This window comes from Paenibacillus sp. FSL K6-3182 (genome assembly GCF_037976325.1).
Lineage (GTDB): Bacteria > Bacillota > Bacilli > Paenibacillales > Paenibacillaceae > Pristimantibacillus.
Genome location: NZ_CP150265.1, coordinates 3394503 through 3452173 on the forward strand (window position 1 = coordinate 3394503; position 57671 = coordinate 3452173).

The following is a 57671-nucleotide window of genomic DNA, read 5'->3' on the forward strand; positions in this document are numbered from 1 at the left end:
TGAAGTGCTTGATAATGGACTTGAAGTTATCGTGCTTCCGAAGGAAGGCTTTCATAAAACGTACGCGACATTTTCTACAAAATACGGTTCTGTTGACAACCATTTTTCAGTTGGCAGCCAGCCGCCTGTAAAAGTGCCGGACGGTATTGCACATTTCTTGGAACATAAAATGTTTGAAGAGCCTACAGGCGATATTTTCGCAGTATTTGCCTCTCAAGGTGCATCGGCTAATGCCTTTACAAGCTTTGACCGAACCGTATACTTGTTTTCGGCTACGGAGCAAATTAACGCGAATTTAGAGACGCTTATCAATTTTGTTCAGAATCCTTATTTTACGGATACAAATGTGGAGAAGGAAAAAGGGATCATTGAGCAAGAAATCAATATGTACCGCGACAATCCGGATTGGAGAGTCTATTTTGGATTGATTGATGCGCTTTATCATGAGCATCCTGTTCATATTGATATCGCCGGCACTGTCGAGTCCATCAGGCAAATAGATAAGGAAACGCTATATCGCTGCTATGAAACGTTTTATCACCCATCAAATATGTTGTTGTTTGTTGTTGGCGGAGTGAAGGCGGAGGAAGTATTCCAGCTTGTCCGCGACAATCAAAATAGCAAGTCGTTTGAACCTCAAGGACCGATTGAACGTTATTTCGAGAAAGAGCCGGAAACAGTGAAAATTGCGCGTAAGGTAACGGAGCTTCCTGTATCATTGCCTAAATGCATGCTGGGCTTCAAAGAAAAGCAGACAGGTCTTGAAGGGGAAGCGCTTCTTCGTCAAGAAGTAACGACTAAGCTGATGTTGGATGCTTTAATTGGGCCTAGCTCTAAGCTTTATCAGCAGCTGTATGAAAATGATCTGATCTCTGATTCATTTGGAAGCGAGTATAATTCGAGTACGGGTTATGCTTTCTCCGTTATCGGCGGAGATACTCCAAATCCTGATGAGCTTATTAAGCAAATCCGAACGGCGGTTGAAGCCGTTTTGGTAAGCGGTATTGAGCCTACTGCGTTTGAAAGATCCAAACGTAAAAAAATCGGTGGATATTTGCGTATGCTTAACTCCCCAGAAGCAATTGCCGGTGAATTTACAAGATATCGATTCCGTGACAGCGACATGTTCGACGTCCTCGATTTCTATGAGAAATGTACACTTGAACAAGTGAATGAACGGCTCCGCGAGCATTTTGATTTCGATCAGCTTGCAGTATCCATTGTGGAACAGCCTTCAAAATGAAGACGCTCCAACAGATGACGGTTCTTATTACGGGGGGAAGCCGCGGCATCGGAGCAGCTATTGCTAAACGATTTGCAGCGGAAGGCGTAAATATCGTTATCCATTACTTGCAATCTCATGAAACAGCAAATGAAACGGCACGAATGTGTATGGCTCTTGGTGCGAATGTGTTAACCATTTCTGCTGATCTGCGCTCTAAGGAGCAGCTGGAGCGGATGCGGGAGAAGCTGGAGAGCCATAATATGCTTCCCGATATATTGGTTAATAATGGAGGAATTTCACATTATGGCATGTTAATGGATGTGACAGAGGAAGAATGGGATGATGTGATGGCGGTTAACCTAAAAGGAATGTTCCTTTGTTCGCAGCTATTTATGCCGAATATGATTGCACAGCGCTTTGGCCGCATCATAAATGTTTCTTCTATTTGGGGAATGTCAGGAGCTTCGTGTGAGGTTCTCTATTCCACGACGAAGGGTGGCATGAACGCCTTTACTAAGGCGCTGGCGAAAGAGCTGGCGCCGACAGGCGTTACTGTCAATGCGGTTGCTCCTGGTGCAGTTGAGACAGAAATGATGGATGGATTCAATGCAGAGGAAAAGGCAGCTATTCAGCAGGAAATTCCGGTTGGACGTTTTGGCTCAACAGATGAAATTGCCTCACTTGTATATTTTCTTGCACTGCCGGAATCTTCCTATATTACGGGCCAAGTCATTAGTCCGAATGGCGGATGGCATACGTAGTCGGTGGCTGCTACTTCTTGGGACAAGCTTGTTGCATAATTAGAACAGTGTTTACGCATCATATGACTGTTGATGATTTTTTTCTATACCCTTAGGAGGCGAAGAAACATGTCAACCGTACTTTCTAATTTTGCAACATGGAAGCAATTTTTGGCAGAGCGTGTATCGCAAGCCAAAAAAATCGGCATGACGGAAGAAACGATTTCAAGCTTAGCTTATGAAATCGGTACTTTTCTCGACGAGAAGGTCGATCCGAAAAATGAGGAAGAACGCGTATTGAAGCAGCTATGGGACGCTGGCGATGAAGCAGAACGCAAAACACTTGCATGCTTAATGGTCAAGCTCGTTCAGGAGTCTTAGCAGCAATCGTACGAAATCGTCATCTTCCTTAACAGAAGCAGAAGCAGAAGAGCCTCCTCTAGGAGGCTTTTCTGCAATGTTTCTTTTTGGGTTGCAGGATTGTGACGAAACTTGTAGAATTATGTTTCATGATGTATGTAATCTTCTTTTACATACTTCTACAAGAACAGGTTTAGGACGGTGACCGCATTGGAATCGAAACAATGGTACATGGAATACAAAATACATAAAAACCGCCCGGGATTACTTGGAGATATCGCCTCATTGCTCGGTATGCTTGAGGTTAATATTATGACAATTAACGGTGTGGAAGATAGAACAAGGGGCATGCTGCTTCAAACTGACGATGATGAGAAGATTGAGTTGCTTGGCAAAATGCTGCAAAAAGTAGATAATATTACTGTTAACAAACTGAGAACGCCTACAATTGTAGATATTTTGGCAGTGCGACATGGACGCTACATTGAGCGTGACTCTGATGATCGCAAGACGTTTCGTTTTACACGCGATGAGTTGGGCATTTTGGTCGATTTTTTGGGTGAAGTGTTTAAACGAGACGGCAATCAGGTTATAGGAGTAAGAGGGATGCCGCGAGTTGGGAAGACGGAATCCATTATTGCAGGAAGCGTATGCTCGAACAAACGATGGTCCTTTGTGTCCTCCACCTTATTGCGCCAGACGGTTAGAAGCCAGATGTCAGAGGACGAAATGCAGCCAAATACGATTTTTATCATTGATGGCATCGTCAGTACGATTCGTTCAAATGAAAAGCATTACAGCTTGCTTCAGGAAATTATGGCTATGCCATCAACTAAAGTAATTGAGCATCCGGACATATTTATTAAGGAATCCAATTACGATTACAGCCATTTTGATATTATTGTTGAATTACGGAACAACCCAGATGAAGAAATTTCTTATGAGTCCTTTACAACTAACTATACAGACGATTTCTAATCGGAAGGAGGCCGTCTCATGTCTGACTTAGGAGAATTGCTTCGCAAGGCGAGAGAGCAACGTGGATTAACGCTTGATGATATTCAAGAAACGACAAAAATTAGAAAACGGTATTTGGAAGCGATTGAAAGTGGAGACCACACGGTTTTGCCTGGTCCTTTTTATGTACGAGCATTTGTGAAAAATTACTCAGAAGCTGTTGGGCTTGATCCGGACGAAGTGCTTCGTTTGTATCAGCATGAGGTGCCTGCAGCGCCGGTAGAACAAATATCTGAGCCGATTGTATCAAGATCACCAAGACGTGTGCAGTCCCAGTCTTCAGAAAGACTAGGGAAAATCGGCTTCAATGTGATGATGTGGTCGTTTCTTATTTTAATTGTTGTCGTCATCTGGGTGTATGTTATTAATAATGACACAGGTGGTGCCAAACAAACCGACAACAATACCAATATCACGGAAGTTTCAAAACCTCCAGCTACGAACGAGGGAGGAACCGCGGGCGGAAACGAAAACACGCCAACCGACAATCCAACACCGCCAACACCAACACAAGCACCAACAACGGTTACTTTCGGAAGCAAAGTAGGCAAAGCGGATCAATATGATATCGGTCCTGTTGGCGTTGCCCATAAGGTTGAAGTTAAAGTGAGCGGCGGCAGAAGCTGGTTAGAGGTACGTTCAGACAGCAATCAAGGCGAGAAGCTTTATTCTGCGAATGCTGAGGACGGTAGTGTAGAATCATTTGAACTTACGGGTCCGCTTTATATCAATGTTGGTAGAGCAGATTTGACGGAAATTAAGGTTGATGGCGTTATTGTTCCTGACGGGGACAGAGCAGGCTCGAAGAAGCTGCTGCTTAAACCTCTAATTGACGAAAACGCTGCAACAGGTGGAAATACTGATACTGGAACTGAATCTGGCACTAACACAGGTACAGGTACGGAAACGAATCAAACGAAAACGGAATAATGATTACCGTAACAAAGGAGAGATTGAATTGGCATCAGAAAATGCATTTGATATTGTATCCAAGGTGGATATGCAAGAATTAGCCAATGCGATTAAGCAGGCGGAGCGGGAAATTGAAACACGCTTTGATTTCAAAGGCAGCAAGAGTTCCATTGCACTTGAGAAGGAAGATCTTGTTGTTGCTTCAGAGGATGAGTATAAGCTTAAGAGTGTGCTGGACATTTTATTATCCAAAATGGTAAAACGCGGAGTTCCAATTAAAAATATGGACTACGGAAAAATTGAAGGTGCTTCCGGCAATACGGTTCGTCAGCGCATTAAGCTAAGACAGGGTATTGAGCAGGATGTTTCAAAAAAAATTAATATACTTATCCGCGATTCAAAGCTGAAGGTAAAAAGCTTGATTCAAGGCGACCAACTGCGCGTTTCTGGAAAAAGCTTAGATGATTTGCAAGCTGTTATGAAGCTGCTTAGGGAAGCTGATTTGCCTGTAGAGCTTCAATTTACTAATTATCGTTCCTAACAAGCAAAAACACCTTCAGCGTCCTCTGGATGCCGAAGCAGCTTTGACGAAGAAATATAAGATGAGTAGGTGCAAAATATATACTTTCTTATATTTAAAAAGGCTTCGTTTCATCGGTTTCCGAGAAACGGGGCTTTTCGTTTTGGTAAAGCCATAGATGAAAAATGAGGCTTTAGCCGCTTTTGACACGTGTAATGGCATGTATTATACTTGTTTAGACAGCTTTACAGTTGGATCTGGGGGATACATAGATGAGAGAAAAAACACATGCGGTCACTCAAAGCTGCTTAACAAATGAATTGCAGCTGGGACAAAAATCTGATTTTTTTTACAAACAAAGGGTTCGCGTAACGCACACCTATGAGTTAGATCGATCTGAGGAGGGAATTGCGTGAATCTGGCGAACCGCATTACACTAGCCAGAATATTTTTGGTGCCGGTTATTATGTTTTTTCTGCTTATTAAAGTGGATTTGGGGTCGTTCACGATTTCTGACTTCTCCATTACATACAATCAAATTGCAGCGGCACTCATTTTTATTGTGGCAGCAAGTACAGACGGTCTAGATGGTTATATTGCAAGGAAAAACAAAATTGTAACTAACCTCGGCAAGCTGCTTGACCCTTTGGCGGATAAGCTTCTCGTGGCGGCAGTGCTCATTTCACTTGTTGAAATGGATAAACTTAATGCGCTGATTGCCATTGTTATTATCAGTAGAGAGTTTGCTGTTACAGGACTTCGTCAAATCGCACTTTTAGAGGGTTCTGTTATGGCTGCCAGCACTTGGGGGAAATGGAAGACGGCGATTCAAATTACGATGATTATCGCTCTCCTTATTAATAATTTCCCATTCAATTTTATTGATTTTCCATTCGATGTTATTGCAAGCTGGGTAGCAGCTGCTATTACGGTTTACTCAGGCATTGATTATTTCTTGAAAAACAAACATCTGATTCCGGTAGAATAATGGTAAAGCATCTTTCCGTCAAAAAGGGGAGATGCTTTTGCTTATATGGCTATAATTACTCATACATTTGAATATGAAGGAGAACTTGAATCATGAAAGCAGAAATTATTGCAGTCGGGACAGAGCTGCTGCTCGGGCAAATTGTTAACACGAATGCCCAATACTTATCGCAGAAGCTTGCAGAGTTGGGTGTAGACGTCTATTTTCAGACTGTAGTTGGGGATAATTCTGCTCGCCTGAGGCAAGCCATTGAGATCGGCAGAAGCCGAGCGGATTTGCTTGTTTTTACTGGCGGACTCGGACCAACACAAGATGATCTTACAAAAGATGTATTAGCTGATTATTTGAACCGTGAGCTGAGTATTCATGAGCCGTCTATGTCAGCAATTGAGCAGATGTTCAGCTCGCGCGGCATTCATATGGTGGAGAGCAATCGTCGTCAGGCTTTGATGATCGATGGCGGGGTTCCGTTGGAAAATACTACAGGCTTAGCTGTTGGCAACGGTTTGTCTGTTGATGGAACACTTTATTTGCTGCTGCCGGGACCGCCGCGTGAAATGAAGCCGATGATGGAAGATGCCGGTGAACGGTGGCTGCGTTCGATGATGGGAGAGGCCAATCCGCTTTATTCTCGCATTTTAAAGTTTGCGGGGATAGGTGAATCCAACCTCGAAGCTAAGCTTCTGGATCTGATTGATGGGCAGCTTGATCCTACGATCGCACCATATGCAAAGGAAGGCGAGGTTTCGATACGCGTATCGACCAAAGCGAGCTCTTCCATTGAGGCTGATCTGAAAATCGATAAAAGTGTGCAGCAGATTAAGGAGCGGGTAGGCGAATATTTGTATGCAGAGCAGGATATCCCTCTGGAGGAGGAGGTTATACACCTGCTGAGAGCCTCAAGACGCAAGCTGGCGAGCGCGGAAAGCATTAGTGGGGGTTTGCTTGCCGAGCTAATTACAAACGTTCCTGGAAGCAGTGGAGAGTACGTAGGAGGGGTTGTCACCTACACCAATATAATGAAGCATCATTTGCTCAGCATTCCGATGACTCAGCTTGAAGGCGAAGGGGCTCCTGGAGCGATTAGCGATTCGACTGCCGCTTTAATGGCAGAGCGGGTTCGAGAACTCTCCGATGCTGATTTTGGCGTTTCTTTGACAGGAGTTGCTGGTCCAGCACAATCAGAAGGCAAGCCAGTGGGGCTTGTCTATGTAGGAATTGCCGAGCGCGGCAAACCGACCGCTGTTCATACGCTGAATTTGAGTGGCGGCAGAGGCATGATCAGAATGAGAGCAGTAAAGTCTGCTTTGTATCGTTTGTGGCTTGCGCTGCAAGCACGGTAATTTTGCTGATTAGGAATGGCAGATGCATGTTTGGCAAATGGATGATTGCCATAAATAATGTTTGTCAATTGACGGTTTGACCGTTATAATAAAGCTTAGTTATCGGAAGAACCGTAGCGAAGATTACCTTTGCTGCGGTTTTTTTATGTCCATTTAAGGGGGCGAAGCGAAAAGGCGAATGTATGTTCGAAAAAATGCTTGTCAACCTGCCGGAAAAAAGGTATCATAAAATTATAAATAAAGAAGGATGTGAGTTTCTTGTCGGATCGTCGCGCTGCACTAGAAATGGCTTTGCGTCAAATTGAGAAACAATTTGGTAAAGGCTCCATCATGAAATTGGGAGAATCCACACACATGCAAGTTGAGACCGTGCCTAGCGGTTCGCTTGCTCTAGATATTGCTTTGGGAATAGGCGGATTACCGCGTGGACGGGTTATCGAAATATATGGACCAGAATCTTCTGGTAAAACGACAGTAGCTCTTCACGCGATTGCTGAGGTTCAAAAAATTGGCGGACAAGCTGCCTTTATCGATGCCGAGCATGCGCTTGACCCGCTTTATGCAAGCAAGCTTGGTGTAAATATTGATGAGCTATTGCTTTCGCAGCCTGATACAGGCGAACAAGCTTTGGAAATTGCCGAAGCTCTTGTAAGAAGCGGCGCGGTAGATATTATCGTTATTGACTCCGTTGCGGCACTCGTACCGAAAGCTGAAATCGAAGGCGATATGGGTGATTCTCACGTAGGTCTTCAAGCTCGTCTGATGTCTCAGGCTTTGAGAAAGCTATCGGGAGCAATTAGCAAATCGAAAACAATTGCGATCTTTATTAACCAATTGCGTGAGAAAGTCGGCGTTATGTTCGGTAACCCCGAGACAACACCAGGCGGACGCGCATTGAAATTCTACTCGAGCGTACGTCTTGACGTTCGTCGTATTGAGACGCTAAAGCAAGGCAATGACATGATAGGTAACCGTACTCGTATTAAGGTTGTTAAGAACAAGGTTGCTCCACCGTTTAAGCAAGCTGAGGTGGACATCATGTACGGCGAAGGTATTTCCAGAGAAGGTACGCTTGTTGATATCGGTGTTGAGATGGATATCGTTCAGAAGAGCGGAGCATGGTTCTCTTACAATGGCGAGCGTCTGGGCCAAGGTCGTGAGAATGCGAAGCAGTATTTGAAAGATCACAAGGATGTTGCCGAAGTTATTGAAAAGCAAATTCGCGATGCGAGCAACTTGTCTGCAGCAGCAACTCAGGCTAATTTCAAACCTGATGAAGACGATGAAGAGTTCGAAGATCTAGAATAAATTGTCCGGCAATTATACGTGTTGATGCTTCGCCGTCCTGTTAGGGACGGCGAAGCTGTGTTTAGAGAGGATGTACCGTATGACCCAAAGGCATTCAAGAACCGAAGAAGAATGGATGATATTATCCGTTAAGCAAGACAAAAAAGAACGGAAATTATACCATCTCTTTGCCGAGTCAGAGAAAGCTATACTGTCCGTGCATGAAGATATATTGATTCGTTATCGATTGACCAAGGGACAACTTGTAACCGAAGCTCAGGCCGATGAAATACGAATGGAAGATGAGCGCTATCGGGGATATATAATGGCTATCGCTTATTTGGGAGCTAGACCGCGAACGAGAAAGCAGATTGAGCAATATTTGAATCGCAAGTTTTTTGAAGCTGACAATATTCAGTATGCCCTTGACCGTTTAGAAAGAGAGCATATTGTGGATGATGAACAATATGCACGCCAATTTGCGACCAGCCGACTTAAGAATCGCTTAAAGGGTCGACGGTTCATTCAACAAGAGCTGCAACAGCGAGGCGTGTCGAAAGAAGCCGCAGCAGAAGCAATCGGTTCACTGGACCAGAAAGTGGAATTAGCATCTGCTAAGAAGGCTGCGGAGAAGAAATGGCGATCTTTAAAAGGCGAACCATTTGAGAAAAAACGTAAGCTTATGGGGTATTTAATGCGCAGCGGCTTTCCGGGAGATATCGTGAAAGACGTGATAAAGTCGATCGATCTGGATGGGGAAGAAGACTCATTCGAGGAAGATGATGGGCTTTTGCTTGACAATTGATTTTACGAAAAGATAAAATGAGGTTGTATTCCTTCATTATTGAATCAATTTTCCTTCCAAAAGTTGATTCAATACGATTATTTTCGTCAAATTAGTAAATGTTTAAACGGTTTGAAGCCGGTTGAAAACCTAATATCATCCCAAGCAGTGCCTTGGTGTATGCAACAAGGAGGTGAACAAGATGCCTAATGAGATCATTTGGATCTTGATCTGTCTCTTTGTTGGCGCAATATTCTTTGGGATTGGTTATTTTATTCGAAAGTCGATTGCCGAGGCCAAAATTTCAAGTGCTGAGCAGGCTGCTATTGTAATCGTAGAAAATGCGAAAAAAGAAGCGGAAGCTCAGAAGAAAGAAACTGTGCTAGAGGCAAAAGATGAAGTCCACAAACTTCGTTCCGAAGCCGAGAGAGACATTCGTGAACGTCGCAACGAGGCTCAACGTCAGGAAAGACGTTTGCTCCAAAAAGAGGAGTCGCTGGATAAAAAGTTAGAAGCGCTAGAACGCAAAGAAGAAACTGTAGCCAACAAAGAAAAACGGATCGAAGAAACGCAAGAGCAGATCGACTCCATTTACAAGCAACAGTTAAGTGAATTGGAACGTATATCGAGTCTGACAACGGAAGATGCGAAATCGATCATTTTATCCAATGTTGAACAGGAAGTACGACATGAGACAGCACAGATGATTAAAGAGATCGAGCAGCAAGCGAAAGAAGAGGCCGATAAGAAAGCCCGTGATATTATATCACTAGCTATTCAGCGCTGTGCGGCAGATCATGTGGCTGAGACGACGGTTTCCGTCGTAACCTTGCCTAATGAAGAAATGAAAGGCCGTATTATTGGGCGTGAAGGCCGTAATATCCGTGCTTTGGAAACATTGACTGGTATCGATCTTATTATCGACGATACACCGGAAGCGGTCATTTTATCTGGTTTCGACCCGATAAGACGCGAAATTGCCCGCACTTCTTTGGAAAAGCTTGTGGCTGACGGTCGTATCCATCCTGCCCGCATTGAAGAAATGGTTGAAAAATCTCGTAAAGAAGTGGATGAGCGTATCCGTGAATACGGTGAGCAAGCTACTTTCGAGGTTGGCGTTCATAGCTTGCATCCGGATTTAATCAAGATTTTAGGTCGATTGAAATATCGGACAAGTTATGGTCAAAACGTGCTGAAGCACTCAATGGAGGTCGCTTACTTGACTGGATTGATGGCAGCAGAGCTTGGTCAAGATGTTACGCTCGCAAGGCGTGCAGGCTTGCTGCATGATATCGGTAAAGCGCTTGACCACGAAGTTGAAGGATCACACGTTGAGATCGGCGTTGAGCTCGCTAAGAAATACAAGGAGCATCCTGTCGTTATTAACAGTATTGCCTCCCATCACGGTGATACGGAAGCCACTTCCGTTATCGCGATGCTCGTAGGAGCAGCAGATGCTTTGTCCGCTGCACGCCCAGGAGCTCGTCGTGAAACGCTTGAAACGTATATCAAACGTTTGGAGAAGCTTGAAGACATTTCCGAATCGTTTGAAGGCGTTGAAAAATCATACGCGATCCAAGCTGGCCGCGAAGTGCGCGTCATGGTGCAGCCAGAGAAAATCGATGATACAGAAGCATTCCGACTCGCTCGTGATATTACGAAAAAAATCGAGAGCGAACTTGATTATCCGGGACATATTAAAGTTACGGTTATTCGTGAGACACGCGCGGTTGAATATGCAAAGTAAGTAAACAAAAAAATATAAGCTTTTCAGAAAAGTGGCTGCTAGTTAGCCACTTTTCTGTTTGCAGGCGTACAAAAAAGGAAGTGTAATGAATGAACGTATTATTTATCGGTGATATTGTAGGCAATGTAGGAAGAAGTGCGTTAAAGCGAGTACTGCCAGCACTTAAAAGTAAATATAACCCTCATATTATTATTGCGAATGGCGAGAATGCCGCTGCTGGTCGTGGGATTACAGCAACCATTGCTAAGGAATTTTTCGAATGGGGAATCCATGGCATAACGATGGGCAACCATACGTGGGATAATAAAGATATTTTTGAATGGATCGACGACGAGCCGCGCTTGGTTCGCCCAGCAAATTATGCAGAAGGCGCTCCTGGACAAGGCATGGCTTTTATTAAGGCTGGCGGAAAGCAGCTCGCTATTATTAACTTGCAAGGCCGCACCTTTTTACCGCCAATCGATTGTCCATTCCGCAAAGCAGACGAATTGATCGAAGAGGCAAAAGAGCAAACGAACAATATCCTTGTTGATTTTCATGCGGAAGCAACCTCGGAGAAAATCGCGATGGGATGGCATCTCGATGGCAGAGCTTCTATCGTGCTTGGCACACATACGCATGTACAAACGAATGATGATACGATCCTGCCTGGGGGCACGGCTTACATAACAGATGTTGGCATGGTTGGCCCTAAAGAAGGGGTGCTTGGCATGGAGCGAAACGCCGTTTTGCATAAATTTATTACGCAGCTGCCGGTTCGTTTTGTAGTGGATGAAGGAAAGTGGCATTTGCATGCAATCTCTGTTCAAATCGATGATGCGACGGGACAGGCACGGAAAATTGAGAAAATTCGTCTTACGGAAGATGAATGGCTTCTGATGTAATACTATGATTCTAGTGAAAGTTCTGACAATTCAGAACAGTTTGTTAATATGCGGAATAAAAGCAGGAATTTTTTAAACTCCCTCGAATACTATTTAAAAGTGGAATCCATCCAACAGTCCAAGGGGAGGTTCTTTTTATGGATGTATTAAAAGTTTCAGCAAAGTCCAATCCAAATTCCGTTGCAGGTGCGCTAGCTGGCGTTCTTCGTGAACGTGGTGGTGCGGAGCTGCAAGCCATTGGTGCTGGTGCGTTAAATCAAGCGATCAAAGCAGTTGCGATTGCTCGTGGATTTGTCGCTCCCAGCGGGGTGGATTTAATTTGTATACCGGCTTTTACTGACATTGTTATTGATGGGGAGGATCGAACAGCAATCAAATTGATTGTTGAACCTCGGTAGCAAGTCCAAGCGGCGTTATGGTGTAAGCCAATTGGATTAAAAAACAATCGTTCGCCTGTTTACGTCGTAGACAGGTTTTTTTGCTGCAAATTATAAACGGTGAGGTGCGTCTATGAAAGTGGTAGATTTCCATTGCGATGTGCTATGCAAACTGTTGATTGATGAAAATTTATATTTTCAAGGCAATAAGCCCGGCAAATTAGATGTTACATACGAGCGTTTAAAGGCTGCAGGAACGATCTTGCAAACTTTTGCAATCTATATTCCACAATCAATGAATGGTCGACTAGAGCCGATTTTGGAGAGTATAGATCGTTTCCACCAGATGGTATTAAGCTGCGAGGACATGGTGTGGGTAAGGACAACCCATGACTTGGATTCTTGTATTAAGGATGGAAAAATCGGAGCATTACTGTCGCTTGAAGGTGTTGATGGTCTTCAAGGACAAATGTCGCTGCTTCGCATTATGCATCAATTAGGGATACGTGCAGCTGGAATGACATGGAATCATGCGAATTGGGCTGCGGATGGAGCGATGGAGCAGCGTGGCGGGGGCTTGACCGCAAAAGGGAAATTGCTAGTAGAAGAATGCAATAATTTGGATATACTAATAGATGTATCACATTTATCTGAACGTGCGTTCTGGGATGTTGCTGAGCTTTCCAAGAGACCGATCCTAGCTTCTCATTCAAATGCAAGAGCAATCTGTGATCATCCGCGAAATTTGAGGGATGCCCAAATTGAAAAAATAATTGAGATGCATGGAGTAGTAGGGGTTACTTTTGTGCCTTGGTTTGTATCCAGCGCAGAAGTCGTTGTCATCGATGATTTATTGCGTCATATTGAGCATATTTGTGAGCTGGGCGGAGCATCGCATATTATGCTCGGCTCTGATTTTGACGGAATTGATAGCTATATGAAACAATTAACGCATCCTGGAGAACTCGTTAATCTTCAAGAGGCACTTCTTAAACGATATTCTGAGCAGCAAACCGAACAGTTTATGTCCGGCAATGCACTTCGTTTTCTTAGGGAAAATCTCCCTTTTAACTAAAATGAATTCGATCTATTTGCGGTATGGGATTGATCGAAACAAACTATGCTTATATTAAGCGTTTACATCTTGATTTTTATAGATATGCGCTTTAAACTTGTTGTGACTGTTATGAATTATACTATATAATTACTTGATGAAATAGAATATTGCACGTTTTAGACAAAGAGGAGTTGGGCATTTTGATTAGTCAATTGTCTTGGAAGATCGGGGGACAACAAGGTGAAGGCGTCGAAAGTACAGACCGGATTTTTTCCACGGCGCTAAACCGTTTAGGCTATTATTTATATGGATATCGTCATTTCTCCTCGCGGATCAAAGGCGGACATACGAATAACAAAATTCGTATAAGCACGAAGCCGATTCGTGCTATTTCGGATGATTTGGATATTTTGGTTGCTTTTGACCAAGAAAGCATTGATTTGAATGCGAAGGAATTGCGTCTAGGCGGCGTTATCGTTGCAGATGCAAAGTTTAACCCAACGATACCTGAAGGCATAGATGCTAGACTGTTTGCTGTTCCGATTACGAAGATGGCTGAGGAGCTAGGCACTTCATTAATGAAAAACATGGTTGCCTCAGGCGCTTCTTGGGCGCTTCTTGGTCTTCCGCTTGAAGTATTCAATAAAGCGGTTGAAGAAGAGTTTGGACGCAAAGGCGCAGCTGTTGTAGAGAAAAATATCGAAGCGGTAAAAAGCGGCGCTGAGTTTGTGCTGGAGCAAGCGGGCGGACCGCTTGACGAATTTAAGCTAGATGAGGCGGATGGGCAGCAGAAGCTGTTCATGATTGGCAATGAAGCAATCGGTCTAGGCTCTTTGGCAGCTGGTTGCCGTTTGATGGCGGCTTACCCGATCACACCAGCTTCCGAGATTATGGAATATTTAATTAAAAAGCTTCCGAAATTCGGCGGAACAGTCGTGCAAACGGAGGATGAAATTGCAGCGGTAACGATGGCGATTGGTGCAAACTATGCTGGCGTTCGCACAATGACCGCTTCTGCGGGTCCTGGACTGTCCCTAATGATGGAGGCTATTGGTCTTGCAGGCATGACAGAAACACCGCTGGTCATCGTTAATACGCAGCGTGGCGGTCCTTCAACGGGTCTACCTACGAAGCAAGAGCAATCGGACTTGAACGCAATGGTTTATGGCACACATGGAGAGATTCCAAAAATCGTCATTGCTCCTGCATCGATTGAAGACTGCTTCTACGATACGATTGAATCGTTCAATTTGGCTGAGGAATATCAAGTACCGGTCATTCTGATGACCGATTTGCAGCTGTCGCTCGGCAAACAATCCTGTGATCAGCTTGATTACAGCAAAATTGAAATCAAACGCGGCAAACTAGTCGAGAATGTGCCTGCCCTTGAAGGCCACGACTTGTTTAAACGCTATGAGCTAACAGAAGACGGCATTTCCCCTCGTGTATTGCCTGGCGAGAAGGGCGGTCTGCATCATGTGACAGGCGTAGAGCATGATGAAACTGGACGTCCATCGGAGAATGCAATGAACCGTCAGCACATGATGGATAAGCGATTGAACAAGCTGAATGATATGTACATTCGTGAAGCTATTCGTGTTGACGCGCCTCATGAAACGCCTGATTTGCTTATTATCGGTATGGGTTCTACTGGCGGCACGATTGATGAAGCTAGAAGCTTGCTAACTCTAGATGGCGTGAAAACGAACCATATCACGATTCGTCAAATTCATCCGTTCCCAACTAAACCTCTGCTTCCTTACTTGCAAAATGCGAAAAAAGTAATTGTCATCGAAAATAATGCAACCGGACAGCTGGCAGGACAAATTAAAATGCATGCTGGTTTTGCAGAAAAAATCGATAGCTTGCTTAAATACGACGGTAACCCATTTTTACCTTCCGACGTTCACAAAGCATGTAAGGAGTTGAGTTTAGATGGCAACGTTCAAAGAGTTTAGAAATAATGTAAAACCTAACTGGTGCCCGGGCTGCGGAGACTTTTCTATTCAAGCGGCGATTCAACGTGCAGCAGCTAACGTAGGACTAGAACCTGAGAACCTAGCGGTTATATCAGGTATTGGATGTTCAGGCCGGATCTCTGGCTACATTAACGCATATGGCTTCCATGGCATTCACGGCCGCGTGCTGCCTATCGCACAAGGTGTAAAGCTTGCTAATCGCGAGCTTACCGTAATCGCTTCAGGCGGAGACGGAGACGGCTTCGCTATTGGTATGGGGCACACGGTTCACGCGATCCGTCGCAACCTGAATGTGACTTATATCGTAATGGATAACCAAATTTATGGCTTAACCAAAGGTCAAACTTCACCGCGCAGCGCGGAAGGCTTCAAAACAAAATCGACGCCGGAAGGCTCGATTGAGTCGACGCTGTCACCGCTTGAGATTGCGTTGTCTGCGGGTGCAACATTTATTGCTCAATCATTCTCGAGTGATTTGAAGCAGCTGACGAAATTAATCGAAGAGGGAATCAACCACGAAGGTTTCTCCTTGATTAACGTATTCAGCCCATGTGTTACCTTCAACAAAATCAATACGTACGACTGGTTTAAGGAAAATATCGTGAACTTGGAGCAATTCCCTGATTACGATCCAACAAACCGCGTGCAGGCGATGAACAAGATTATGGAAACAAACGGCATGCTTACAGGACTTATCTATCAGAATAAAACGCGTAAAGCCTATGAAGATTTGATTACAGGCTTCAAGCCCGAGGCTCTAGCTAAGCAAAATATCAAAATCACCCCAGAAGAATTCGATAAGCTTGTTGCCGAATTTAAATAAGTGGTATGATAAGCATGCGGCCAAAAGGCCGTATGCTTTTTCTTTCAACTCTGTGGAAAACAACAAAATTAAATCAGGAGAGTGACAACATGATACATAGAGGAGTACCAATCGGAGTATCTGCAAGACATATTCATTTATCACAGGAGCATGTTGAAATATTGTTTGGGGCAGGTTATGCGTTAACTGAAATGAAGCCATTGTCTCAGCCAGGACAATACGCTGCTAATGAAACGGTTGCGGTTGTGGGTCCAAAAGGAACATTTGGAAAAGTGAGAATTCTCGGACCTGCACGGAAAGAGACGCAGCTCGAAGTATCGCGTACGGACGCATTTGCGTTAGGCGTTAACCCGCCAGTTCGGGAATCAGGTAATACAAAAGGCTCTGCAGGCATTAAGCTTCAAGGACCTGCTGGAGAGGTTACAATCGAAGAGGGCGTCATTGTAGCGGCTCGTCATATTCATTTCCACACAAGCGATGCTGAGCGGTTTGGTATTGCGGACAAGCAGTCGCTGCGGGTTCGTTTCGCTGGCGAGCGCGGTGTCGTATTCGAAAATGTTGTTGCACGTGTATCTGATCAATTCGCACTTGATATGCATATCGATACAGATGAAGCAAATGCAGCAGGCGTGAAAAACGGAGATATGGCTGAAATCATAGATTAGTCAATAAAAAAACAGCTTCCCTGTCGTCAGAGACGATGAGGAAGCTGTTTTTTTTGTTTGGAAAGATGGAATTAATGTCCCATCATCATGGATACTTCAGGTTTATTCTCAGCATTGGTGCCATCTTCTTGCTTCGGTCTGCGAAGCAGGAAGGCTGTGAGGGCGCCAACGATTGAAATGGATGCCAAGATGAAGAACGTATCCCCGTAAGAGGAGTATACTACATTTGGTCCTGGGTTAGTTACACTGTAATGCTCTACTCTGCTAGCGAGAATCGTCGACAAGCCAGCGATTGCAAAGGAAGTCATAACCTGCTGCGCAGCTGCGGTCAGCGAGGTTACGCGGCTAACGAGCTCCTTAGGAGCGGATTGCATAATATGTGTGTTAAGCGGCATCATCGACAAGCCCATACCTGCACCGAGAAGAGCAATCGGAATCATAAGAGTGAGAAGAGTCGTGTCCGTTGAAAGCTGGCTAAGGATGAAGCCTGCAATCGTAACAATGGATAAACCGGCAATGACGATTGGACGAGCACCGAAACGGTCAAATAGCTTGCCGCCGATCGGCATGAAAATACCTGCCGCTAAAGCTTGTGGAAGCAAAATAAGTCCAGTATCAAATGCGGAGTAACCTTTGGCGATTTGCAAGAAAATCGGAATTAAGAATAATGTTCCGAATAATGCGATTTGAACAATCCACTGCAAAATAATGCCGCGTGTGAAATTGCTTGATTTAAAGACGCGAAGCTCAAGCAAAGGCTCCTTGCGCTTCAGTTCTATGATGATGAAGAGGATAAGCGAAATACCGCCTACGATCATACCGATCAAAGCTTCAGGCGAGGTCCAGCCGCTGCCTGCGCCGCCTTCACCGCCGCCAGCAGAGCTTACGCCATAAGCAAGACTGGCAAAAGCAAGTGGGGCAAAAATCATACCTAAAAAGTCTAGGGAAGGAACATGTTTGCGTTCAATTTTTGGCAAGGTGCGAAGCCCTACGATAACGGCAATGACACCAATCGGTAGATTGATAATAAATATCCAATGCCAAGATACATAATCAACGAGCCAGCCTGCTACTACAGGTCCAAGAGCGGGAGCTAACAGCATTGGAATACCGATCATACCCATAACTGCTCCTTGTTTGCCAGGAGGGCTGAGTCTAAAGGTAAAGGCCATTGCGATTGGAGCAACCATACCGCCGCCAAGACCTTGAATGATACGGAATACGATAAGCTGTTCAGCGGTTGTTGCTAATGCACAAAGACCGGAACCAATCGTAAACATAATGATTGAGAACAAAAAGACTTGTTTGGCGCCAAAACGATCTGACATCCATCCCGCAAGCGGAATAACAGCAGCCTGTGCAAGTGCATAACCCGTAATGGTCCACTGAACAAGCGACATCGAGCTTTTGAAGTCGGCCATTAAGCCTGGCATAGCGACATTCATTGCGGTGCCGTCCAAAATAACCATGAACATACCGACGATAATGGCAATCAGCGGTGCAATAATATTGCGCATGGACATCGGATCACCAGCAGGTGCTGCTTTTTTTGAAGCTGAAGCCATTTTATTTCCTCCTATCCAAATATGAGGGTCTATCCAACTATTGTTGACCTCTGCATACCAGCAGGCTACAATAAAAGGTGACCGCTTCTATGAGCGGACAATTGTCCGCATTACTGAATAATAAAGACGAATGGGGCAATTGTCAATCGTAAGATTTGTAAACGCGGAAAAAGGAGATAGGAACGATGACTGCACCAGAAAACAGCAGAACGAAACAAGCGCTCAGCAAAGCGATTTTGCGTACGGCTAATCACTTGTTTACGGAGCATGGGGTAGAATCGGTCAGTATGCATCAAATCGCCAAATCAGTCGGTATTGGACAAGGCACCTTGTACCGGAGGTATTCAAACAAAGGTGATTTGTGTATGGATATGATGAAAGAGAATTTTGAAATTTTCATCAATGAGATCGACGCGTATTTGACAGAAGGGGCTATGCTGTCCGTACATGAGCGATTGAGCGGAGTAATGTGCAAAATTATAGCGTTTATCGATAAGGAATCGAAATGGCTTGGCGTGATGCAATCTTTTAATAAAATCGAACTTGAACATCCTAAAGGTGATTTTTTCCAATCACCGCCTTATCTATATTTGCATAGTGTCCTGCGCGGCTTGCTTGAGGAAGCAATGGAGAAAGAGCAAATTAAGCCTGTTGATCCTTGTTATGCTGCACATTCCTTTATATCCATTCAATCCCCGCATACGTTTAGGCAATTGCGGTACGTGATGGGCTACACTTGTGAAGAAATACAGGATCGGTTTTGCAAGACATTTATTGATCCTTTATTTCGTTAATTAATTAGTAATGTAAAAGAGAGGACAGCGTATATGCTGTCCTCTCTTTTATTTGTCTTGAAATTATAGCTGATGCGCAGTCAGTACTGGAGAAATAATGTATAGTGTATCTTCGTTGTTGGTCGGCCTAACTAAGATCGGTTTATTTTTTCCTGTAAATCGCAACAACACTTGTGTGCTGTCAATCGCTTGCAAAATATCTCTCATATATTTTCCATTGAAAAAAACAACAAGCGGCTCACCAAAAATAGGGTTAATGGCGAACTTTTCCGAGACATCGCCTATCTCAGCTGCTGCTGCAAATAATTCGACTTCACAAGATGAAATGCGCATCCCGATGGCATGTGTATCACTAACGAGCAAGCTGACGCGTTGGACGGCCCGAAGAAAAGGAGCAGTGTTCATCGTTATTTCGGTTGAAAAGGTTTGTGGCACCAATCTTTCAACTACAGGAAATGTTCCTTGAATAAGCAGCGATTGCATACTGAAATTTAATGTGTTGAAGGAAATGACATGGTCTGAAATCGTAATTTGTGTTTTGCTAGATCCATCTGACAACATTTTGGAATAATCGGACAAATGTTTTGCTGGAATAACAAACGGAACTGAATCTGAGCTGTTTTCACTTAGATTTGAGGTGCTTGTAGCAAGTCGAACGCCATCGGTAGCAGAAAGCCTCAGCTTTCCATTAATGGTTTGACAAGAAATTCCTGTCAATATCGGTTTCGATTCAGAAGTGGAAGCTGCAAACGAAACTTGCTTCACAATCTTTTTAAACGCTATATTATCGATTTGAAATTTAGCTTTATTCTCCAAGCTGCGCATATCTGGAAATTGTGAAACATCCATTGTAGCCAGACTGTATATAGAATAATCTGATTCAATATGTATAAAATTATGTTTTAACTCTGCGAGTTTTACTTTGCTTTCAGTTGAAAAACTACGGACAATATCGAGCAAAAGACGAGCGGGGATAACTGTACTTCCTTCTTTATCAATTTTAAGCTGGTCACAATGACAAGGGATAATATATTGAAGAGCCATAGATGCATTGCAGGCTGTGAGAGAAAGACCATGGGCTCCGGCTTGAATTTTAATGCCTGAAAGAATAGGGGAAACTGCTCTTAATGCCAAACCAGCAGCAATATGCTGAAGTCCAATATGCAACGATTGCTGTCTCACTTCAACAAGCATGATTGTCACCCGTCTTTACAATAATTTGTCGTGTGTATTTAATGATGACTCTATTATTCCGCGAATTACTTCAGATCGGGAGAGACCAGATGTTTTGCACCGATTTTCAAGCTCGCTCCAGATCTCATTGGTGAGCGTTAACGATATTTTTTTAGTCTCCCCAATTCCCTTTCTTCCGGCTCCAACACGAGGTCCTCCACGGGAAAACATGATGGAAACCTGTCCTTCTTTGTCGGGCACAGCAATTTTGATCTTTTTTCCAGCCATAAAACTACTCCTTTTTCGTTTGAATAAGGTTACTCTAATCAATAATCTATATATTAACTTTAGCATGTAAATTATGACATTGCAATGTGGGTTCTAAAACATTAATCAATGTCCATTTGTATGACTGCCATTTGACTATACATAGCAATAAAAATGATAGTAAAAGAATGAAACCATTTCTATAAGCTTTTTTTGATTTGCTTGTGATGGATTAGGCGGGGGCGTTATGATATAATTTCTAATTGATATGTTCAAATGAATAAATATAATTGATTATGGAAATTGCAGATAAAGGAAGTGAATCCCCATGACGAAGGAGACCAAAAGCACACCAGACTTAAAATCTGGCACGGGTGTTAAGGACTACTCCAAGTATTTCGATTTTTCGGATGCAAAGATTTTACGAGAAGAAGATGGCATGACTACCGTTCGAATTAAAGGTCGGAATATACAAATCAACTCTGCTCCCAATCACAAGGATGAGAAGAAGCGGGGCAAAGAGGATATCGAGGTGCATTATGACTTTGCGATCCCTGCTGAGCTTCGATCGATGGGTATAGGCAAGTTTTATTTAATCCAAACGTATGGCTGCCAAATGAACGAGCATGACACTGAAGTCATGAAGGGCATGTTCGAAGAAATGGGTTATACAGCTACTGAGGATCGAAATCTTGCAGATGTGATCTTACTTAATACATGTGCCATCCGTGAGAATGCTGAAGATAAAGTGTTTGGCGAGCTTGGCCATTTGAAAGCGCTGAAGACGGAGAAACCGGATTTGCTGTTAGGTGTTTGCGGCTGTATGTCACAGGAAGAATCGGTTGTTGGACGTATTTTGCAAAAGCATTCTTTTGTAGATATGATCTTTGGTACGCATAACATTCATAGACTTCCATACTTGCTGCAAAATGCTTATTTCAGTAAGGAATTGGTCGTTGAGGTATGGTCCAAGGAAGGCGATATTATCGAAAATATGCCTAAGAAACGCGAAGGAATGCGTGCTTGGGTTAATATTATGTACGGATGCGATAAGTTTTGTACGTATTGCATCGTGCCATATACACGCGGGAAAGAGCGCAGCAGACGTCCAGAAGATGTTATTGCTGAAGTGCGCGACTTAGCTAGACGAGGATTTAAAGAAATTACATTGCTTGGGCAAAATGTTAATGCTTACGGCAAGGATTTTGAGGACATCAACTATCGCTTTGGCGATCTGATGCATGATATGTCCAAAATTGACATTCCGCGTATTCGCTTTATGACGAGCCATCCGCGTGATTTTGACGATCATTTGATTGAGGTGCTTGGAACAGGCGGCAATTTGGTTGAGCATATTCATTTGCCTGTACAGTCCGGCAGCACCGAATTATTGAAACGAATGAGCCGCAAGTATTCTCGCGAAATGTATCTAGAGCTGGTTGCTAAAATTAAAAAAGCAATACCTGGTGCGATGCTCACTTCAGATATAATCGTTGGTTTCCCTGGTGAAACAGACGAGCAGTTCGAGGATACGATGACGCTGGTGAAAGAAGTTGGCTTTGATTCGGCTTATACTTTCCTTTACTCTCCGCGTGAGGGTACACCTGCCGCTAGTATGGAAGATAATGTTCCGCTAGAGGTGAAAAAAGCTCGTTTACAGCGTCTCAATGCACAGCTTGCTGCAAATGCGAGAGAAAAGAATGAGCAGCTTCGCGGTGAAATTGTCGAGGTTCTCATTGAAGGCGAAAGCAAAAACAACGCTAACGTCCTTTCCGGACGGACGCGTACGAATAAATTAGTGCATTTGGAAGGTCCAAAGGAATGGGTTGGCCAGTTTATTATGGCTAAGGTTACCGAGGCACAAACTTGGTATATCAAAGCCGAAAGTATAGAACAGGATGCACAAGAAGCCGTTAGCTAACGGTAAAACAGGAGAGATGACAAATGGCAGAGCAGCATACAGCAGATAATCAAGCAGCGCAATGTGACCATGATCATGAGCATGGCGAAGGCTGTGGAATTCCGAGTTTCCATACTCGCGATCTCATCGTTCGAGAGGATATTTCGAAAAAAGCGAAAGAATTAGCAAATCTCATCTTTACTTCAGAGGAAGTACAGCACTACCGCCGTGCAGAGCTGCAAATTAACGGCAATGAGCGTGTGCAGCAGTTGATTACAAAAATTAAGAAAAAACAAAAGGAAGTTGTTGCTTTCGAAACCACTTTCAAAAATGCAGACATGGTTAAAAAGATCGAAGGCGAAATGGAAGAGTTGCAGGACGAGCTTGATGGCATTCCTATCGTGTCCGAGTTCCAACAAAGTCAAAGCGACATCAATTATTTGCTTCAGCTCGTTATTTCGATCATCCGTGATACCGTGTCTGAGAAAATCAACGTTGAGGATGCGTCAGAGCCAGCTCCTGAAGAGTGCAGCGACTAAAATAAGCTAGACTAGCGTTATAAGCCGTATGTATTGCAGCTCCTTTTTTGGGATGCAGACATGCGGCTTTCATTTTTACATATGAAATGCAACTTTTTCCAAATTAACAGAACTGGCGGAAGGGATTAATCCAAATGAAATATAGACAAATAAACCAAAACACTGAAGAAGATTTTCAAGATTTAGAATTCGATATCATTGAAAGCCATCTGATAAATCATCGAAATTATTTTCTTGTTCATGGTCAATATAGAAATGAAATTGTTGGCTTTGAAGTGCTAATAAACAAGGATATGATTCCTGGATGGAATCAGGGAGAAATCAATCAAGAGGCATTTTATTTTGAGGGAATAACTCTTAAATCAATTGGTAAAGAATCAGATGCGTTCATTACGGCTTTGTTGGAGCTCTATGGCTATGAGGGAGAATTAAAGTGTGATGATGAAATCTCATTTACATGTTTTGCACTAGAGGGTGACCCTAGAAATATTGCAAATGAAGATATTAAGTTTAAGGTCTTTTTCGATGATAATAATGAACTTGATTTGTATTGCGAAATATATATGAATATATCGGTTCAGAATAAGGTTTTTGAATTGAAAGAAAAGGATACTGAATATCGTGGGAACATTTTAAGAACTTTAGGAAAGTAACTCGCGAGGCATTTCAAAGTAGATGTCTAAAACAAAAACCGCTATATTCCGATTCAAGATGCATAATCGGATAAAGCGGTTTTTTGCTTTCATATAACAGCGGTTTTAAACGTTAAAAGTTGTTTTCTCTTCGCTGTTTCTTACGGTTGATGAGCGTATGTGGACAATGTAAGGTGTTAAAGAGGTTGCTAAAATAGCGCCTACCAATGATTTAAGTGCATCACCGACAATGAACGGATAGAATCCGACGGTCATCGCTTTCTGGAACGAAAGGTCCAGAGCATTCATAAGCCATGGAATGCCTAGAATGTATGAGGTGATGGAGCTGAATAGCTCGAAAATGATGAAAAAAACAATAAAAGCTAAGGCTTTATTTCCCTTGGACATTTTGCTGCGTAGAAATCCGCCAATCGCTAGGCTAACCAATAGTGAACAGAATGGGAAGGCGAATATAAAGCCGCCAGTAGGTCCTGTTAGATGAGGAATACCGCCTTGCCCACTAAATAGGGGCAGGCCGATAGCAGCAAGCAAAATGACGATAAATATGCTGAGGAAAGCGTTGCGCGGCGTCAGAAAGAGACCGGCTAATCCAACAGCCAAGGTTTGAAGAGTAATCGGGACAAATGAGCCGCCGAACTTTATTGTCAAAGAGCTCATGACGATAAACAAAGCTGCGAACAAAGAAATAAAGACGAGTGAGCGAATGTTGCTGGTTTGCATAATGATGTTAGTCTCCTTTATGTACTTGCGATAATATTGTTAACCATTTATATTTAAAATAGGTTAACAAATCGAATTGTAGCATAGCCTATCGTTTTCGGGAAGAGGTTGGGTGAAATTTTTTGAATCAGAGCAATCAGGTACAATTGAAGCAGGTTATCGTTACGCCTCCGGCAATAGGTGAAGGACAAAAACGGAAACCAATAATAAAAGATATTTCGCTTGTTATAAAAGAGGGAGAATGGATTACTCTGCTTGGCTGCAATGGAAGCGGGAAAAGCACAGTTGCGAAAGTAGCTGCTGGTTTTCGGGTAGCAGGCGTCAGCGGTCAAGTTTTAAGGAACATTCAGACTGCTGCAAAGGGGAAGCCGATTCCAATTGTTATGCAGCAGCCTGAGGCAGCGATGATCGGGGCAACGCCGCTCGAGGATATTATTGTCATGCTGGAGCAGAATGAGCAGGAAGCGGCCAGTATTCGATCTGAAGCCGAGCACGCGCTGCAAAGAGTAGGCATGGGTGAGCGAATGCATCAACCGATTGAAACCTTATCCGGAGGGCAGAAGCAGCTCGTTGCGATTGCTGGGTGTTTGGCATTAAAAGCGCCCATGCTTGTGCTTGATGAGGTAACAGCGATGCTGGACCCTGAAGCAGCAATCTCAGTGCTGGAGCAAACGAGAAGTTTGCAGCAAGCCGGAATTACGGTCATTTGGATTACGCAGAAGCTGGAGGAGCTGCAGGCGGGAGATCGAATCGTTGCGATGAATGCCGGTACGATTATGTACGATGGCGGGGTAGAAGCCTGGTTTGCTAGATCGGCTGCGGGAGCAAGGGATAGTTTTTGTGAGCAGCTTGGTTTAGAGGCTTCTTATTGTGCTCAGGTGGCATGGGAGTTAGAGGAGCAGGGTGTGAAGCTTTCGCCTTTTCCGTTCACAGCAACTATGCTGGCAGAGGCGGTGAAGCAATATGGGCGATGACTGGCAGTTAAACGGCATTAGCGTGCACGCGGAGAATGACAATAAAAAACAGCTGCTAAAAGAAGTACATACGTCCTTTAAAGCAGGTGAAATCACACTTTTAATCGGGCGAAATGGTGCTGGAAAGTCAACGCTGCTTGAGACATTGGCGGGCATACGATCGATTCAAAGCGGAAATATTGAGCTTGGCACCGATCAGTTATGGATGGAGAATGGCCGCCGCAGCCGTCTAAATCCTGAAGTGGTGCTTAAGCTTGGCATATCGATGCAAAATGCGGAGTCACAGTGGTTTGCGTCATCTGTACGAGAAGAAATGGTTTATTCTCTTAAGCCCTATAAGCTCGATTCATCCATAATCGAGGAGAGAATCACGGAAGCTCTTGCGAGAGCAGGGCTGCCAGTGGAGCTGTTGGAGCGTGATCCATGGACGCTCAGCGGCGGTCAGCAGCGACGGCTGTCACTCGCCTGCTTATTGGCGTGTGAGCCGGATTGGCTGCTGCTGGATGAGCCGACGGCGGGGTTAGACGCCGGCGGTATTCGCCGCTTGTGCGCGGTGCTGGAAGCGCACAGGGCGGCGGGGCGCGGAGCGGTCGTGGCAACGCACGACCTCGATGCGCTGCTGCCGCTGGCGGACGCGGTCGCCGTCGTTGACGGCGGCACGGTCCGCGCAGCGGCTAAGGCGGCGGCGATCGCGCATGCCGCCTCTGCGCCGCAGGCGCTTCGCGCGCTGGACGCGCTGCGCGAGGAAGCGGCTATGCCGCTGGAGCAGTTCATCCAGCGCGCAGACGCGGATGAGGCGCCTTGGCCGTCGCCGCAAGAGCTTGCTGCGGCGATTTCCATTGCACTCGCGAGTCGAGCCGTCCAGAAATCAGAAGAAGCAGCCGTTGTTGTAGCAAATGGTATAGCATGCAGCTTAGATACTGAGCACAACAAGCCAAACACGTTTTTAAAAGAAGAACCAAAAGAAGAATCAAAAGGTAAGCTCGCTGAAAAAACGAAAACAGAGTTTTCTCAATTAGGAGCTACCAAACCATCGGTTCTGCTTCGTTCAAATTATTTTGATCCTCGTGCGCTTGTACTCGTTTATTTATTTCTATCTGCGAGCATTTTTGCGCAAAAAACAGCATTGGAGCTAACGGTCGCAGCTGTTTCAACGCTATTGCTTTTAATTCCGTTTCGTACACTCATTTGGCCTTGGAGACGAGTCATTCGCGCGTATGCCATTATGATTATTATTTTTTGCGTAATAGCAGGAATTGGCATTCGTCCGCTTTCCTTTGATTTGGACAAGGTTTGGCCAATAGTTATTCGATTAGGCAAGCTTCTGTTGATTATGCTTTTAGGCCTGCCTATGCTAAAGCTGATGACGCCTCTACGACTTCAGCGCTCGCTTGAGCAAACCTTCGGTTTCCTAGACAGGCTGAAGGTGCCCATTCATTCCTTTGCAATCATCGTCACTCTTATTTTTCGGTTTATTCCTTTACTAACAGGAGAGTGGGAGCGGTTTGCGAAGCTGGCTCATGCGAGAGGAAAGGCAGTTACGCCTCTTAAGACGGTACCGATGAAAAGGCTTCTACCGATTCTGATTCCCTACGTACGTTCAATATTGCGTCTTGCGGAGCAAATGGCGGATGCGCTTGAAGCACGCGGCTTTGGTTATGCGAAGCGAAAGCCGACCTATAGCTTTCGGCTTCGCTTCGGACGAGCAGATGCTCGTCTAATGAGTATTGCAGCAGCAGCAGGCTCATTGCTATTTCTTTTTGCTGTATTGTTTTAAAAGAGGGAGAACCTGCAAAACCCAACGTCCATCTTCATCAGCAAGCAGCGTATGCCATCCGTGCAGCGCTGCTTGCTTTGTGTTTTTAGGATGATCATCAACAAATAAAACAAAGCTGTCAGGCGGCAGCTGTTCATTTACTTTGTCAAAAATAGCTGGATGAGGTTTTTGGAGTGCTGCTTCACTTGAGATTGTGATACTTTTCAAATAAGGCTTGATATGTGTAATGATGGGTTCAACCCATGCAGGTAAATGATTGCTTAACACATGAATATCAGCAACAGCATTCCAATTGCCGATTTCTGAAATGGCAGGAAGCGGCAGTAGGCATCTATCGATAAAACTTCTGGCTAGCGCACTAGTTAAGTTTGGCGTATACTCTGCAATCCAGCTCCAAAATTGTTTCTCTGTTATTTGGCCTGTCCATAGCCGCTCGCTAATTTGCTGCTTATATTCGGAGTAAAGTTGTTCTTCAGAAACGATCGCTTCCGCAGCTAGCAGCTGCCAGAAGAGCGGCGACAGATTTGTCGCCAACACGCCTCCAATATCGAGCACGAGCTGCGGCTTAATCATCCGCTTACCTCCTCTGCATGATTCGTGCGCGCGGCAAACTTAGCTTTGCGATCTGACATCGCCCACTTGATTACCAGTGCAAATGCGAAAGCTCCAAGCAGTGAGCCAAATAGGAAACCTCCGTTCAATCCCCAGCTTTCATTGAGCCAACCAGCAAGGAATGGTCCAGAGAACATTCCAATGGCATATAGCGCTTGATATAAGCCCATTGCTGTTGCACGGCCAGGAAGCTCGACATCTCGAATCGCTAGTCCCAGCAGAAGCGGCATATGTAAGCCTTGCGCAAAACCATTAATCGCTTGCGTTGCGACAAGTACACCAAAAGAATCCGCAAACACCATAGCTCCTGTGCAAATAGTACTCAATATAAAGCCAGCGCCAATCGTACCCCAATAGCCGAATTTAGGCGTAAACCACCTCGCAGTAACGAGTGAGGCAAAAGCATGGGGGAGCATAAAAGAAAATACGAGCAAGGTGAGCTTCAGGCCGTCTGCACCCATTTCTTGAGCTTTGAGCGGTGTAAATCCGAACATTGTTATAAAAAGAATGCCATGAGCAAGGATGGACAACAAAGAAACCTGCAGCAATGTTTTAGTTTTTACCACATTCTTGATCATGGCAAACGACATTCCTGGCTGTTCCTTCAGCTCCGAGCGAGGCTCTTTCAGCATGAAAGCGAGCACTAGACCAAGGACAGCAATGACAGCGCCTACAATAAATGGAGCACTTGAGCTAAAACCATCCGTTAACCATCCGCTAAAGAGCATACCGATCATTTGTCCGGATACCGTCATCACGCTAATATTGCCCATTGCACGACCTGTCTGCCCGGCTCCAAAATAGCTGGCATAAAGCACGGTGAACGCGACCCAAGTAGATGCGCAAACGCCTGCCATCAATCTGCCAGCAAGCGGCCATACCCATGAATCAGGGATGAGGAACAGCAAACAGCTTATCGCAGCGGTTAGCATCCCTAATAGGATGAAAGGCTTGCGCTTTCCGAAACGATCTGACAAAATGCCGAGCGGAAATCTTACGAACATTTGAACAAAACCATAGCTTCCAAGCACGATGCCGATAAAAGGCAAGGACAATCCCCGATCACTAAGGTAAGGTGAAAGCGTAGGGACATATACATACATGGAAGTCCAATATAAAATGGTTATAGTAGTAAAAAGCAATCTTTGTGCTCCAGAGATTTGATTCATCGTTGTGGAAGCCCCCTTCGCTTTCACTTTATCGCAAGTCTGGTTCGGTTGTCACTTCCTATTTTGGGCGCTATAATGAAAACTTTCTACAGCAAAGAACGTATTAGGTAGACAATTATTATTATTTTTACAAGAAAAAAAAACACTAACTGATGAGGAGAATGTTCATGCAAACAGAAAAACGCAAAACAAAAAGCTGGATGAAAGAAGTAAGAGAATGGGTCGTTTCACTTGGTATTGCCGTTGTTGTAGCGCTGTTGTTCCAAAACTATGTTTATGCTCAATCGGAAGTACATAATGTATCTATGCAAAATACGCTGGTCGCTGGACAACGATTAATCGAAGACAAATGGTCTTACCGGCTTCATGAACCTCGTCACGGCGACATCGTTATTATTAGCGGACCCGAGAGCGATTTGCGTTTAATAAAACGTGTCGTGGGCTTGCCTGGAGACGTGGTTGATATACAAAACGGGGAAGTATATTTGAATGGCGAAAAAATCGAAGAGCAATATGTTAAGGGTCAGACAGTAGCTGGCAGTGTTTCAGTGCCTTTTACAGTTAAAGAAGGACAGCTGTTTGTTATGGGTGACAATCGTGAGCATAGTATGGATAGCCGTGAGCTTGGTCCAATTGCTAGATCCAGCATCGAAGGCAAAGCCGTATTCCGTATATGGCCGCTGCCTAAGTTCGGTACACTGAGCGAATAATTATTTTATAGCATTAAATAAAAACGTCATTAATTAAATAAACAAAACCATCAAACGTAATACTTTTGTAAGAAATGGTTACAAATTCGTTTAGAAATAGCCGTTATGATTAACCATAGAAACAACGAGAGAAACACACTTAACAAAAAAGCAGCAGCGAGGCGTGAACAGGATTGTCCATTCGAGTAAAGCTGTATATGTCATACTTGGCGATGATTTTTGTACCGATCATATTAATGAGTGCTTTTATGATATTTATTTTTTATGCTCGCGGAGTTGAGGATGTTCGTCATTATTATGAAAATGAAAACAGAGAGCCTTATCTTCAAGCCTTGGTGTATGGCGAATTATCCTATGTGCTCCGCAATGATTCCGGTGAGCTCGAGAAGAAGGAATACGTAGCCGAAATTCAAGAGCGATTAGGTAAGCTATGGGCAGGACTACTTATTTCCAGGGATGGAAAGATTACTTCTGTAGCGCCTTTCTTGGAGCAGTCAGCTGTTCATGCTGATTGGCAGCAATTATTGGACGAGCCGCCTTCGAAGGTTGCATTTAATTCATTTCGATTCGAAACGAGTACCGTCGATTTTATTTATCCTGATGGGGGAGAGGGTCGTGCTGTCCTATTCCGTCGAAATGATACGGTTCCTATCTATTGGAGACCGGTCGGCACAGCTTTCAGTTTAGCTTTTATTGGATTAACGAGCTTGCTGCTTACTTACTTTGTATCAAGAAGCATCATTCGTCCCATTAAGAAACTAGAAGCCGCAGCTCTACAAATTAAGGATGGCGATTTGTCTCACAAGGTTGAGGCCACGACGAAAGGTGAAATCGGACAGCTTAGCATCGCGTTTGAGGATATGAGGGTAAGATTGAAGCAGTCGATTGATCAAAGCCTTCAGTATGAAGAAAACCGTAAAATGCTGCTGTCTCATATCTCGCATGATTTGAAAACGCCAATATCTGCGATTAAAGGGTATGTTGAAGGGATCATGGACGGTATCGCGAACACGGATGAAAAGCGGAAGCGCTACATGGAGACGATTTATCGTAAAGCTACAGATATGGATCAATTAATTGATGAGCTGTTCCTATTCTCGAAGCTTGATCTTCAAACGGTTGCCTTTGATTTTAAAGTGATGGACATTAAACGCTACTTAGAATATTTCTTGGATGAGCAGCGGTTTGATCTAGAAAAATCAGGGGTAGGATTGCAATACATCGAGCATGGCTCTGATCCGCTGATGATCGCAGCCGATCCTGACAAGCTAAGCCGTGTTTTAACTAATATACTGAACAATTGTGTCAAGTATATGGGACAATCTTCTGGTCTCGAAAAACATAACATCGTTGTTCGAGTAACAGAACTGGAGGAGCACGCTCTGATTGAAATTGAGGATTCAGGTCCCGGAATTGAGAAGGATGATTTGCCTTATATCTTCGATCGTTTCTATCGCGCGGAGCAATCACGCAATTTAGAGACAGGTGGAAGTGGTCTCGGTCTTGCAATCGTCAAACAAATTATTGAAGGGCACGGCGGTACGGTCTGGGCGGAAAATGCAGAGCATGGAGGTGCGTTGTTCTGTCTAAAATTGCCTAAGTCAGTATCCGTCAAAACGGTGGGTGGTCATGAAGAGCATACTAATTATTGAAGATGAGAAAGCCATTGCCGAGCTGGAACGAGATTACTTGGAAAGTTACGGTTTTAATGTTCAAATTGAAGGGAGAGGTGATATAGGACTTGAGAAAGCGCTCGAAGGAAAGTTTGATCTTATCATATTAGATGTAATGCTTCCTAAAATCGACGGCTTTGAAATTTGTCGTCAAATTAGACAAACGATCAATATTCCAGTGCTGATGGTAACCGCGAAAAAAGAGGATATTGATAAAATACGAGGATTAGGACTTGGCGCTGACGATTATATGACCAAGCCCTTCAGTCCAAGTGAGCTGGTAGCACGCGTGAAAGCTCATTTGGCTCGTTACGAGCGTTTGACAGCTGACAAAGGGGAGCGAGGCGAGCATATTCGCATACGCGGATTGTTTATCGATAAGCCTTCACGAAGAGTCATGATTCATGAGCAGGAAGCGATGCTTACTTCAAAGGAATATGAGCTTTTGCTGCTTTTAGCTTCACACCCTAATCGCGTGTTTGAGAAAGAAGAATTGTTTGAACGTATTTGGGGGCTTGATTCGAATGGAGACGCAGCTACGGTTACGGTTCATATTCGGAGGCTGCGTGAGAAAATTGAGCATGACCCATCCAAACCTCAATATATAGAAACAATTTGGGGAGTGGGCTACCGTTTTAAAGTATAGATAGAAGATGAGGAGTGGGAGAGATTGAAGAGCATCATCCGATTTTCGCTTAATAACAAATTTGCTTTATGGATTTTGACGCTGCTTGTGTTATTTGCTGGACTTTATTCAGGAATGAATATGAAAATGGAAACGTTGCCCGATATTACGGTTCCAATCGTAAGCGTCACAACTGTATTGCCGGGTGCTGCACCTGAAGAGGTAATGGAGAAAATTACGAAGCCGATTGAGCAGCGGACTCGCAATCTTAAAGGTGTTAAAGTCATTAGCTCAACATCCTATGAGAATGCTTCATCTGTCGTTATTGAGTACTCCTATGAGACAGATATGGAAAAGGCGGAAGCGGAAGTTAAAAATATCCTCTCCGAGATTAAGCTTCCAACAGGAACGCAAACCCCATCCGTTTCACGGATCAGCTTGAATGCATTCCCTGTCCTTGCGATGAGTATCTCCAATGAAAAGATGAATTTGGAGCAGCTTACGAAGGAAATAGAAGAAAATGTGTTGCCGCGCTTTCAAGGTATTGAAGGTGTAGCGAGCATTCAAGTTTCTGGACAAAATGTTAAGGAAGGTGAACTATCCTTCAAAACGGATAAGCTAAAGCAAATCGGCTTAACCGAAGAGATGGTGAAAGGCATCATCCAAGCGTCAGCTATTTCTGTACCGCTAGGTATTTATGAATTTGGCGAGACAGAGAAGGCGCTGGTCGTTGATGGAAACATAACGACAGAGAGTGATTTGAAAAACTTAGTCATCGTGCCAGGTGTTAAGCTTAGCGATGTTGCTGATTTAAGCATCGTAGGCAAAGCAGAGTCTATTTCTCGTACGAATGGCAAAGACTCCATTGGTTTTAACGTAGTCAAAGCGGCTGATTCGAATACGGTTGACGTTGTTAATAATGTAAAAGCAGAAATAAAAGAGCTTGAAGGCAATAATGATGGTTTGTCTATTGTAACGACACTTGATCAAGGCAAGCCGATCGAGGATTCCGTTCACACGATGTTAAGCAAGGCGGTAATCGGCGCATTGTTCGCTGTCATTATCATTATGATTTTCTTGCGCGATATTCGTTCCACGATTATTGCTGTTGTTTCGATTCCACTTTCCATCCTGATCGCTCTTCTGATTTTGAGTCGGATGGATATTACACTGAACATTATGACACTTGGTGCGATGACCGTCGCGATTGGGCGGGTAATCGATGATTCGATTGTCGTTATCGAGAATGTATATCGACGAATGGCGCTCCCTACAGAGAAGATGAAGGGCAAGGAATTAATTCTTGATGCGACGAAGGAAATGTTCGTACCGATTTTGGCTTCCACAATCGTAACGATAGCCGTATTCTTGCCTCTTGGACTTGTTTCGGGCATGATTGGTGAAATGTTCTTGCCGTTTGCATTAACGATTGTATTTGCTCTACTAGCATCATTGCTTGTTGCCATTACGGTTGTACCAATGCTGGCGCATATGATGTTCCGCAAAGGGATGAAAGCAGGCAAGGCGCATCACGATAAGCCGGGCCGCTTAGCGGAATGGTACAAAGGTGCACTTCGCTGGTCTCTTGATCATAAATTGGTTACTTTTGGTTTAGCAACACTTCTACTTATCGGAAGCTTGTTCCTGCTCCCAGTGATTGGAACGAGCTTCATCGCTGGCGACGAGCAGAAAATGATGATTGTTTCCTATAATCCAGCACCTGGAGAAACACTTGAACAGGTAGAGAAAATGGCTCTTGAAGCTGAAAAGAAATTGCTCGATCGTGAAGGTGTTACAGTCGTGCAATATGCAGTCGGCAGCCAAAATCCATTTAGCCCTGGAGCTTCAAAACAAGCGTTATTTAACCTTAGCTATGATGAGGATTATGCTGGTTTTACTGCTGAGAAAGAAAAAATTGTACCTATGCTGCAAGAGCTAGGCGGCAAAGGCGAATGGAAACAGCAGGATTTCGGAGGCGGAGGTCTTGGCGGATCGGGCATATCGATGCTTGTGTATGGTCCGGATATGAACACGGTTCAGCCTATCGTGGATGACCTTATGAAGAAGCTTGCAGATCATAAGGATTTGAAAAATATTGATTCCAGCTTATCAGAAACGTATGAGCAGTATCGCCTTGTAGCTAATCAAGAGAAGCTTAGTCAAAACGGATTAACAGCAGGCCAGATTGCAATGGCACTTAGTCCGGTTCGCGAGCGTCCCGTTCTGACGACAGTAGAAGTGGATGGCGAGGAATTTAACGTTTATGTGAAGGTTGATACAAAAACCTATACGAATAAATCAGATCTAGAGAATGTGAAATTGACTACTCAGTTAGGTACTGAAGTTGCTTTGAAAGATGTCGTGACTATCGAAGAAGGTGAATCGCCAAATACGATAACAAGACGTGATGGTCGTATGTATGCTGAGATTTCAGCAGATGCAACTTCATCTGACGTCGGCAAGGTTTCGGCAGAATTGCAGAAAATGATTGATGAGACTGATCTTCCTGCTGGCGTCGATATCGAAATGGGCGGAGTAACGGAGCAGATCAATGAGTCATTTATGCAGCTAGGCTTAGCAATGCTTGCAGCGATTGCTGTCGTTTATCTCGTGCTTGTCATTACATTTGGTGGAGGACTTACACCATTCGCAATTCTGTTCTCCCTTCCGTTTACGATTATCGGTGCACTAGTAGCACTGTTAATTGCAGGAGAAACACTGAGCGTTACCGCAATGATCGGTGCCCTGATGCTCATTGGTATCGTGGTCACGAATGCGATCGTCCTTGTTGACCGTGTTATTCAAAAAGAGAGAGAAGGACTTTCCGTCCGCGAATCACTTATTGAAGCAGCGGGTACACGTCTTCGTCCGATTCTAATGACGGCGATTGCAACCGTTGGTGCATTGCTTCCGCTTGCATTTGGATTCGAATCAGGCGGTTTGATTTCTAAAGGTATGGCGGTTACCGTAATTGGCGGCTTGACGAGTTCAACACTGCTCACGCTCATTATCGTACCTATCGTTTATGAGTTCTTGAACCGTAAACGCAAACCACGCACTGCAGAAGAAGCATAACGATTCGAGATAGCAGAGAGGCTGTCACAAGGTCATTGACCTTGTAGACAGCCTCTTTTTTTAGTTGTTCCGTTTGCATAATGGGCGACTAGGTAAATGGATTAGTAACACTAGCGGAGCTTTTTTCATACGTATATGTCATGAACGATTATCGGCATATGACCAGTTTGGGTTGTTCTCATTTTCATTTCCTATTTTGTGAGTGCCGATGATAATCACATGAACATATAACGGAGGCTACTAAGATGAATGAATTTAAGAACGATCTTCAAAATTTGAACATGGATGCATTTAAATCGAGTGGAATGACGCCGAATGCTGGTCAAGGTCAAATGGATCCAAATAATGCTCGTTTGTGTATCGGCTTTTGTATTGGTTTTTGTATCGGGTTTTGTTCATGCGGCGGCTGTGGCGGGTGCGGCGGCTGCGGAGGTTGTGCAAGATGCGGTGGCTGTGCTCGCTGCGGAGGCGGCTGTGCCCGCTGTGCTGGTTGTGCCCGTTGCCGTTAGTCAACTAAATATTCAGATGTAAATAGAAGGTTCAAGACACCCCTGCAAACTCTTTTCGGGATGCTGGGGTGTCTTTCTATGCGAGTGCAGGTATGACGGACAAATAGCCATACATATCTTTATAGAGGAACTCTTGTTACGAAAAGCCAGATTTCAAAATAAGGAGGAATGAATTTTGGATCCTTCTATGCGCCTTAAAGTGAGAGGAGATACTTTTTTTCTCCCGAGCTCGGACGGAAGTGTCTATTTCCGCAACAATATTGGTTCATTTCGGATGGAAGGCAATACGATTGATCAATGGATAGAGAAATTAATTCCGGTGTTTAATGGCGAGCATTCGATGCATGAAATAACGGATGGATTGACAGATCAATACCGTGATCATGTTTATGAGATTGCAAAAGTGTTGTATGCGAATGGTTATGTCCAAGATGTGAGTCAAGATAGGCCGCATCAGCTTCCGAGCCATATTGTTAAGCAATATGAGGCTCAGATTGAATTTTTGGACAGCTTTGATGGGTCTGGGGCATACCGTTTTGAGCTGTTTCGAAAGTCCAGCGTGCTTGTTGTCGGGGACGGGAATTTTTTGGTGTCAGTAGTGAAATCATTACTTGAATCCGGCCTTCCTCAATTTCACTTCATCAATATGAACTCGGAAACGACGGGACCTAGACGAATTACGGAGTTGGTGCACCATTACAGACCATTCGATTCAGAGGTCAAGGTGGAAGAGATCAGCTTGCCGAGGGATGGGGGAGTGGAATGGTCGTTAGTAATACAGCCATACGATGCAATATTTTATGTGTCAGATCCAGAAGGGGGAGCTGAGCTTCAATCTCTTAACCAAGTATGTCTACAAAATAATAAAGTGCTGCTGCCGGCTATAATTCTAGGGCAGGCAGGTCTAGCGGCTCCGCTCGCCTATTCAAATTCGGAGGGTGACTGGGAATCAGCAAGGCGCAGAGTCCATTATGCTTCTATCTATAAGGAAACAAATGATTATGCTGGTTCATCTGTTGCGGAATCGCTGCTCGCTAACGTGATCGTTTTTGAATGGCTAAAAACAGCTGCAGGTGTAACGAAATTACAAAATAACAAACTTTTTCTGCTGAACCTAGAGACGCTGGAAGGCAAGTGGCATCCGTTTCTTCCCCATCCGTTAGCCAATGAAAAACAAAAGGCGAAGAAGATTGAAGATTATGAGCTTCTTTCGGAAGAGAGCACGGGAAAACGTGATTCAAGCGGATTACTCCCTTTTTTCAGTCAATTAACATCCATGGAGACGGGCATCTTTCATATTTGGGAGGAAGGAGAGCTTCGTCAGCTGCCGTTGTCGCAATGCCGGGTTCAGTCAGTTGATCCTCTAACAGAAGGCCCAGCGCTGCTGCTCTCGGAAATTGTATGCAACGGTATTAGACATGAGGAGGCACGCAGAGAAGCGGGGCTTGCTGGAATTGAAGCCTATGTGTCTCGTATGGCCAATATATTCATCAACCAGACTCCTGAAATTGGCTCTGCATTAGAGCCTGTGTTTATGGGCGTAGGAGCAGGGGTGACGATCGAGGAAGGCGTCTGCCGCGCTTTGCAAAAGTATTTATCCGAAGAATGGATAAGGCAATACAAAGCAGAACCTCCTTCTATCACATCGATAAAGCTTAGTCATGTTGAGGATGAACGATGTCGTTACTATATAAAAGCGCTAACCACGATGCAAGGATCCCCTTCCTTTGGCATCAGTGAGACTTTAATTGGTTTTCCAGTTGTATGGCTGAGAACTAGCGATTGCTGGTATCACGCAGTTGATTTAAATGAAACGAGGGCACTTCGCAGAGTTTTATTGGGCGCATTGCTGGACATTCAGAACAAAGATTCTCTCTTTAAAGGGAAAATAAATCAATTGGCTTCTGTAAATGTGAAGGAAGACGAAGTGGTGAACCTCTCCATAACCGAGTGTGATCCATTTGAGCATCGAGAGGTACTGAAGAATGCATTGATGCATCTACAAAATAACCAAAAGCGTCTTCTTGTGTATAACTTAACTTCGGAAGCTTTTTTCAATGAGGAGCTAGCGGGAGTATTCGGCATCTCGCTCCGAGAGGAGACAGAAGAGTGAGCGCTAAAATGGCAATTGTGGGCGAAGGGCTGCTCGCAGATTACGTAACCGATCTATTATCTGAATTTTGTGAGGTTGAACGAGTGAGCGATCTGTCGTTTGGTGTTCCAGAAACTGCAGAGCTTGCGCTCGTACTGAGCGATGGCTATGATTCAGCTTCTCATCTGATGGCAGAGGAAATGTTTAAGCAATCGGGGACACCATGGCTGCGCGGCTTTGTATCCTTTGGTGAGGGCGTAATTGGTCCGCTTGTCATTCCCGGGACAGCAGGCTGCTCGCAGTGCGCTGATCTGCGGCGTTTGATGGCTGGAAATGATCGAAAAGAAATGTGGGAGCTGCAGCATCTTTTTATGCACGGTGAAGTTTATCCGGATATTTGGTCTTCTCGAAGCGGGCTTCTGCATGTGGCTCATCATATTGCTGTTGAAGCTGAACATTTCCTCCTTAACAACAAGGCTCATCTCGCAAATCGTGTAAAGCTGGTACATTTGCAAACGCTCAACAGTTCGGTTCATTTTTATTTGCCTGATCCGCTTTGTACGATTTGTGGAGAAATACCTGATGATTCGGCTATAGGTTCGCGAATTAAGTTGCATCCAAGCCCCAAAATTAGCGAAAATAGCTATCGAACTCGTTCGATGAGTGAGCTGAAAGCTGTATTAGCCAATGATTATCTGGACAATCGCACAGGGTTTTTGAATGGAAAAATGATTGACCTGATGTCGCCGTTTGCGGATTCGAGCATTATTTTACCGATGTTTTCGGGAGATGAAGGCTGCGCTGGCCGTACAAATTCATTTGCAGACAGTGAAATGACAGCCATACTAGAAGGTTTAGAACGTTATTGCGGTATATCACCTAGAGGAAAGAGGACAGCGGTTCATGACAGCTATGAGCATTTGAGTGAGATTGCCCTTGATCCCGTTCGGGTAGGCGTGCATGAGAAGGAACAGTATGCGCGTCCCGATTTTCCATTTCAACCATTCGACCCGAGCAGAAAAATCGATTGGGTGTGGGGTTATTCTTTTTTGCAGGAGAAGCCTATTCTCGTGCCGGAGCTGCTCGCTTATTACAGCTCCGGCTGCGGCCACGGATTTGTATACGAAACCTCAAATGGCTGTGCTTTAGGAGGTAGCCTGGAGGAAGCTATTTTTTACGGAATACTGGAAGTAGTTGAACGGGATTCATTTCTCATGACCTGGTACGCACAGCTTCCGCTTGATCCTATAGATCCTTATTCCTCCGGAGATCTGGAATTAACCTTAATGGTGGAGCGTTTACGAGATGTCACCCAATATGATGTCCATTTATTCGATTCGACTATGGAGCATGGCATTCCAAGTGTATGGGTGCTTGCCAAAAACAGAACGGAAAATGGCGTTAATATGATTTGTGCTGCTGGGGCGCATCCCGATCCAGTGCGGGCAGCCAAAGGAGCCATCCATGAGATAGCGGGCATGCTGCTCGCGTTTAATGAGAGGTTAGAAGAAAACCGTGAGCAGTATGAACGTATGCTTCATGATCCTTTTCTAGTTCGGCGAATGGATGATCATTCGATGCTGTACAGCTTGAAGGAAGCTGAGGAACGTTTGAACTTCCTTCTTCAAAATGAGAGGCCGCTCCGTACATTCGAAGAGGCATTTAAACCAAGGCCAAAGCATGCAGATTTGACAGATGAATTAAACGTATTCCTCAAAGTTTTCCGTGAATTAAATTTAGAGGTTATCGTGATTGATCAAACGACGCAGGAAACGCTGAGAAATGGGCTCCATTGTGTAAAGGTGCTCATTCCAGGTATGCTCCCGATGACGTTTGGTCAACATCTTGTCCGCTTGAGAGGACTTGAGAGGGTGTTGCGAATACCAGCTGAGCTGGGTTACATCAAGGAGCGGTTAACGCATGAGCTGCTTAATCCTTATCCGCATCCGTTTCCATAAGCACTGACTGCTGTCATGCAATGGATCTCGGCGAGTTGTCACTTAGGAGGGGAGATATGAGTCTGAAGACTTTTTTGCACCAATTGCAATATGATCCAGACAAAACCAAACCTCAAGATGTACAAATTGATTGGGATAACGCTCCTCTACCGTACAAATTATATCGTCATGTACCGGCATTTCCTCTCGCTTCGGATGTTCCGCTTACTTTGACGGGCAAACGGGAACATACGATGCCAACGCTACGGGATATAGGCCATTTTCTTTGGTATACGTTCGGGCTGACACAGCTTAGCCAATCTGTTCTTGAACAACATGCAGGGGAGGAATGGGATGACTCCTTGCAGCTTTGTAGACGTTTTGTTCCATCAGGCGGAGGGCTGTATCCAAGCGAAGTATATCTTTATTTGAAGCTGGATGAATTACCTAAAGGAATTTATCATTATGATGTGGCACATCATCGTTTGATGCTGCTGCGTGATGGCCAATTTGATCGATATTTGGGCAATGCGCTAGGTGATCGGTGCGACATAACAAACGGCTTCGGAGCCGTATTTGTGTCCACTTATTTTTGGAAAAACTTTTATAAATACAATAACTTCTCCTATCGATTGCAAGGATTAGATGCTGGCTTGCTCGTTGGTCAGCTGCTTGAAGTGGCTAAACGTTATGACTTTGAGGCGGGTGTTTACTTTCAGTTTCTAGATGGTGCAATCAATCATATGCTTGGTCTACCTGACACAGAAGAAAGTGTATACGCTGTGATTCCTCTTGCGATAGATGCAAATATGGAATGGTTCCAACATGGTGATAACGTGGAAAAAAATATTTCTTCAGATGAATTATGCAGTATGCTTCCGTTCATTAGACATGAGCAGTACATGCGATCAAAAAAGGTATTGGAATATCCGTTGCTGATTAAGCTAAATGAAGCATCCATCATGGAATCCGCACGCGCGTTTAAACAGCTAGAGGGGCAGCAAATACTAGCCAGCAGTAGAGATGTTTATGCTTTACCGAGCGTAAATCGGATGACGTATGATCTAGCATCGGTATGCAGGCAGCGCTACTCGCCAGAAAATGAATATGTATTGCAAACCGTGAGTCTAACAGATTTGGCAGAACTATTGCAGGAGATCATGAATTCTTATAAGTATCGTAATGATTTGGATGGTTTAGTGCGGAGTCCACCGTCGCGCGTCCATTTATATGGCTGTTTTTATGGGGTTGATGGGATTCAAGATGGAGCGTATTACTATGATGATGCGGCTCACGCGTTGCAGCTTGTCCGTGCGGGTGACCAAAGGCCATGGCTTCAGTATGGCATGTCTTTGGATAACGTGAATTTATTCCAGGTGCCGCTTACTTTTCATGTGGCAGGTGATCTGGAGCATTTTCACAAGGAGCTGGGCTTTCGCGGCTATCGTATTCAACAAATGGAAGCGGGAATGCTCGTTCAACGTCTGCTGCTTGCCGCTTCCGCATTGAGAATGGAAGGACGCCCGCTGCTAGGATTCGATGTTAGCTCCATGAATGAACTTTATGGATTAACGCCAAATGGACAAACGAGTCTTATTCAAATTCCTATTGGCCAATGTCGACCTCGCTCACGACTCGAAGGCAGTTTGTCGCAATAGTTGATGAGGAGACAAAGGGGCAGATTGAATGATGGCAATCATTCAATCTGCCCTTTTTATGTTTTGCTTTTTTAACCGTTAGGCTGCTCGGCTGCTGCCTTTTTCTGAAGCTCCCCGGCTGGCTGGCATGTAACAGGGAAGCAAACATGGTGCGGATGGTGATGCATCATGGGGTGAAACCAAGCATGATGATAATCTAAAGTCGAGAGCTCCCATCCATCATGAGGATGATGGTGATCGTAGTGCATGTGCTCATCCCACATCTCATGCATCATGGGATGATAATCATCCATCATGTGATGAAAGTGATGCATATGGTGGAAATCCTCCATCATCGGATGAAAATCATCCATCATGGGATGGAAGTGATGCATGTGATGAAAGTCATGAAAGTCGTGCATGTAAGGATAATGATGCATTTGACTTAAATCAACACAGCAATGAGCTGGAGCGGGAGCGGGTGCCGTCTGTACATTCACAGTTTCCGGTCCCAAATTGGCCTGGGCAGGGCTTGTTTGCATTTGTTGAAAATACTCAGGCATAACAGCCGATTGCGGCATATAAGATTGATTGCGTATCATGGTGTGCCTCCTTTTTATCATACTCTACAATATGCTTTGAATGAAAAAAGGGCACTTATCCCTATAAATTGGGCTGCAGCCTTTAGGAATGAAGAATAGGACGAAGCGAAGAGGGTGACGCTAGTACCATCACAATCCATGAAATAGGTGGTTGCAAAATGATAATTAATATTGTAATTAAGGCTGTGTTCGCACTGCTTAGCTTTACGCATACGGAAGTGTTTGCAACAGAAGCGGTTCATTTGCATGCGGAGCCGGCCTACGCAAAGTGGGGAAAGCTGGCCATGCAAGAAACGTCAAAAGCATACGAGGATGCTTCAATTGTTAATTACAAATACGAAGGAAGAAAAAAGCTAACTAATGGAGAATCAGAGGAATGTTTTGTTCTACTGTTAAATAGAGATGCCAAGCAATTTGCTATTCGCGTTACGATTAGAATAAACACGATTACGGACAAACTCATAGATGTGGAATTGAAAGAGCAAATGAATGGAACTTAATTGAAACAAAACAGCTGCCAGCTTCGTAATATAAGCAAATGTTTTAAATACACGCTTCTTGATGAAGCGAGAGGAGCATAATTATGCTAATTTCAACAACACCAACAATAGAAGGCCGTCCTATTCAAGATTACATAGGAATCGTAACAGGAGAGGCGATTATGGGTGCAAATGTCGTTCGTGACTTTTTTGCATCGATTACAGACATCGTTGGAGGACGCTCCGGCGCGTATGAGAGCAAGCTGAAGGAAGCTCGTGACGTAGCCATTGATGAGATGAAAAATCAAGCTGCTAAGATTGGAGCAAATGCAATCGTTGCGATTGACATTGATTATGAGGTTGTGCGTGAAGGAATGTTAATGGTAGCTGTCAGCGGAACAGCAGTACGCCTGTAAAATAATTTACCATAAAATTGGAAAACGTTAAAACGATGATCACCTTAAGCACAGCTTATATGATCAAGTTTTGTCGTTTTTTTTTTTGCATTTTATGATTATTTAGAAAAAGAAGCAACAATTCAATTGTAAAATCCGTTAAAATAAGGATGTGTATAAATGGAAGATCAAGTAAAGAGAGGGGTCAAATGGTGAACCGTTTTATTCATTTAAGAAATCGAACCATCGCATATGCGGTCATGATTACTTTGATTGCAGCTTTCTTAGCGGGAACTGGCAACGCACAGGCAGCAGCAACGGAGAAGGGAATTTTATTGGAAACGAGTGTTGGATTTCAGGGCTACATGAAACAATCCGAGTGGTATCCTGTTAGGCTTACACTGACAAATCAGACAGCTGAGGATTTGAAAGGCGAAGTTGTTATATCTATAGTAGGCTCTAATGACTTGATCATACCCACAGAGCTGCCTCTAGGCACAGCCATACAATTAACAGCATCTATTCAAGGCGAGCTTCTTAATCGGAGCAACAGTAAAATACGATTTTATATGGACTCCTACAAATCCGGCAAACTTATTCCGATTTTCGGCAACGATTACATAGATGCAAGAACGGCTAACAGCTACACCATTGGTGTCATATCTCGTGACCCGGACACTTTGAATTTTATGCCATCGTTAAATCAACGAGGCTACGAAATAACGGTCATTCCGATTGCGCAGAAGGAACTGCCCAGTGACCCCATTTTACTCAAAACACTCAACACGATTGTTATCAATGATATGCCAACCACAGGTTGGGATGAAGTACAGGTTAAAGCCATAACGGATTGGGTACAGCAAGGCGGCACACTTGTGTTAACTGGAGGCGTCGGCTATGGCAAAACCGCAGATGCCTTTAAACAGATTGCACCGCTAGAATCGTCAGGCACATCGACCATATCCAGCGCGGATTCACTTGCCATCTTCGGAGGTACCGCACTTGCACTTGAAAAACCTTTGGTCGTCTCGACAGGTCGTATAATAGATGGCAAAACGGAGCTTGCTGAGAATGGTCTGCCGCTTGTCGTATCCCGTGAACATGGATTTGGCAGCGTAATTTATATCGCTTTTGATCCATCACTTGAGCCTATGTCTACATGGACTGGCAGCGCGATGCTATGGGCGAAGGTGCTTAAAAAAAATTTGACGCCGCTTCAACCTGGCACGATGAGCATCAACAATAATATGAAATGGAATATTGAAAGCATTATAGATGAGTTCCCGTCGATTAAACCGCCCAATTTTATGCTGCTTATGTGGATGTTTATCGGCTATATGATCATCGTTGCGCCGGTACTGTATATAATTTTAGCTAAGGCAGATCGCAGAGAGTGGTCTTGGTGGCTTATCCCTGCTTTTTCGGTTATTACCGGTTTCGCAATCTTTTTCTTTGGTGCTGAAGATAAGCGAAATTTATCAGCCCATACGATTGAGATCATTGAGTTGACTGGACAAGGAGACGCTGTACGATCAGGTGCAACTGCGGTGTTCATTCCAACTGGGGGAACAGTGACTGCAGAATTTGATAAAAGAGTTAATTTATCTTTTTACACCAATTACAACCAAAATGGAAATCAGAATATGGATGATAAAACGCAATTGATTTCCGAAAATGATTCGACTACAGTACTATGGCGCTCCGTTCCCTATTGGTCGACACGGAAACTATGGATAGAAAAGCAAACGATGAGTAGTGATACGGGGCAGTTAACTCTTGCTTATAAGCAGATCAGACATGCGATTGAGGTAACTGCTACTAACAATACGACAACTAATCTTACGAATGTTTCCATGCTAATCAATGGGCAAGCTCAGCTCTTTGGCGATTTGAAGGTCGGCGAGAGTGGGCAAACGACAATTACAACGAGTACGGTTAATCAATCAGGCTATTTCCCTTATGGTCAGATGATGTTTCCTAATCCAACTAACCGAGGCAATGACGGGTATAATCGAGAGCGACAGCTTGTAGACAGCTTTGGGAATCGCAACAATGGCGGCATTGTCCCGCCGGAGCCTATAGTGGTTGGCTTTAGCACTGATCATGAGCAGAATTACAAGGTGAACGGCGAAACGATAAAGACAGATAACTTGAAGCTGTGGGTTCAAAAGGTCGATACATCTTTTATTGATGGGAATCGTGTCATCGTACCAGCAGGTCTTATTAATCCCATTATTACGGAAAATGCCACGAGTCAATTGCAGCACTATGGGAACGGTTCTTATTTTGTAGGCGATGGCGAGCTTATATTTGAATATATTTTGCCAAATGATCATGATGCTGTATACGATCATCTCGAAATCCTATACAACAACAGTACAACTGCTTCAAATCTCACATTAACTGTCTGGAACGAGAAAGAAGGAAATTGGACAGATCCAAGCAAAGCTGCAGCTGCGCCAAAAGAGTATTTGATTAACAATCAAATTGTTCGAATGAAGTTTTCTGCCATTGGTTCTGTGGACATGACTTTACCGCAGATTGCTTTAGAAGGAGAGATACAGAAAAAATGAGCAAAAATCACGAAATAGAGATCATTAATGTGGAAGTGCCTAAAACAGAACCTGCGGAACAACCATCAAATGATGCGCCTCTGGTTCCGATGATTGAAATCAAACAGCTTTCCAAAACATTCGGAACGTTTCAAGCGCTTAAATCGATAGATCTAACAATTCCGAAGGGAACGGTATTTGGTTTTGTTGGGCCCAATGGGGCAGGAAAATCAACGACGATGTCTATTCTTGCGACATTAATGATACCGACCTCAGGCATCGCAAAAGTAGACGGATTTGACGTGACCAAACATCCGCATGAGGTGCGTAAGCGAATTGGATATATGCCGGATTTTTTTGGTGTGTATGACCAATTCAAAACGTTAGAATATTTGCATTTCTATGGCGCCAGCTATGGTATACCGAAGGCGGAGCGGGAGCAGCTGATTCCGCAATTGCTGGAGCTGGTCAATTTGAGTGATAAAAAAGATGCTTACGTTGACTCGCTGTCTCGGGGGATGAAGCAGCGGCTTTGCTTGGCACGCTGCCTCGTTCATGATCCAGAGCTGCTTATTTTGGATGAGCCTGCTTCCGGTCTTGATCCTCGAGCACGGATTGAGATGAGAGAGATATTGCGAGAGCTGAAGTCAATGGGGAAAACGATCATCATTTCTTCACATATATTGCCTGAGCTCGCCGAAATGGTAGATGAAATCGGCGTCATTGAGCATGGTGAAATGATTGCGATCGGAAATGTCGCAGATATTCAAAATAGATTGCGTGTCAAACGTTTCCTGCATGTGAGATTAGTTGATCGGGAGTCAGAAGCGGAGCTGTTTTTGCGTGATCGCCCTTATGTTAACCGAATTTTTCGAGATGAACGTGGAATACAAATTCACTTTGGCGGACAGGATGCCGAGCAATCGCAGCTGCTTCATGATCTGGTTGCTGCAGGTTTTCAGCTGATCTCCTTCAGTGAAGCACAGACGAATCTTGAGGATGTGTTTTTGGAAATTACGAAAGGGGGAGACGGACTCGAATGAAGGAGCAATCCGCGGCAAGAGCAGGCCGAATGAGCTGGCGTCACCAGCTTATCAATCCCGTATTGAATAAAGAGTTCAAGCTTAGAATGAGGACGCCTCGCGCGATGTGGACGCTGTTCTTTTACTTATTTGCAATCGGCTTAATGGCTTTAAGCGCTATTTATTTAACTGAAGTAACTTCTGGACGAGGACAGTCCTATAATCCTGAGCAAAGCAAAATTTTATTTTATTTTATGAGCATGGCACAGCTTGGTTTGATTGCTTTCATGGCACCAGGCCTCACTTCTGGTGTTATTAGCGGCGAACGCGAGAAGCAGACCCTTAATTTGCTGCTCACGACGCAGCAAAGCTCAGCAACGATTGTGCTTAGCAAGCTTGTATCGTCACTAAGCTTTATGGTACTGATTGTGATCAGTACGATTCCTGTATACAGCATGATCTTTTTGTATGGCGGCATCTCGCCAGAACAGCTCTTTCTTGTTTTCTTGTTTTATTTATTTATTATGTTTGTACTCGGCTCCTTCGGCATATTATTCTCGACATTATTCAAGCGAACAATGATTTCTGTCATCGTAACGTATGGCGTTACGTTGTTTATGTTTGGCGGAACAGCATTATTATTTATTGTACTCGTAGGCGTGATGGAACAAATGCCGCAAACGACTACAAATGCTTATAGCTGGATCGGTCATATTATTGCCTTGAATCCTGCGGCTGCTTTGTACAGCATTTTAGATCCGCTCGTCTCAAATCAAGCCTTTTCTGTAAATTCGATTGGACAAAAAGGGAATAACGCGCCGCTTGCATTGTGGCAGGAGTTCATTATTATCTATACGCTTCTCTCCATCCTTGCTCTATGGCTGGGCATTCGTAGACTTCGTCCTCGCTTGAGACGGAAATAATGCTTGAAAAAGAAATTATGGTTACGAAAGAGAGAGCTGTGAAGCAAAAAATGCGTTAGAGTAAGGTTTTGCAATGAAAAAGATGCTTACGAAGTAAAGTTTGCTGCGCAAATGATGCTTACGAAGTAAAGATTTGCTGCGTAAATGATGCTTACGAAGTAAAGTTTTGCTGCGCAAATGATGCTTACGAAGTAAAGTTTTGCTGCGCAAAACTTATAGGAGGGCCAGTTATGCAAAAGAAGTCGTTGGTTGAACTGCTCCAGCCTGTTAGACGCAGGTTGACAATGTTTACAGTGAGCCGTTATGCGCTGATAGGTTTACTTGGAAGCAGTGCTGCCGGCCTTTTGCTGCTTGGTGCGAGCAGGCTGTGGCCTATTTTGCATGTTCGACTGCTTGTGTTCATCATTGCTAGTTTAGGTTTCGTTGTTGGTGTGGGTATTGGATTATGGAAGCGTGCTTCCTTAAGGGAAGCAGCTAGAATGATGGATAAACAAGTAACCGAGGATGCGATATCGACTGCTCTTGATGGGTTAATGCGTGAAGAAGATCAGGCTCATCCGATCATTATCATGCAGCGGGAAGTGGCAACAGAGGCTGCAGATAAATATGTGAGCGGATTGCATTCTTCGCTGCCGTGGCCAGAATGGCGAAGCTGGCGTTTGCTGATCTATAGCGCAGCTGCTGTATGGATCGTTTTGGCGATACTGCTATTCCTGCCAAATTCACTTGACGAACGAGCGGAAGCGCTCGCAGTGGCAAAGGAAAGGCTTGTGGCGCTGGAGCAAGAAACGGAGAAGCTTACTGATCTCGCGGAGGCAGCAGAGCTGCCAGAGGATCAGAAGCAGGAGCTGCTTAAACCTCTAAAGGAGCTGCGCAGCAAGCTCGATTCGCTGGGCAGCGATGGAACTGAGGCGCTAGAGCAGCTGGAGGCTGCGATTAACAAGCTGGAATTAGCAGCTGAAGCGGCGCAGAAAACGGCGAAGCGGTTGGAAGCTGCGGCAAATGCGATGAGCAATGAACCAAGCCTGCGGCAGCTCGGTCAAGCTTTGCAGGACCGAGACGCCGCAGGCATGCAGCAAGCGATCGACGCTATGCGATCGCAGCTGCATCAACTGTCGCCAGCGCAGCGTGAAGCGCTGGCGAGTGCACTTGAGCGGCTGGCAGCAGAGCAGCCGCAAGAGCAGGGCGCCGCACAGCTTGCTGCGGCGCTTGAACAGGCGGCGCAGCAGGCGCGCGCCGCAGGTGATGCCGGGGCGGACGGCGGAGCCGCCCCGGATGGCGAGAGCGCCGGCGATGCACTCGCGGCGCTTGAGAAAGCGCTCGCCCGCGAATTATCGCAGGGCGAGCTGGAGCAGTTGGCCCGAGGTATGGCGGGCCAGCTCGGGCAAAGCGGGCAGCAGCTGGCACAGCAGCTTGCTGCGGAAGGCGCCGCGGGTATTGCGCCCGGCACTGGCTCTAGCTCTAGCACTGGCACTAGCTCTAGCACTGGCACTGGCTCTAGCTCTAGCACTGGCACTAGCTCTAGCACTGGCACTGGCTCAGGTTCAGGCTCCGGCACTGGATCTAGCTCTGGCACTAGCACTAGCTCCAGCACTGGCACTGGCTCTGGCACTGGCTCTAACTCTAGCTCTAGTTCTGGATCTAGCTCTAGCTCTAGCTCTAGCTCTAGCTCTAGCTCTGGCACTGGCACTGGCTCTGCCTTAGGCACTGGATCTAGCTTTGGCTCCGGCACTAGCACTGGTTCTAGCTCTAGCTCTGGCTCTAGCTCTAGCTCTGGTTCTGGCTCTGGCACTGGCTCTGGATCTGGCACTGGCACTGGCACTGGATCTGGATCTGGATCTGGCACTGGCTCCGGCACTGGACCAGGAGCTGGCACAGGAGCCGGCGGTAGAAATTTGGTCACAACGCCTCGTACGATGCAGGGCTCCGGTAATGTACAGCAGGATGGTGGTCCTTCATCAGGGGGGCAGACCGTTAATGGCGGTCAATCCCCTATGATCGATGGAACGACACGTCCTTATGAGGATGTCTATAACGAATATGCAGCAGAAGCGAAGCAATCGCTAGGACGCTCACAGCTGCCTGATAGTATGCAGGAGAAGGTTAAGCAATATTTTGATCAAATTCAACCGAACCGATAATGGAGATGATCCGATATGATTGAATCCAAAGCACAGTTAGATGAGGCTGCCGCGAGGATTGCTGCATTGAAAGAAGAGATTGGCCGTGTCATCGTCGGTCAGCAAGCCGTTGTGGAGCAGCTGCTCTGGTGTTTGCTTGCCGGGGGTCATGCCCTTCTCGAAGGAATACCAGGCCTTGGCAAAACGATGCTGATCCGCACTGTTGCGGATTGCATTTCTTTGCAGTTTTCTCGTATCCAATTTACGCCCGATTTGATGCCTTCGGATATTACGGGTACAACATTGATAGATTTTGGTACCCAAGGCGCAGCCGCACATCGGTTTCAAGCAGGGCCGATATTCGGAAATTTAGTGCTCGCAGATGAAATCAATCGGGCGACGCCCAAAACACAAAGCGCATTGCTGGAAGCTATGCAAGAGGGTACGGTAACGGCAGGCGGGGAAACGCATCAGCTGCCAAAACCTTTTTTTGTGCTGGCTACCCAAAACCCGATAGAACAAGAGGGAACCTATCCGCTGCCTGAAGCGCAGCTTGATCGTTTTTTGCTCAAAATAGGTGTGGATTATCCAAGCCGCGAGGAGCTTAAACAAATCGTGCTCCGCACAACTTCAATTACTCAGCCCAAAGTTTCGGTTGTTCTTTCCGCGGCTGAATTATTGAATCTGCAGATGTCCGCTAGACAGGTTTTAGTCGCCGATGAGGTGCTTGATTTAGCGGTTAAGGTTGTTATGATGTCGCATGCTGGCGAGCCTGACGCACCTGAAGAGGTTAAACGATACGTTCGATTCGGAGCGGGGCCGCGTGCTGTTCAAGCTATTATCGCTGTAAGCAAAGTTAGAGCATTATCAGCTGGAAGGCTTCATATTTCTTGGAATGACATTCGGCAAACGGCTTTGCCGGTGCTTCGGCATCGACTCGTGCTTAGCTATGAGGCACAAGCGATGGGCTTGTCGAGCGACCAGCTGTCCGAAGCCATTTTAACGGCTGTGGAGGCCGCGCGATGAGCGTGAGCAACGAATCAGCAGACGCATCAAAGAATGCCTATTTTTCATCTGCCGGACTTTCGAATCAGGAAGCTTTGAAGCTATTATTTCCTAATCTATCTTTTCTTACGGAGCTTGAACGAATGCGTATTCGTGCAGGTAACCGCATCAAAGGTTTGCTGGCAGGCAAAAGGCGCTCCAGTTCGCTTGGCGGATCGCAAGAATTTGCTGATTATCGGCCTTATTCATCCGGTGATGATATCCGCCGAATAGATTGGAATGTTTATGGACGAACAGGCAAAGCGTTTATTCGGCAATATTGGGATGAACAAGAGCTGCAGGTTAGCCTCTACATTGATGTATCTCCATCCATGGCTTTTGGACATTCGGATTCAAACAAGCTTCAATATGCATTAAGACTAGCTGCATCTTTAGGGCATATCGCGCTTTGCGGTGATGATCGAATATCGGTGCGTTTGTTTCGTGATACGATCATTAGAGAGCTGCAGCCGCTTCACGGGCGTGTTTCTTCTTCAAAGCTTTTTCATTTTTTAGCAGATGCCATGCAGCAGCTGGAGAGGGATAACGATTCTTCTTCCCCAGCCGCAACAAAATTCGTTAACATGGCAGCACCATTCCAGACGGCGGCTGCATTGCCGAGACGTTCCGGTTCCGCGTGGGTACTTACAGATGCAATGTTTGAACATGGAATCGAAGAGACGCTCATTTCGTTAACAGCAGCAGGTCAACAGGTCGTGCTGGTACATCTATTGTCGCCTGAAGAGTTGAACCCCGATTTGAGCGGAGAACTCAAGCTAATTGACTGCGAGCTGGGGACGGGAAAGGAAGTAGCGATAGGTCAAAAGCTGCTTCATGAATACCGCAGTGCGGTTGCAGGCTTTCAAAATGAACTGAAGAGCATATGCGCAGCACGCGGCGCCTCTTATATTTTCGTGGATACTGGTGTTTCATTAGAGGAAACAGTTAGACACACTTTTTTATCCTCGCATGTACTTAACAGCTAGTTCCAAATTTATCGCTTTAAAAGGTTTTTGCATATGTACTATCCTAGATCTCTTTAAAGCATGATTAGAATGGATTGGAGGGTATTGGATGCAGTTTTTGTCCGTGGCATCGGCTTGGTTTGCATTTGCGTTGCCAGCTATCGCTGCCATGTATATCCTAAAACGAACCTATAAGAACCAGCATATCGCTAGTCACCTGCTATGGAGACGGGTATTGCAGGAGCAGAAAGCGAATCGGCCATGGCAAAAGCTCCGCAGCCGCTGGCTTCTCATTTTGCAGCTGCTCGTTGCTCTAATACTCGTATTCGCTTTAATGGAGCCCATAGTCTTGAGGCAGGCAGCGCCATCTGGTCATGCTGTCCTCCTTATTGATCGTTCTGCAAGCATGTCGGCAAAAACAGGAGATATCAATCTTAGTGCGAAGACAAGCCTTGAATCAGCAATAGAAGCAGCAGAGATCTGGCTTGACAAACAATCGATTGCTCGATTGATTACGATTGTTGCCACAGGCGCACAGCCTGAAGTGTTGACGAATCGCCAAAGAAACAAAGAGCAGATGAAACGACAACTGCAAGCGATAACTCCTTTTTATGGAAAAACAGATCATACCGCAGCCCTTTCGTTAGCAGATTCTTTGTTGCAAGAGGATTCACATGGAGAAGTCGTAATTTTTACAGATGGCCAGTGGTCAGATGCTGCAGAAGCCAACAAGCTTAACCTGCATGCAAAAGTTGAGCGTGTAATCGTAGGACAAGCGAGCTCTGACAGCAATGTATCGCTTTTATATTTTGGCATCAAAGCAGATTCGAACGATAGCGGTAAAAGTGTGGGTATGATTACGATTCAAAATGACAGTAAGCGGGAGCAGACAGTAAAGCTTGATGTATTCGCTGCAAATGATGAGAGTGACGTGAAAAAGCAGATTTTAGCTGCAAATCGAACCGTTATTGTTCCAGCAGGCGATTGGGAAAGCGTGGAGATCGTTGATCTTCCTCCAGCCCTTTATTACAAGGCCAGAATTGAACAACGTATGGATGCTGTTGTCATTGATAACACGGCATTTCAATTTCCGACAATTCCAAGTGCTAGGCAAGCACTTCTCATTTCGGAAGGAAATTTGTTTCTGGAAAAAGCACTGCAGCTGGCAGGCGTACAAACGGTAAAAATAAGTCCAGACAGCGTCGTTCCAACAGGTGAGCAGGTTGATAAGCTGGATTGGATTATTTTAGATGGGATGAATGAACGGCTGCTGGCCGACTCTGAATGGTCCATGCTGCTTAAATCAAAGCCGCTATGGATGATCGATCATCCCGATCAATCGGATGAAAAAGCAAGCATTCCATCGAACACGAGAGTAGAGAAGAAGGAGCATCCCCTTACGACTTATATCACATTTGCTGATACGCATATCGGTCGACTGGAGAAGCCTGATGCATCTGAACTTTTATGGGGAGAGCCGGTACTTAGCTATGGCGGAATACCGGCAATTTATGCAGGCAAGGAGAATGGCAAGGCGAAGCTGCGCTTTACTTTTAATTTTCAAGATACAGATTTGCCGCTCCGGCCAGAGTTTCCGATTCTTATCCTTCAAGCTGCACAGTGGATGAGCGGTGGTTCTCACCTTGAGCTTGGTTCTGTTATTGCAGATCAGTTAATGGAAATTTCTCTACATACGAATACGGTCAAAGCGGCATGGGAAGCGGTTGAGCTTACAGGAGGAGACTCCCAAGCTGAGCGTGCGCTGCTTCGTCAGTCAGCAGAGCTTGATTTGGATTCAGCTGGATTATATATCGCACCTTCCATTCCAGGGTTATACCGCCTCGTAGAAAGCGACAAAGATCAAACCGCTGTAAGCAGCCGGTTGCTCGCTGTCACGGTTGATCATGAGGAGCTTCAGAATAATGGAGCCGTTGAAGGGGTGTTTTTGCCAAACGCAACCTCTGAGCTCGCTCCAGCTACCGGCATAGATCGTTCAACAGAAGAACAGCAGATATCGTTGCAATTGTATGTTGCGATTTTATTGCTCTTCATTATGGCAGCTGAATGGGAGGTGTATCGCCGTGGGCTTTCAGGCTGAGTTCCCGCTCGCGTTTCTATTGCTGCTTCCTTGGCTTTTATATATCGTTTGGATGTTCAAAATGACCCTTCGACTTCGCGGCCGCAGAAAAATAATGTCTATTGTCACACGCTCGATTATACTATTGCTCCTGATTGCAATTGCAGCTCAAGTCCAGCCATTTATTGAGCGAGAGCAGCGCAGCCTCGTATTTGTCGCTGACAGGTCAGAGAGCATGCGAGCCGATAAACGAATAGGCAAGTGGATAAATGAGGCGTGGACTGCTAAAGAAGAAGCTGATCGGGGAGGAATCATTTCTTCTGGGTTGAATGCGGCAGTTGAACGGACGGTTACGAATGAGGAATTAGCAGGGGATACCGAGTTTAATTTCCAAGCGAATGTCAATCGGAACTATACCGATCTGTCACAAGGGCTTCAGTTAGCAGGAGCTATGCTGCAAAAAGAAGGCGGAGGACATATTGTTCTGCTCTCTGATGGTGCAGAAAATACAGGTGATGTGCTTCGACAAGCACGTATGCTCAAAAATGCAGGTATTTCAGTCGATGTTGTCGATATCAACACTTCGGTTGTAACGGACACCTCGATTGAAGAACTAAATGTACCGGCAGCTCTTAAGCAAGGGGAGACCTTTACCTTTGAGATTGCCATTAACAGTACAATTGCGGGTCAGGCACAGCTTCGTCTCTATGCAGATGATGCTGAGCTCTCAGTTTCGGATATCCAGCTTGAAAGAGGCGAAAATCGTTATTCGCTGCAAAGCGTTGCGCTGGACCCCGGCTTTCACCGTTTTAGAGCTGAAATATTTACGGCAGGCGATGAACAGCCGGCAAATAATACTGCACATGCCTTTAGCCGGGTAAGCGGTCCACCAAACGTATTAATTGTGGAAGGCGTTCCTGATTCCTCAGCTAACATAGAAGCTGCGCTGCAAGCTTCCGTCATCCGTTACGAGACGATCATGCCAGAGCAATTGTCGGTCGAACTAGCACAATATGCAGCATATGATAGCATTATTTTGAATAATGTATCCGCTGCGCGTATAGCTGAGAAGCCTATGGAATGGATTGCAAAAGCGGTTAGCGATTATGGGGTAGGCTTGATGATGGTCGGAGGCGACGAAAGCTTTGGGCTTGGCGGTTATTTCAAAACGCCAGTTGAGCGTGCGTTACCCGTATATATGGACCTGCAAGGAAGAAAACAAATTCCATCGCTAGGACTTGTACTCGTCATTGATCGATCTGGAAGCATGTCGGATGGCAAGCTTGATCTAGCGAAAGAAGCTGCCATGCGAACGATTGAGCTGCTGCGAGATACCGATACAGTAGGAGTAGTTGCGTTTGATTCTTCGCCTTGGTGGGTTGTAAAGCCGACGAAGCTTACAGATCGCCAAGCTGTCCTTGATCAAATCCAAAGCATTCAGCCTGAAGGAGGCACCGAAATATTTTCAGCGCTGAATGAAGGTTATGAAGGTTTAAATAAGCTTGACGCACAGCGCAAGCACATGATTTTGCTGACGGATGGTCAATCTTCAACGAATGCCAACTACAATACGATTACAGATGCAATGAATGAGAAAAATATGACGCTGTCGACAGTTGCTGTAGGAGAAGGCGCTGATCAGAGACTGCTTGAGCAGCTAGCGAAAAATGCCAAAGGGCGGTATTACTTTACGAAAGACGAAAGCACGCTTCCCGCTATTTTTAGCCGAGAGACCGTGATGATGTCTAGAACGTACGTCGTGGAGCAAACCTTCACCCCAAGTATCGGTCAAGCAGGAGAGTGGTCTTCCCTTTGGCGCAATGGTTTGCCTGCAATCCATGCCTATATAGCAACTACGCCGAAAGAAACAGCCGAGATTGCATTATGGACACCCGAAGGCGATCCACTCCTCGCTCGCTGGTCTTATGGTTCTGGAAGGACGGTTGCATGGACTAGTGATTTAAGCGGAAAATGGTCAAGCCAATGGGTGCAATGGGCTGAGCTTCCTAAAGTTTTCGTTGATTGGGTAAAATGGACGTTTCCCCAGTTTGAGCGTGCACCCTATTCCATTACTGCACAAGTGAATGGTACTGAAGCAAAGGTAACCGTTCATTCACAGGCGGAGGGAGCAGGAGATGACAGCAAGCTTTCTGCAGCTATTCTGAATCAAGAGGGAGTAAGCGAACGGAAGCGATTAATGCCAGTGGCACCAGGTGAATTTGAAACGAAGCTAACGGTTACTGAACCCGGTGTTTATTTGGCGCAGATTGGTCAAGGGGATAGTCACTCGTCTATTCAAAATGGGAATACGGCAGGATTTGTGATCCCTTATTCGCCAGAATATCGAATCGCAAATCAGGATGGTTTAAAGCTGCTTGAACAGGTGGCCGCCACAACTAGTGGAAGAATTTTAGATCCAATAGACCCAAAGCAAGCCTTCCAATTTGAACCTATTCTTACACGGCAAGTTTATAACTGGACACATGGCCTTCTCGTGGCAGCACTGGTGCTATGGCTGCTTGATATCGCCATTCGCAGATTGTCTATTTCATGGAATCGTGTGTTTCAGCCGCTTATCCAAACATTTAGTAGAAAAACGAAGTTATCAATCCAGCGAGATAACGAAAGAGCTTTAAGTGCCCATTCGTCAAGCTCTGTGAGTCGCTTAAAGGAAAGAAAGTCAGAAGCAGTCCGTTTTTATAGCGGAGATAACCATCCACGAGATCGTGAAGAAAAAGGCCAATCAGGAGATGCTTCAGGCAATCGGGACGATGAGAAAAAAGTGAACGTTTCTATTGCAAGGAACACGAGCTTACAAGTGCCAACCAAAGAGGTGGAGCGCGCGCAAGAAAATGATCCTAACGTTGCAAGAGAACTAGATTCGAATCGAGTGAATTTGCAAGGCAAAACAGAGAACGGAGCTACAATCAATCGTCTGCTTGCAGCGAAAAACAGAAAGAAGCGTTAGTATACTGCTATCCATGCGGAGGAGGTGTCTATTTGAACACGATAAAAAAAGAACATCGAATGGAAAGCATTCGTTTTTTTGTACAAGAATTGATTTCATCGATCAATAATGAGGCGAAAAAACAAGAAGCGTCTATTCGTCTTTTCGGCGTTGCTAGCTTGGCCTCCATGTTGGCAATGAAAAGAGGACAGGATGCTGAGCTCGCATCAACCGCAGCATTGCTTCACCGATATTATGATTACAAAACCGGTATTAGTGAGTTTTGTGGTCTTAACAGCGCAGAATCCGTACGACCTTTTATTCGGGATTTGGATCTGTTCACAAAGGAAGAGCAAAATATTATTCTTAGAGCGATCTTCTATTATGAAGACAGAAGCAGAAGCAAAGGGCCTTATGAAGAAATTTTAAAGGACGCCTATTTATTGCAATTGTATCTTCACCAGCCAAATCATTGTTTTGATCAGGGCGGGAAAAGTAGACTTGAAAAGGTATTAAATGAACTTATGATACCCGCCAAGTCTGTAGGAGCGTTAATAAACTGTGATACAGGCGAGACGGATGAGCGTTCAACAACGCGGGAGCTGCTTGCTGACATCGCAGAGTCGCTTGCGGGTAAAGATATTATTGGCGTGCCTGGCGATGAAAGGTATAGAGAGATATGCCGATATTGGCCGGACTCAGATATCCATAAAGTGTTGAAAAATAGCTGGTGCGCTGCATTTGTTTATTATTGCTGCAAATTAGCCGGCTTTCGTCTCCCCATTCGTTACCCGAATGGTGTTTGTCGTTTCGCGGGTGTAGCAGCTTGGCTGGAATGGGCACAACTGCCTGAAACTGGATTTTTTAATAAGGATGGGCAGGATGGATTTACACCTCAGCGAGGCGATATTGTCATTTACGATAAGCTGCTCTCTGATGAGCCTCATGATCATATTGGCATTATTTTGAGTTGCGAGGATACTCAGATACTCGTAGCTGAGGGTAATCGAGACAATCAGAACTACTCAGATGTTTTTTACAGGGAAAGACAACGCTTTATACTGGGATACATACGGATAAGCAATGACTACCAATATGAATGGAGCGGCGAGTATGTTCCAATTACTTAATGCTGTTAATAATTAATTGAGTTAATCAAGATAGACATGAGCTGGCCGTAGCGTTACAATGCTTGTAAATGAAAATTTAAATGCATCGCTTGAAGGGATGGGTAACATGTACTCAGAGATTACGACAGCCGAGTTAGAGAGCCAGTTGAAGGAAGGTAAAACCTTAAATCTAGTTGATGTTCGTGAAACAGAGGAGTGGCAAGAAGGCCATATTAAAGAAGCACGCAGCATTCCGCTATCAGCGCTCCAAGAGCGGATTGATGAGTTTCAGCAAGGGGAAGAAGAGATCATTATTATTTGCCGCAG

At 44.9% G+C, this 57671-nt stretch carries 51 protein-coding genes (2 of these 51 cut by a window edge); 44 read left to right on the top strand and 7 right to left on the bottom strand.

Annotated elements, in window-relative coordinates; genetic code table 11:
* From MHH56_RS14750 to MHH56_RS14835, 18 genes are all read left to right on the top strand, one after another.
* On the top strand, positions 1 to 1243 hold the 3' portion of the coding sequence (locus tag MHH56_RS14750; protein ID WP_339208975.1) for a pitrilysin family protein. Its footprint begins 44 nt before the window's first position; 1243 of the gene's 1287 nt are visible here — the last part of the coding sequence; its start codon lies beyond the left edge, outside the window; its stop codon occupies positions 1241 to 1243.
* Positions 1240 to 1986: a 3-oxoacyl-ACP reductase FabG gene (gene fabG / locus MHH56_RS14755; RefSeq protein ID WP_076269202.1), complete on the top strand. Its 747-nt coding sequence runs from the start codon at positions 1240 to 1242 to the stop codon at positions 1984 to 1986. Before MHH56_RS14750 ends, fabG begins: the two co-directional genes overlap by 4 nt.
* Positions 1987 to 2094: 108 nt before the next feature.
* On the top strand, positions 2095 to 2346 hold the full coding sequence (locus MHH56_RS14760) for a DUF3243 domain-containing protein (protein WP_076269203.1): 252 nt from the start codon (positions 2095 to 2097) through the stop codon (positions 2344 to 2346).
* Between the two features lie 189 nt (positions 2347 to 2535).
* On the top strand, positions 2536 to 3303 hold the full coding sequence (locus tag MHH56_RS14765) for a DUF3388 domain-containing protein (RefSeq protein ID WP_076269204.1): 768 nt from the start codon (positions 2536 to 2538) through the stop codon (positions 3301 to 3303).
* 18 nt (positions 3304 to 3321) lie between these two features.
* Positions 3322 to 4272 carry a RodZ domain-containing protein gene (locus MHH56_RS14770; RefSeq protein ID WP_339208977.1) on the top strand — a complete coding sequence of 317 codons (951 nt, stop codon included), beginning with the start codon at positions 3322 to 3324 and terminating at the stop codon, positions 4270 to 4272.
* A 28-nt stretch (positions 4273 to 4300) separates the two neighbouring features.
* On the top strand, positions 4301 to 4795 hold the full coding sequence (locus tag MHH56_RS14775) for a YajQ family cyclic di-GMP-binding protein (protein WP_076269206.1): 495 nt from the start codon (positions 4301 to 4303) through the stop codon (positions 4793 to 4795).
* Between the two features lie 251 nt (positions 4796 to 5046).
* Positions 5047 to 5190: a hypothetical protein gene (locus MHH56_RS14780; protein ID WP_179089831.1), complete on the top strand. Its 144-nt coding sequence runs from the start codon at positions 5047 to 5049 to the stop codon at positions 5188 to 5190.
* Positions 5187 to 5762 carry a CDP-diacylglycerol--glycerol-3-phosphate 3-phosphatidyltransferase gene (gene pgsA, locus MHH56_RS14785; protein ID WP_138751526.1) on the top strand — a complete coding sequence of 192 codons (576 nt, stop codon included), beginning with the start codon at positions 5187 to 5189 and terminating at the stop codon, positions 5760 to 5762. The genes MHH56_RS14780 and pgsA overlap by 4 nt, the downstream gene beginning before the upstream one ends.
* 92 nt (positions 5763 to 5854) lie before the next feature.
* Positions 5855 to 7105 (top strand): competence/damage-inducible protein A, encoded by a 1251-nt coding sequence (locus tag MHH56_RS14790; protein WP_339208980.1) that lies wholly within the window; start codon positions 5855 to 5857, stop codon positions 7103 to 7105.
* Positions 7106 to 7363: 258 nt separating this feature from the next.
* The gene (recA, locus tag MHH56_RS14795) at positions 7364 to 8413 is read left to right on the top strand and encodes a recombinase RecA (RefSeq protein ID WP_054028920.1); all 1050 of its coding nucleotides are present in this window, start codon (positions 7364 to 7366) and stop codon (positions 8411 to 8413) included.
* Positions 8414 to 8492: 79 nt separating this feature from the next.
* Positions 8493 to 9197, top strand: coding sequence for a RecX family transcriptional regulator (locus MHH56_RS14800; protein WP_339208982.1), 705 nt, complete (start codon positions 8493 to 8495; stop codon positions 9195 to 9197).
* Positions 9198 to 9378: 181 nt separating this feature from the next.
* Positions 9379 to 10923, top strand: coding sequence for a ribonuclease Y (rny, locus tag MHH56_RS14805; protein WP_076269209.1), 1545 nt, complete (start codon positions 9379 to 9381; stop codon positions 10921 to 10923).
* Positions 10924 to 11012: 89 nt separating this feature from the next.
* Positions 11013 to 11807: a TIGR00282 family metallophosphoesterase gene (locus tag MHH56_RS14810; protein ID WP_339208984.1), complete on the top strand. Its 795-nt coding sequence runs from the start codon at positions 11013 to 11015 to the stop codon at positions 11805 to 11807.
* Between the two features lie 137 nt (positions 11808 to 11944).
* Positions 11945 to 12205 carry a stage V sporulation protein S gene (locus MHH56_RS14815; RefSeq protein ID WP_006036664.1) on the top strand — a complete coding sequence of 87 codons (261 nt, stop codon included), beginning with the start codon at positions 11945 to 11947 and terminating at the stop codon, positions 12203 to 12205.
* A 112-nt stretch (positions 12206 to 12317) separates the two neighbouring features.
* The gene (locus MHH56_RS14820) at positions 12318 to 13259 is read left to right on the top strand and encodes a dipeptidase (RefSeq protein WP_339208987.1); all 942 of its coding nucleotides are present in this window, start codon (positions 12318 to 12320) and stop codon (positions 13257 to 13259) included.
* Positions 13260 to 13441: 182 nt separating this feature from the next.
* Positions 13442 to 15199 carry a 2-oxoacid:acceptor oxidoreductase subunit alpha gene (locus MHH56_RS14825; RefSeq protein ID WP_339208989.1) on the top strand — a complete coding sequence of 586 codons (1758 nt, stop codon included), beginning with the start codon at positions 13442 to 13444 and terminating at the stop codon, positions 15197 to 15199.
* Entirely contained in the window at positions 15177 to 16043 is an 867-nt protein-coding gene (locus tag MHH56_RS14830) for a 2-oxoacid:ferredoxin oxidoreductase subunit beta (RefSeq protein WP_076269213.1), read from the top strand. Before MHH56_RS14825 ends, MHH56_RS14830 begins: the two co-directional genes overlap by 23 nt.
* A 92-nt stretch (positions 16044 to 16135) precedes the next feature.
* Positions 16136 to 16708 carry a phosphate propanoyltransferase gene (locus tag MHH56_RS14835; protein ID WP_076269381.1) on the top strand — a complete coding sequence of 191 codons (573 nt, stop codon included), beginning with the start codon at positions 16136 to 16138 and terminating at the stop codon, positions 16706 to 16708.
* Positions 16709 to 16779: 71 nt separating this feature from the next.
* Here the strand turns inward: MHH56_RS14835 and MHH56_RS14840 are convergent, their stop codons facing one another.
* Positions 16780 to 18273, bottom strand: a complete 1494-nt coding sequence (locus MHH56_RS14840) for a DHA2 family efflux MFS transporter permease subunit (protein ID WP_339208991.1) — start codon at positions 18271 to 18273, stop codon at positions 16780 to 16782.
* Between the two features lie 185 nt (positions 18274 to 18458).
* Between MHH56_RS14840 and MHH56_RS14845 the strand changes: the two genes are divergently transcribed.
* On the top strand, positions 18459 to 19067 hold the full coding sequence (locus tag MHH56_RS14845; RefSeq protein ID WP_339208993.1) for a TetR/AcrR family transcriptional regulator: 609 nt from the start codon (positions 18459 to 18461) through the stop codon (positions 19065 to 19067).
* Positions 19068 to 19130: 63 nt separating this feature from the next.
* On the opposite strand, the gene dnaN is transcribed toward MHH56_RS14845, so the two are convergent.
* Both dnaN and MHH56_RS14855 read right to left on the bottom strand, forming a co-directional pair.
* Positions 19131 to 20261 (bottom strand): DNA polymerase III subunit beta, encoded by a 1131-nt coding sequence (gene dnaN, locus MHH56_RS14850; protein WP_339208994.1) that lies wholly within the window; start codon positions 20259 to 20261, stop codon positions 19131 to 19133.
* A gap of 15 nt (positions 20262 to 20276) precedes the next feature.
* On the bottom strand, positions 20277 to 20528 hold the full coding sequence (locus MHH56_RS14855) for a CopG family transcriptional regulator (RefSeq protein ID WP_339208996.1): 252 nt from the start codon (positions 20526 to 20528) through the stop codon (positions 20277 to 20279).
* Between the two features lie 307 nt (positions 20529 to 20835).
* On the opposite strand from MHH56_RS14855, the gene miaB reads away from it, so the two are divergent.
* The 3 genes from miaB (at position 20836) to MHH56_RS14870 (ending at position 23599) form a co-directional block, all read left to right on the top strand.
* The gene (miaB, locus tag MHH56_RS14860; protein WP_339208998.1) at positions 20836 to 22428 is read left to right on the top strand and encodes a tRNA (N6-isopentenyl adenosine(37)-C2)-methylthiotransferase MiaB; all 1593 of its coding nucleotides are present in this window, start codon (positions 20836 to 20838) and stop codon (positions 22426 to 22428) included.
* Positions 22429 to 22451: 23 nt separating this feature from the next.
* Entirely contained in the window at positions 22452 to 22946 is a 495-nt protein-coding gene (locus MHH56_RS14865; RefSeq protein ID WP_076269237.1) for a YlbF family regulator, read from the top strand.
* A 134-nt stretch (positions 22947 to 23080) separates the two neighbouring features.
* Positions 23081 to 23599 carry a hypothetical protein gene (locus MHH56_RS14870; RefSeq protein ID WP_339209000.1) on the top strand — a complete coding sequence of 173 codons (519 nt, stop codon included), beginning with the start codon at positions 23081 to 23083 and terminating at the stop codon, positions 23597 to 23599.
* Positions 23600 to 23704: 105 nt separating this feature from the next.
* On the opposite strand, the gene MHH56_RS14875 is transcribed toward MHH56_RS14870, so the two are convergent.
* Positions 23705 to 24319, bottom strand: coding sequence for a biotin transporter BioY (locus tag MHH56_RS14875; RefSeq protein WP_339209002.1), 615 nt, complete (start codon positions 24317 to 24319; stop codon positions 23705 to 23707).
* A gap of 122 nt (positions 24320 to 24441) precedes the next feature.
* Here MHH56_RS14875 and MHH56_RS14880 point away from each other — a divergent pair, with 122 nt between their 5' ends.
* Both MHH56_RS14880 and MHH56_RS14885 read left to right on the top strand, forming a co-directional pair.
* Positions 24442 to 25293, top strand: coding sequence for an ABC transporter ATP-binding protein (locus tag MHH56_RS14880; RefSeq protein WP_339209004.1), 852 nt, complete (start codon positions 24442 to 24444; stop codon positions 25291 to 25293).
* Positions 25283 to 27070, top strand: a complete 1788-nt coding sequence (locus MHH56_RS14885; RefSeq protein WP_339209006.1) for an ATP-binding cassette domain-containing protein — start codon at positions 25283 to 25285, stop codon at positions 27068 to 27070. Before MHH56_RS14880 ends, MHH56_RS14885 begins: the two co-directional genes overlap by 11 nt.
* Here MHH56_RS14885 and MHH56_RS14890 read toward each other — a convergent pair.
* Positions 27044 to 27643 carry a haloacid dehalogenase gene (locus MHH56_RS14890; RefSeq protein WP_339209008.1) on the bottom strand — a complete coding sequence of 200 codons (600 nt, stop codon included), beginning with the start codon at positions 27641 to 27643 and terminating at the stop codon, positions 27044 to 27046. The genes MHH56_RS14885 and MHH56_RS14890 overlap by 27 nt on opposite strands.
* Positions 27640 to 28851 carry an MFS transporter gene (locus MHH56_RS14895; RefSeq protein ID WP_339209010.1) on the bottom strand — a complete coding sequence of 404 codons (1212 nt, stop codon included), beginning with the start codon at positions 28849 to 28851 and terminating at the stop codon, positions 27640 to 27642. The genes MHH56_RS14890 and MHH56_RS14895 overlap by 4 nt, the downstream gene beginning before the upstream one ends.
* Before the next feature lie 167 nt (positions 28852 to 29018).
* Here MHH56_RS14895 and lepB point away from each other — a divergent pair, with 167 nt between their 5' ends.
* The 8 genes from lepB to MHH56_RS14935 all read left to right on the top strand — a co-directional run bounded on the left by lepB (position 29019) and on the right by MHH56_RS14935 (position 41130).
* Positions 29019 to 29561, top strand: coding sequence for a signal peptidase I (gene lepB / locus MHH56_RS14900; RefSeq protein WP_339209012.1), 543 nt, complete (start codon positions 29019 to 29021; stop codon positions 29559 to 29561).
* A gap of 173 nt (positions 29562 to 29734) precedes the next feature.
* Positions 29735 to 31213: a HAMP domain-containing sensor histidine kinase gene (locus MHH56_RS14905; RefSeq protein WP_339209014.1), complete on the top strand. Its 1479-nt coding sequence runs from the start codon at positions 29735 to 29737 to the stop codon at positions 31211 to 31213.
* Positions 31191 to 31880, top strand: a complete 690-nt coding sequence (locus MHH56_RS14910; RefSeq protein WP_076269246.1) for a response regulator transcription factor — start codon at positions 31191 to 31193, stop codon at positions 31878 to 31880. The genes MHH56_RS14905 and MHH56_RS14910 overlap by 23 nt, the downstream gene beginning before the upstream one ends.
* A gap of 24 nt (positions 31881 to 31904) precedes the next feature.
* The gene (locus MHH56_RS14915; RefSeq protein WP_339209016.1) at positions 31905 to 34934 is read left to right on the top strand and encodes an efflux RND transporter permease subunit; all 3030 of its coding nucleotides are present in this window, start codon (positions 31905 to 31907) and stop codon (positions 34932 to 34934) included.
* Between the two features lie 245 nt (positions 34935 to 35179).
* Positions 35180 to 35443: a heterocycloanthracin/sonorensin family bacteriocin gene (locus MHH56_RS14920; protein WP_339209018.1), complete on the top strand. Its 264-nt coding sequence runs from the start codon at positions 35180 to 35182 to the stop codon at positions 35441 to 35443.
* A gap of 175 nt (positions 35444 to 35618) precedes the next feature.
* The gene (locus MHH56_RS14925) at positions 35619 to 37556 is read left to right on the top strand and encodes a putative thiazole-containing bacteriocin maturation protein (RefSeq protein WP_339209020.1); all 1938 of its coding nucleotides are present in this window, start codon (positions 35619 to 35621) and stop codon (positions 37554 to 37556) included.
* The gene (locus MHH56_RS14930) at positions 37553 to 39493 is read left to right on the top strand and encodes a TOMM precursor leader peptide-binding protein (protein ID WP_339209021.1); all 1941 of its coding nucleotides are present in this window, start codon (positions 37553 to 37555) and stop codon (positions 39491 to 39493) included. Before MHH56_RS14925 ends, MHH56_RS14930 begins: the two co-directional genes overlap by 4 nt.
* Positions 39494 to 39549: 56 nt before the next feature.
* Positions 39550 to 41130: a SagB family peptide dehydrogenase gene (locus MHH56_RS14935; protein ID WP_339209022.1), complete on the top strand. Its 1581-nt coding sequence runs from the start codon at positions 39550 to 39552 to the stop codon at positions 41128 to 41130.
* Between the two features lie 71 nt (positions 41131 to 41201).
* Here the strand turns inward: MHH56_RS14935 and MHH56_RS14940 are convergent, their stop codons facing one another.
* Positions 41202 to 41711 (bottom strand): hypothetical protein, encoded by a 510-nt coding sequence (locus MHH56_RS14940; protein WP_339209023.1) that lies wholly within the window; start codon positions 41709 to 41711, stop codon positions 41202 to 41204.
* A 158-nt stretch (positions 41712 to 41869) separates the two neighbouring features.
* On the opposite strand from MHH56_RS14940, the gene MHH56_RS14945 reads away from it, so the two are divergent.
* The 12 genes from MHH56_RS14945 to MHH56_RS15000 all read left to right on the top strand — a co-directional run.
* Positions 41870 to 42211 (top strand): DUF3889 domain-containing protein, encoded by a 342-nt coding sequence (locus tag MHH56_RS14945; RefSeq protein WP_339209024.1) that lies wholly within the window; start codon positions 41870 to 41872, stop codon positions 42209 to 42211.
* Between the two features lie 83 nt (positions 42212 to 42294).
* Positions 42295 to 42606, top strand: a complete 312-nt coding sequence (locus tag MHH56_RS14950) for a YbjQ family protein (RefSeq protein ID WP_076269253.1) — start codon at positions 42295 to 42297, stop codon at positions 42604 to 42606.
* 188 nt (positions 42607 to 42794) lie between these two features.
* Positions 42795 to 45158, top strand: coding sequence for a hypothetical protein (locus MHH56_RS14955; RefSeq protein ID WP_339209026.1), 2364 nt, complete (start codon positions 42795 to 42797; stop codon positions 45156 to 45158).
* A gap of 89 nt (positions 45159 to 45247) precedes the next feature.
* Positions 45248 to 46180, top strand: coding sequence for an ABC transporter ATP-binding protein (locus MHH56_RS14960; protein ID WP_339209598.1), 933 nt, complete (start codon positions 45248 to 45250; stop codon positions 46178 to 46180).
* Positions 46177 to 47082 carry an ABC transporter permease gene (locus MHH56_RS14965; RefSeq protein WP_339209028.1) on the top strand — a complete coding sequence of 302 codons (906 nt, stop codon included), beginning with the start codon at positions 46177 to 46179 and terminating at the stop codon, positions 47080 to 47082. The genes MHH56_RS14960 and MHH56_RS14965 overlap by 4 nt, the downstream gene beginning before the upstream one ends.
* Before the next feature lie 230 nt (positions 47083 to 47312).
* The gene (locus MHH56_RS14970) at positions 47313 to 49223 is read left to right on the top strand and encodes a hypothetical protein (protein WP_339209030.1); all 1911 of its coding nucleotides are present in this window, start codon (positions 47313 to 47315) and stop codon (positions 49221 to 49223) included.
* A gap of 15 nt (positions 49224 to 49238) precedes the next feature.
* On the top strand, positions 49239 to 50228 hold the full coding sequence (locus MHH56_RS14975) for an AAA family ATPase (RefSeq protein ID WP_339209031.1): 990 nt from the start codon (positions 49239 to 49241) through the stop codon (positions 50226 to 50228).
* Positions 50225 to 51232: a DUF58 domain-containing protein gene (locus MHH56_RS14980; protein ID WP_339209033.1), complete on the top strand. Its 1008-nt coding sequence runs from the start codon at positions 50225 to 50227 to the stop codon at positions 51230 to 51232. Before MHH56_RS14975 ends, MHH56_RS14980 begins: the two co-directional genes overlap by 4 nt.
* Positions 51233 to 51320: 88 nt before the next feature.
* Positions 51321 to 53309 carry a VWA domain-containing protein gene (locus tag MHH56_RS14985; protein WP_339209035.1) on the top strand — a complete coding sequence of 663 codons (1989 nt, stop codon included), beginning with the start codon at positions 51321 to 51323 and terminating at the stop codon, positions 53307 to 53309.
* Positions 53293 to 56256: a VWA domain-containing protein gene (locus tag MHH56_RS14990; protein ID WP_339209037.1), complete on the top strand. Its 2964-nt coding sequence runs from the start codon at positions 53293 to 53295 to the stop codon at positions 56254 to 56256. The genes MHH56_RS14985 and MHH56_RS14990 overlap by 17 nt, the downstream gene beginning before the upstream one ends.
* 32 nt (positions 56257 to 56288) lie before the next feature.
* The gene (locus MHH56_RS14995) at positions 56289 to 57365 is read left to right on the top strand and encodes a CHAP domain-containing protein (protein ID WP_339209039.1); all 1077 of its coding nucleotides are present in this window, start codon (positions 56289 to 56291) and stop codon (positions 57363 to 57365) included.
* 58 nt (positions 57366 to 57423) lie between these two features.
* A protein-coding gene (locus MHH56_RS15000) for a rhodanese-like domain-containing protein (protein WP_339209041.1) crosses the window boundary here: on the top strand, positions 57424 to 57671 show its 5' portion. It continues 112 nt past the right edge of the window; the window shows 248 of its 360 coding nt (coding positions 1-248); the start codon lies at positions 57424 to 57426; its stop codon lies off the right edge, out of view.

Excerpts from the sequence above, each read along its gene's own strand:
- MHH56_RS14780 (WP_179089831.1), top strand. The coding sequence starts at position 5,047 with ATGAGAGAAAAAACACATGCGGTCACTCAAAGCTGCTTAACAAATGAA.
- dnaN (WP_339208994.1), bottom strand. The coding sequence starts at position 20,261 with ATGCTTGTTGAAGTGAGACAGCAATCGTTGCATATTGGACTTCAGCAT.
- MHH56_RS14810 (WP_339208984.1), top strand. The coding sequence starts at position 11,013 with ATGAACGTATTATTTATCGGTGATATTGTAGGCAATGTAGGAAGAAGT.
- MHH56_RS14960 (WP_339209598.1), top strand. The coding sequence starts at position 45,248 with ATGATTGAAATCAAACAGCTTTCCAAAACATTCGGAACGTTTCAAGCG.
- MHH56_RS14770 (WP_339208977.1), top strand. The coding sequence starts at position 3,322 with ATGTCTGACTTAGGAGAATTGCTTCGCAAGGCGAGAGAGCAACGTGGA.
- MHH56_RS14975 (WP_339209031.1), top strand. The coding sequence starts at position 49,239 with ATGATTGAATCCAAAGCACAGTTAGATGAGGCTGCCGCGAGGATTGCT.
- MHH56_RS14815 (WP_006036664.1), top strand. The coding sequence starts at position 11,945 with ATGGATGTATTAAAAGTTTCAGCAAAGTCCAATCCAAATTCCGTTGCA.
- MHH56_RS14980 (WP_339209033.1), top strand. The coding sequence starts at position 50,225 with ATGAGCGTGAGCAACGAATCAGCAGACGCATCAAAGAATGCCTATTTT.
- MHH56_RS14965 (WP_339209028.1), top strand. The coding sequence starts at position 46,177 with ATGAAGGAGCAATCCGCGGCAAGAGCAGGCCGAATGAGCTGGCGTCAC.
- MHH56_RS14800 (WP_339208982.1), top strand. The coding sequence starts at position 8,493 with ATGACCCAAAGGCATTCAAGAACCGAAGAAGAATGGATGATATTATCC.
- MHH56_RS14950 (WP_076269253.1), top strand. The coding sequence starts at position 42,295 with ATGCTAATTTCAACAACACCAACAATAGAAGGCCGTCCTATTCAAGAT.
- MHH56_RS14760 (WP_076269203.1), top strand. The coding sequence starts at position 2,095 with ATGTCAACCGTACTTTCTAATTTTGCAACATGGAAGCAATTTTTGGCA.
- fabG (WP_076269202.1), top strand. The coding sequence starts at position 1,240 with ATGAAGACGCTCCAACAGATGACGGTTCTTATTACGGGGGGAAGCCGC.
- MHH56_RS14840 (WP_339208991.1), bottom strand. The coding sequence starts at position 18,273 with ATGGCTTCAGCTTCAAAAAAAGCAGCACCTGCTGGTGATCCGATGTCC.
- MHH56_RS14820 (WP_339208987.1), top strand. The coding sequence starts at position 12,318 with ATGAAAGTGGTAGATTTCCATTGCGATGTGCTATGCAAACTGTTGATT.
- MHH56_RS14910 (WP_076269246.1), top strand. The coding sequence starts at position 31,191 with ATGAAGAGCATACTAATTATTGAAGATGAGAAAGCCATTGCCGAGCTG.
- MHH56_RS14790 (WP_339208980.1), top strand. The coding sequence starts at position 5,855 with ATGAAAGCAGAAATTATTGCAGTCGGGACAGAGCTGCTGCTCGGGCAA.
- MHH56_RS14885 (WP_339209006.1), top strand. The coding sequence starts at position 25,283 with ATGGGCGATGACTGGCAGTTAAACGGCATTAGCGTGCACGCGGAGAAT.
- MHH56_RS14870 (WP_339209000.1), top strand. The coding sequence starts at position 23,081 with ATGAAATATAGACAAATAAACCAAAACACTGAAGAAGATTTTCAAGAT.
- MHH56_RS14875 (WP_339209002.1), bottom strand. The coding sequence starts at position 24,319 with ATGCAAACCAGCAACATTCGCTCACTCGTCTTTATTTCTTTGTTCGCA.
- MHH56_RS14945 (WP_339209024.1), top strand. The coding sequence starts at position 41,870 with ATGATAATTAATATTGTAATTAAGGCTGTGTTCGCACTGCTTAGCTTT.
- MHH56_RS14920 (WP_339209018.1), top strand. The coding sequence starts at position 35,180 with ATGAATGAATTTAAGAACGATCTTCAAAATTTGAACATGGATGCATTT.
- MHH56_RS14955 (WP_339209026.1), top strand. The coding sequence starts at position 42,795 with ATGGTGAACCGTTTTATTCATTTAAGAAATCGAACCATCGCATATGCG.
- MHH56_RS14830 (WP_076269213.1), top strand. The coding sequence starts at position 15,177 with ATGGCAACGTTCAAAGAGTTTAGAAATAATGTAAAACCTAACTGGTGC.
- MHH56_RS14845 (WP_339208993.1), top strand. The coding sequence starts at position 18,459 with ATGACTGCACCAGAAAACAGCAGAACGAAACAAGCGCTCAGCAAAGCG.
- MHH56_RS14940 (WP_339209023.1), bottom strand. The coding sequence starts at position 41,711 with ATGATACGCAATCAATCTTATATGCCGCAATCGGCTGTTATGCCTGAG.
- MHH56_RS14855 (WP_339208996.1), bottom strand. The coding sequence starts at position 20,528 with ATGGCTGGAAAAAAGATCAAAATTGCTGTGCCCGACAAAGAAGGACAG.
- MHH56_RS14865 (WP_076269237.1), top strand. The coding sequence starts at position 22,452 with ATGGCAGAGCAGCATACAGCAGATAATCAAGCAGCGCAATGTGACCAT.
- lepB (WP_339209012.1), top strand. The coding sequence starts at position 29,019 with ATGCAAACAGAAAAACGCAAAACAAAAAGCTGGATGAAAGAAGTAAGA.
- MHH56_RS14895 (WP_339209010.1), bottom strand. The coding sequence starts at position 28,851 with ATGAATCAAATCTCTGGAGCACAAAGATTGCTTTTTACTACTATAACC.
- MHH56_RS14935 (WP_339209022.1), top strand. The coding sequence starts at position 39,550 with ATGAGTCTGAAGACTTTTTTGCACCAATTGCAATATGATCCAGACAAA.
- rny (WP_076269209.1), top strand. The coding sequence starts at position 9,379 with ATGCCTAATGAGATCATTTGGATCTTGATCTGTCTCTTTGTTGGCGCA.
- MHH56_RS14970 (WP_339209030.1), top strand. The coding sequence starts at position 47,313 with ATGCAAAAGAAGTCGTTGGTTGAACTGCTCCAGCCTGTTAGACGCAGG.
- miaB (WP_339208998.1), top strand. The coding sequence starts at position 20,836 with ATGACGAAGGAGACCAAAAGCACACCAGACTTAAAATCTGGCACGGGT.
- MHH56_RS14890 (WP_339209008.1), bottom strand. The coding sequence starts at position 27,643 with ATGATTAAGCCGCAGCTCGTGCTCGATATTGGAGGCGTGTTGGCGACA.
- MHH56_RS14985 (WP_339209035.1), top strand. The coding sequence starts at position 51,321 with ATGCAGTTTTTGTCCGTGGCATCGGCTTGGTTTGCATTTGCGTTGCCA.